A 54,057-nucleotide genomic window follows, 5' to 3' on the forward strand; every position below is an offset into this window, starting at 1 on the left:
CGGTGCGCCCACCTACCACCTGGCCGACCGGCACCACCACATCCACCTGGTCTGCCGGGACTGCACCAACGTGATCGAGGCCGATCTGTCGGTGGCCGCGGACTTCACGGCCAAGCTGCGCGAGCAGTTCGGCTTCGACACCGACATGAAGCACTTCGCGATCTTCGGCCGGTGCGAGAGCTGTTCCCTGAAGGGTTCAACTACCGAGTCGTAAGCGAGTCGTAGGCTGGGCGTATGAAGAGCCCCCTGCTGTCCCTGCCCGGCGCCGTTCCCGCCGAGGGCGTGGACGAAGGCGTCGCCGCCCACTACGGCGACCTGTTCCGCGAGCAGCGTGCCCTCGCCGACGGCACCGGCTTCGTCGACCTGTCCCACCGCGGTGTCGTCACCGTCACGGGCGACGACCGGCTGAGCTGGCTGCACCTGCTGCTCACCCAGCACGTCAGCGACCTGCCGGCCGGCCAGGCCACCGAGGCGCTGATCCTCTCCGCGAACGGCCACATCGAACACGCCCTGTACCTCGTCGACGACGGCACAAGCGTCTGGGCCCACGTCGAGCCCGGCACCCAGGAGGCGCTGATCGCCTACCTGGAGTCGATGAAATTCTTCTACCGGGTCGAGGTCGCCGACCGCACCGCCGACACCGCCGTCGTGCACCTGCCGGCCGGGTCCATCGCCCAGGCCCCCGCCTCGGCCGTGGTCCGCGAGACGCCGTACGGACGTGATCTCTTCCTGCCGCGGGAGGAGCTGGAGGGCTTCGCCGCCGAGGCCGGGCCCGCGGCCGGGATCCTCGCGCACGAGGCGCTGCGGGTCGAGCAGCACCGCCCGCGCCTCGGTTTCGAGACCGACCACCGGACCATCCCGCACGAGCTGGGCTGGATCGGGACGGCCGTGCACCTCCAGAAGGGCTGCTACCGCGGCCAGGAGACCGTCGCCCGGGTGCAGAACCTGGGCAAGCCGCCGCGCCGGCTGGTCTTCCTGCACCTGGACGGCAGCGAGGTCCACCTGCCGCCGAACGGGGCGGAGATCCGCCTCGCGGACGACGGGCCCGACGGCCGGAAGATCGGGTTCGTCACCACGTCCGTGCGCCACCACGAGCTGGGCCCGGTCGCCCTCGCCCTGGTGAAGCGGAACGTGCCGGTGGACGCCCGGCTGACGGCCGAGGACACGGCGGCCGCACAGGAGACGGTCGTCGAGCCGTAGGCCCGTCCGGGGCCCGCCTCAGACCTCGACGAGGATCGTGAACGGGCCGTCGTTCGTCAGGGACACCCGCATCTGCGCGCCGAAACGTCCCGTCGCCACCGTCGCGCCCAGCGCACGCAGCCGGGCGACGACCTCGTCGACCAGCGGTTCGGCGACGTCTCCGGGGGCGGCGGCGTTCCAGGTGGGGCGGCGGCCCTTGCGGGCGTCGCCATAAAGAGTGAACTGGCTGATCACCAGCAGCGGAGCGTCGAGGTCGCTGCACGACTTCTCGTCGTGCAGCATCCGCACCGACCAGAGCTTGCGGGCCAGCTGCGCCGCCTTCTCCTTGGTGTCGTCGTGCGTGACGCCGACCAGGACGCACAGGCCCTCGCCGTCGATCGCGCCCACCGTCTCGCCGTCCACGACGACGCTCGCGCCGTCCACCCTCTGCACCACCGCACGCATCCCGCAATGATGCCGTGCGCCCCCAGGGTGTGGACGGGCGGGGGCGTACGGGGTTTCTTATCACTGCGAACCCCCCATCTGGGGCCGATCGGGGCCGATCGGGGGCACTCGGTCACATAGCGGCCACGTGGGGTGGCACGATGCTTCCAGACGCCGGGCGAGGGGACGGTTGAGGCACATGAGCACGACGAGTACGGGGCGGTCGTTCGGGAATGCCGCGTTGACATGTCCGAGTGGACGGGGCGCTCCGAGCGGTCCGGGTGGCCTGAGCGGTCCGGGTGGCCTGAGCGGTCTGGAGGCGCCCCGGGCGCCCGTGCAGCGCACGGACAGCCCGGAGCTGCCGGCGGATCCCCCGGCGGACCCGCCGGAGCGTGACCTGACCGCGCTGAGCCTGCCGGAGCTGCGCACGCTGCGCCGCCAGGCCCAGCGCGAGGAGGCCGACCTCAGCTATGTACGGCGGCTGCTGCAGGGCCGTATCGACATCCTGCGCGCGGAGCTGGCGGGGCGCGGGCCGGCCTCGACGTCGTCCGTGGTCACCACCGCGGCGACGGGCTCCGTCGTGGACCGGCTGTCGGAGATCCTCGCCGACGCGCCCGCCCGGCAGCGCTCCTCCGCCCGGCACGTGACGCTGGCCACCCCGCGCAGCGAGGAGTGCCGGCGGCTGGCCGCGGAGATGCTGGGCGAGGTGGAGCTGTCCGACCTGACGGCCCGCACCGACGTCGAGCTGTCCGCCGGCCTGGGGCGGCTGGTGCGCTACGAGCAGCAGGTCTCCCGCAGCAGGCAGCGGCTCCAGCGCACGGCGGACGGCTGCAGCGCGGAGATCGCACGCCGGTACCGTGAAGGGGAAGCACAAGTCGACGACCTGCTCGTGTGACACGGGGGCGGCCAGCCGCGCCGCCCCCGGGGCCCGGTGATCCCGGGCCGTCGCCGCGGGCGGTCGCCCGTTCCGGAAGGCCACCGCCGATGCCCGCGCCCCAGCCGTCGCAACCGTCACAGCCGTCGCACGCGAACCAGTCAGCGCCCACGTCCGCCCTGTCGCCCGTCGTGCCGCCCGTCCTCGCCGAGGTCGTCCGGTCCGGCTTCGTCGAGGGGCGGCACCGGGGCAGCCTGGTGGTGCTGGGCGCCGACGGGGCGGTGGAGCTGGCCCTGGGCGAGGTGACGGCGCCGGTCTTCCCGCGCTCCTCCAACAAGCCGATGCAGGCGGCGGGCGTGCTGCGGGCGGGCCTGGACCTGGCCGGGGAGCGGCTGGCGCTGGCCGCCGCCAGCCACTCCGGAGAACCGTTTCACCGGGACCTGGCCCGCAAGATGCTGGACGAGTACGGCCTGGACCCGGCGCTGCTCCAGTGCCCGCCCGACCTGCCGCTGGACGCCGAGGAGCGGGAGACGTACCTGGCCTCGGGCGCCGCGCCCGACCGCGTCACGATGAACTGCTCCGGCAAGCACACCGCGATGCTGGCGGTCTGCGCGCAGCAGGGCTGGCCGCTGGACACCTACCTCGACCCCGAGCACCCGCTGCAGCGGATCATCCACCGGGTGGTGGAGGACGCGGCGGGCGAGCCCGTCGCCGCCGTCGGCACCGACGGGTGCGGGGCGCCGCTGATGGCGATCAGCCTGGTCGGGCTGGCCCGCGCCTTCCGCTCCTTCGTCGCCGCCGAGCCCGGTTCGGCCGAGCGCCGGGTCGCCGACGCGATGCGCGCCCACCCCGAGTACGTGGCCGGCAGCCGCCGCGCCGACACCTGGCTGATGCGGGAGGTGCCGGGCACGCTCTCCAAGATGGGCGCCGAGGCCGTGCAGGCGGTGGCCCTGCCGGACGGCCGCGCCCTCGCCTTCAAGATCGAGGACGGCGCGTCCCGGGCACTGGGCCCGGTGCTGGCCCGCGCCCTGACGCTGCTGGGCGTGGACGGGCCGGTCGTCGAGCGCATCGGGCGCGCGCCCCTGCTGGGCGGCGGCCGGGAGGTGGGGGAGATCCGGGCGTCCTTCTGACGTCCGGGGCCCTCGGGTGATGTCCGGGGCCCTCGGGGCCGCCCCGATAATCCGCGCGACGCGGCCGGTCGGGCGATCTACCGTGAGCGTATGAGCCGCCGTACCGAGATAGACGTACGCCCCATCACCGAGGCCGAGTTCCCCGACTGGAACCGGGCACTGAACACCGGGTTCCTGCAGCCGCCCGCCGTGGCCGAGGAGCAGTTGGAGGCCCGGCGCCGGCAGTTCGTGCCCGGCCGGTCGCTCGGCGCCTTCGACGGCGACCGGTGCGTGGCGACCTTCCGGTCCTTCGACCAGGAGCTGACCGCCGTCGGCGGCGCCCCCGTCCGGGCCGACGCGGTCTCCAACGTCACCGTCACCGCGACCCACCGCCGCCGCGGCCTGCTCACCCGGATGATGGCGCAGGACCTGGCCGCGGCGAAGGAACGCGGGGACGTGGTCGCGACGCTGATCGCGGCGGAGTACCCGATCTACGGCCGGTACGGCTTCGGCCCCGCCACCACCCTGACCGAGTGGACGGTCGACGTGCCCCGAGCCGGCCTCGACCGGCGCTGGGCGGCCCCGGAGGACGGCGGGCGGATCGACCTCGTGGACGGCACGGACGTCCGCAAGCTAGGCCCCGGGCTGCACGAGCGGCTGCGCCGGGCCCAGCCGGGCGCGGTCAGCCGCACCGAGCTGTGGTGGCAGGCCCGGACCGGCGTGGTGAACATGAACGGCACGCCGTGGACCGAGCCCTACTACGCCCTGTACCGCGCGGCGGACGGCGAGGTCGAGGGCCTGGCCGCATACCGGACCGACGACCGCTGGGGCGACGCCAAGCAGCCGCTGAACACGGCGACCGTGGACTGGCTGCTGGCCGTGACCCCGGCCGCCGAGCGCGCGCTGTGGCACTACCTGTGCTCGATCGACTGGGTCCAGACGGTGAAGAGCGGCTGGCGCTCCCCGGACGACCTGCTCCCGCACCTGCTGCCGGACCCGCGCGCCGCCCGCATCACCACGCAGGCCGACTGGCTGTGGGTGCGGATCCTGGACGTCGCGCAGGCGCTCACGGCGCGGACGTACGAGGGGCAGGGGTCGGTGGTGCTGGAGGTCGTGGACCGTGCGGGGCTGACCGGCGGGCGGTGGCGGCTGACGGCGGGTCCGGACGGGGCGTCCTGCGTGCCGGCCACCGAGAGCGCCGATCTGGTGCTCGACGTCGGCGAGCTGGGGGCGCTGTGGCTGGGCGACGCCTCGGCGGTACGGCTGGCGGCGCTCGGCCGGGTGCGGGAAGAACGAGCGGGCGCCGCCCGTGTGGTCGACGCCCTGCTGCGTACGTCCAGGCGGCCTTGGTGCCCGGACATGTTCTGAGGTGACTCCCTTCGGCCGGTGACGGTGGACCTGCGCATCCGTAGCGCGGTGTTCTTCGTGCTCTTCAGTTGTGGTTGTGGTTGTTGTGCGTGGTGCCTGCCGAGCGGCCGGGCTCCCGGCTCCCCTCCGGAACGGGGCCCGGCCGTCGGCGCGTCGGTTCAGCCGGACTGGGCGAGCAGCATCACGAGGATCACCGCGCCCACACCGCCGATCATGGTGTTCTTCGCCTTGATGCCGATGGACAGCGCGACGAACGCGATGATGCCCATCGTCCCGTACTTCCATTGCACGAGCTGCTCGAACCCGATGGCCAGAGCCGCGACGACGATGGCGATGAGCGGCATGGTGTACCCCCTGTCACCGTGGTGGCCAACCCCCGTGAGGCTCGACCACGTTGCTCAAGTTGGCTGCCAACTTCACTGTACTTATCTCCGCTTGGAAGCGGCTCATAACCACCTTTCCGTGAACTGCCAAAAGATGGCGAGAAGTTGTAGGGTTTGGTCGTGGAGCCGGAACACGCCCCCGTCAACGGGCGGAAGAGACCGCAGCGGCCACAGACAACACATCGAGAGGTGGCCGACGAGCTGCGCGCCCGGATCAGGTCCGGTCGGCTGCGGCCGGGCCAGCGCATGCCCACCCAGGCCCAGTTGGCCGACGAGTTCGGCGTGGAGCGCGGCACCGTCCGCCAGGCCCTGCGCATCCTGCAGTCGGAACGTCTGCTCACCAATGTGTCCAAGGGGAGCCCCGCGACGGTCACGTCCGACCTGTACGGCTCCCGGGCCGGCGCCGAGGCGCAGCCGATGCCCACCACGGTGGCCCTCGCCTCCCGGATCGCGGCGGCCTTCGACGCCGAGCACGTCGAGATCGACGCGCTCTGCCTGACCTCCGTCTCCCTCACCCTCGCCATCGGCGAGCCGCTGCGCCAGATCCACGCGGGGCGCATGAAACCGGCCAAGGTCGACGTCCGGGTCCTGCTGCCGAGCAGCGCCATCGATCTCGCCTTCCCGGTGGCGGTCGCGGGCGGCGCGGCGGGCGGCCCGGTGCACGAGCGGTGGCTGGCGATGCGCAACGCCCAGGGCCAGGTGCTCCAGCACAACCTGCTGAGCCTGCGCGCCACGCACGGCATCGACGTGCGCGTCTCCTTCCGGGCGCTGCCCTTCACCCCCCCGGTGAAGCTGTACGTCCTCAACGGCAGCGAGGCCCTCTTCGCGTACTACACCCTCAGCCGGCGCGAGCAGGAGATCGACCACGAGCAGCTGGAGATGTACGACGCGGAGGGCATCCGCTCGACGCTGTTCGCCTTCGAACAGGGCGGTGGCCTGCGCGACGGCGTGTTCGTGAAGCAGTCCCGGCTGTGGTTCGACGCGCTGTGGGGGACGATCAGCTCGGAGCTGCAGCTCACGACCTGACCGCCCCCGTCACAGTGCGGGACCCGCGACCAGGAGGGCCAGCAGCACCGCTCCGGCGGAGCTGACGGAGGGGCTCTTGGCCTTGACCCCTACGGTGAGCAGGAGCAGGCCGACGATGCCGGTGGCACCGTACTTCCACTGGACGATCTGCTCGAAGGCGATGACGAAGACCGCGGAGACCAGGGCGAGGACGGGCATGGTCTTTCCCCCCTTCGGGAAGCTAAACTTTCGCCAACATGGCGAAGTTGGCAGCCAACTCTCCCTAGGTTGTCCCCACTTGGCTGCTAGCTATAAACAAGTTTCAAACAACTCCCTATAGGTAGGTCGAAGTTGTAGCGTTTGGTCGTGACCCAGGAGAACGTGTCCGTGAACGGCAGCAGAAGGCTCTCGTCCCAGGAGATCGCCGAGGCCCTGCGGGAGCGGATCCGCGGGGGAGACCTCAAGGCGGGTGACCGCCTGCCCACCCAGGCCGAGCTGGCCGAGGAGTTCGGCGTGGAGCGCGGCACCGTCCGCCAGGCGCTGCGCGCGCTCCAGGAGGACGGCCTGCTCACCAACGTCAGCAAGGGCAGTCCGCCGCGCATCGCCGAGCCCGCCGCGCCGCGGGCCGAGCCGCAGCCGACGATGGTGGCACTGGGACCGCGCCTCGCGGAGGCGTTCGCGGCACCGCGCGTGCGGGTCGACGTCGTGTGCCACACCTCGGAGACGCTGATGCTGGCCCTCAGCGAGCCGCTCCGCCTGATCCACGAGGGCCGCATCCACCCCGAGGCGATCGACTTCCGGGTGCTGATGCCCTCCCGCGACATCGCACTCGCCTTCCCCGTCCTGGTCGAGGACGAGGAGGACGACCCGGTCCACCAGCGCTGGCTGCAGATGCGCAACGCCCAGGCCCGCGTCCTCAGGCACAACCTGCACGCCGTGCGCTCCACCCACCGCGTCGACGTGCGCATCGCCTTCCGCGCCCTGCCGTTCACCCCGCCGATGAAGCTCTACCTGCTCAACGGCGAGGAAGCCCTCCTCGGCTACTACATGCTGACCCGGCGCGAGGAGGAGTACGAGAGCCGGACGCTCCAGATGTACGACGCGCTCGGCTCCCAGTCGCTGCTGTTCTCCTTCCTGAAGCGGACCGGCCACCGGGACGCGGTGTTCGTGGCGGAATCCCAGAAGTGGTTCGACGCCCTCTGGGAAACCATCACCACGGACATGACACTCTCCTAGTGACTTCCGATACGGATCAGACGGAACCGGTGGGCGAGCGGGCCGGCCGGGACGAGCAGCCCGCGGCCCTGCGCGACCTGGTCGTGGGCGCCCGCGTCGTCCTGTGGGACTTCGACGGCCCCATCTGCCGCCTGTTCGCGGGCTACTCGGCGGACCGGGTGGCGGGCGAACTGGTGGACTGGCTGGAGCGGCTGGGCCTCAAGGACCTGCTCACCCAGGAGGAGCAGGTGCACCCCGACCCGCACGTCCTGCTGGCCGCGGTCAACCGCAGACACCGGCAGAGCGACCTGGTCGCCGAGTTCGAGGAACGGCTGACCCGGGAGGAGCTGCGCGCCGTGCCCACGGCCTGGCCGACCGCGTACGCGGACGCCCTGATCCGCACCTGGTCCGCGCTCGGCGTCGGCCTCGCGGTCACCACCAACAACGCGCCCCGCGTCGTGAGCGAGTACCTGGCGACCCGGGGCCTGCTGGGCTGCTTCGCCCCCCACATCTACGGCCGCACCGGCGACCCGCAGCTGCTCAAACCCGACCCCTACTGCCTCAACCGCGCCCTCAGCGCGATGGGCGCCGCCCCCGCCCGGGCCCTGATGGTCGGCGACTCCGCCTCCGACGTGACCGCCGCCCGCCGGGCCGGAGTCCCCTTCCTGGGCTACGGCCACAACGAACGCAAGGTGAAGATCCTCAAACAGGCGGGCGCGGAAACGGTCGTGGACTCCCTGGAGCCGGTGCTGCGGCTGCTGTGGGAGGCGGCTGGGGCGGGAGCGGACCGCGCCTGAGCCGTCGCCCGCGTCGTACACCTGCGCAGCCGTTCGTCTTGCGGAGGGACGGCGCGGTGGTGTCCGTCGGGGTTCCGCGTGGACGGTGGCGGCAACAGGAGTACCGTTTTCCCACTCCTGCACCTCCGCAAGGGTCCCGGGCGAAAGAAAACGGTAGATGTCGCCTCATCCGACCTCCCCCGCCAGGCTCCGCGCCGTCGGCGTGAGCGGTGACGAGAGCACGGTCGAGGGCCCGCTGCGGGGCTACCACCACGAGACCTACGTGGTACCGCTGCCCGGAGCGACGGGCGCCACGGGACGCTGGAAGTGCCGGGAGCCGCGCAGCGGCCTGCTGTGGTTCGACCGCCGGTGCTTCGTCTCGGAGGAGCAGCTGCTGCGCGCCCTGCAGGGCCGGATCACCCATGTGCCGGACGTCTTCGAGGTCGACGGGCTGCCCCTGCAGCGGTTCGTCGAGGGCCACACCCTCGGATCGCTGCACGGGGCCGGCCGGGCGGTGCCCGAGGAGTTCACCGGGCAGATCCTGCGGCTGTTCGGCGAGATGGCGGCCGTGACGGCGCCGACGCTGCCGGCGGAGCGGCGCTGCCTGCCCGAGGACCGGCCGGCGGACGGCGACACCGACGGCTTCATGGAACGGCTCGTCTGCTTCACCGAGCAGCGCGTCTACGCGGAGAACCTGCCGCGGTTCGGCTCCCTCTTCGCGGCCCTGGGGCTGGACGACGACGCGTTCAAGCGCCTGCGCAAGCACGTCGCCGGGCTCCGGGAGCGTCCGTTCTGCCTGCTCCACGCCGACCTGCACCGCGAGAACATCATCGTCGACGCGGACCGGCGACTGTGGACCATCGACTGGGAACTGGCGATGGTCGGCGATCCGCTCTACGACCTCGCCACCCATCTGCACCTGATGCGCTACCCGTCCTGGCAGGGCCCCGGGGTGGCGGAGCAGTGGCGCCGCACGGTCGAGGCCGTGCGGCCCGGCGGCACCCGCGGCTGGCGCGAGGACCTGGGGCGGATCGTCGGCTACAAGAGGGCCCAGTCGGTCTTCACCGACGTGGTCCGCGAGGCCGTCTCGCTGGGCCGCCGGGCGCGGTCGGCCGGTCCCGCGGTCGAGTCGGCCGCCGCCAGGCTGCACACCGTCCTGACCGGCGCGGCCCGGCCCCTCGGACTCGAATCGGTACCCGGTGCCGCCGAGATCGGCACCGCCCTCGTGCGCTGGGGCCGCACACGTCCGGACGACGAGGGGCCCACGCCGGACACCCCCTAGGCTCGCCCCATGAACGCCCCCGGTCTGCGCGAACGCAAGAAGCAGCGGATGTACAGGACCCTGTCGGACACCGCCGTCGAACTCTTCCTGGAGAAGGGCTTCGACGCGGTGTCCGTCGCGGAGGTGGCGGCCGCGGCCGAGGTCTCCAAACCGACGCTCTTCCGGTACTTCCCGGCCAAGGAGGACCTGGTCCTCTACCGCATCGCCGACCACGAGGACGAGGCGGCCCGGGTGGCGGTGCAAGGCCCCACGCCGATCGAGGCGCTGCGGCGGCACTTCCTGGCGGGACTCGACCGGTGCGACCCGGTGACCGGGCTCAACGACCACCCCGCCGTCCTCGCCTTCCACCGGCTGCTCTACGGCACCCCGGCCCTGGTCGCCCGGATGCACACCCAGCTGGAGCGGTCCGAGGCCGCGCTCGCCGAGGCGCTCGGCGGCGACCTGTCGGCCAGGCTGGCGGCCGGGCAGATCATCGCCGTGCAGCGGATCCTCGCGCTGGACAACTGGCGGCGGATCGCCGCCGGGGAGCGGGTGGAGGACGTACGGGAGGACGCGGTGGCGGCGGCGGAGCGGGCGTTCGCCGGACTGGCCGCAGGTCTGGCGGCGGGGCTGCCGGGGGCGGCCGGGCCGTCGACGGGGTGAGGGCACCGGTGGCACTGACCGCGTTGACCGCACCGGTCCCGGGCGGGAGCCGGACCGGCCCGGGCCCTGCGTCCAGTGCCGCCCCGCCGCTCAGGCGCCCGCGCCGCCGTCGACCGGCACGATCGCGCCGGTCACCCACGAGGCGCGGTCGCTGAGCAGCCACCCGGCGACCTCGGCGACCTCACGGGGCTCGGCCATCCGGCCGAACGGGGTCGCCGCGTTGTTGCGCTCGATGATCCCGGGGGTCTCCGCCTCCCAGGCGTCGATCATCTCCGTGGCGGTGCCGCCCGGCGTGATGCCGTTCACCCGGATGCGGTCGGCGGCCCAGCTCACCGCGGCGGTCTCGGTGAGGCTGTTCAGCGCGCGCTTCATGGCGCCGTACGCGGGCAGGGCCGGGTTGGCGCGGCGGCTGCCGATGCTCGACGTGTTGACGATCGCCCCGCCGCCGTGCCGTCGCATCAGCGCGGCCTCGGCGTTCATGGCGGTCCAGTGCGAGCGGAAGTTCACGGCGAACTGCGTCTCGACGTCCTCGTCGCTCGTCGTGTCGAGCGGGCCGGGCCGCTGGATGGCGGCGCCGTTGTTGAAGGCGCCGTCGAGCCGGCCGTGCAGGTCGGACACGTGGTCGACGGCGGCGCGGATGCTCGCGGGGTCGGCGAGGTCCATGCCGACGGCGTCGGCGACACCGCCCTCGGCGCGGATCTCCTTCACGACGCGGTCCAGGGCGTCGGTACCGCGGGCGGCGAGCACGACGGCGGCGCCCTCGGCGGCGAAGAGCCGGGCCGCGGCCGCCCCGATGCCGCGGCTGGCACCGGTGATGAACAGGACCTTGCCGGTCAGCAGGCCGATGGGTGCGCTGTGGACGGAGTCCGTGGGGTGCGTGCTGCTCATGTGGTTCGTGCTGTCCGTGGGGTGCGTGCTGTTCGTGGCATGCGTGGGGTTCATGTCGTTCGTCATGGCCACAGCGTCCGGCCGGCCGCCGGGCGGATACAGGCACAGGCTGTACCAGGCACCGGTCGCCGCGCCGCGTGCAGACTTGGGGTATGGACAAGAAGGAACTCGGGGTGTTCCTCCGCAGCCGCCGCGAGCGGCTCCGGCCGGAGGACGTCGGCCTCCCCTCGGGCCCGCGGCGCCGGACGCCGGGCCTGCGCCGCGAGGAGGTGGCGGTCCTGGCGCACATCTCCACCGAGTACTACGTCCGCCTCGAACAGGGCAGGGCGCCGCGCCCGTCGGGCGAGGTCCTCGCCGGGATTTCGGACGCCCTGCGGCTCACGGACGCCGAGTCCGGCCACCTCCACGTCCTCGCGGGCACCGCCCCGAGCCGTACCGGACTGCACCGGCGCGATGTCCGCCCGAGCATCCTCGCGCTCATCGAACGGCTGCCGCAGACGGCCGCCTTCGTGGTCTCCGCCACGCACGACGTGCTGGCCTGGAACGGCCTCGCGGCCGCGCTCATGGTGGACTTCGCCGAACTGGCCCCCAGGGACCGCAACCTCGCGCGCTGGGCGTTCCTCGGCACCACCCACACCGGTACGGTGCTGTACGAGAGCTCCCACGGCGCGGACTTCCGGATGCACGTCGTCATGGGACTGCGGTCCGCCCTCGCCCGGTACCCCACGGATCCCGCGGTGCGCGGACTCGTCGACGAACTGTCCGACGCCAGCCCCGAGTTCACCCGGCTCTGGGAGCGGCACGACGTCCAGGCCGCGCCGACGCTCACGAAGACCTTCCGGCACCCGGTCGTCGGGGAGGTCACCGTCGACTGCGACTCGCTCACCCTCGACGACCGCGACCAGCGCCTGGTGCTCTACTCCGCGCCGGCCGGATCACCGGGCGCCGAGGCCCTGGCGCTCCTGGACGTACTGGGGACGGGGAGCCGGACGGACCGGCACCTCAGCGCGGCCGCCCGACCGTGAGGCCGTCCAGGGCGAGGTCGAGCAGGCGCTCCGCCTGCGGACGGTGCTCGGCGCCCGCCGAGGTGAGGGCGATGCCCTCCAGGGCGGCGCTGACGTCGGCGGGCCGGATGTCGGTGCGGATCGCCCCGGCGGCCGTGCAGGCGTCCATGAGCGAGGCGATGGCGGCCAGGATCATCTCCCGGCTGTGACCGTACGGGTTGCTCCCCGTCGCGGCGATGGCGCGCAGGGCGTCGATCATGCCGTACTTGGCGGTCACGTAGTCCAGGAAGAGGCGGGTCCAGGCGCGCAGCGCCTCCAGGGGCGGCTTCGTCGCCAGCAGGGTGGGGGCCGCGTCGCACAGGTGCGCCACCTCGTTGCGGTAGACGGCCTCCACCAGCGCCTCGCGGGTGGGGAAGTTGCGGTACAGCGTGGCGCTGCCCACTCCCGCCTCCTTGGCGACGCGCTCCATGTGGGCGTCGAGCCCCTCCGTCGTGAACACGTGTACCGCGGCCGCGAGGATCTTCTCCCGGTTGCGCCGCGCGTCGGCCCGCAACGGCCGTTGCGCTCCCTCGGCCATGTGCGCTCCCTCTCCTGTTCCGAGTGCTCCGCTTGCTAAGTGGGGGCGTCCCCACTTAGCCTCGAAGAAGCTAAGTGGAAGTGTCCCCACTTCCGCCGCAGCCCACTGTAGGCCAGCGCGCCGAGCGCCTGCCTGCGTACACCGCTTCCGGAAGGACCCGCCATGTCGGGCATCAAGGGCAAGGTCGTCGCGCTCACGGGCGCCAGCAGCGGCATCGGGGAGGCGACGGCGCTCCATCTCGCGGAACGGGGGGCCCGCCTCGTGCTCGGAGCCCGGCGGGAGAAGCGGCTGAACGCCGTGGTGGACCGGATCACGGAGCGGGGCGGCACGGCCGTCGGGTGCGTCGTCGACGTGACGCGCCGCGCGGACCTGCTGCGGCTGACCGGCGCGGCGGTCGACCGCTTCGGCCGGCTCGACGTCCTGGTCTCCAACGCGGGCACCATGGCGGTCTCGCCCTTCGACGAGCTGCGGCAGGACGACTGGGACGCCATGGTCGCCACGCACGTCACGGGCCTGCTGAACGGCATCGGGGCGGCGCTGCCGGTCTTCCGGCGGCAGCGCTCCGGGCAGTTCGTCAACGTCGCCTCCACCGCCGCCTACGTCGTGAAGTCGCCCCAGGGCGTGTACGCGGCCACGAAGGCGGCGGTGAAGGTGCTGACCGAGGGGCTGCGCCAGGAGTCCGGGCCCGACCTGCGCGTCACCCTCGTCTCGCCGGGCTTCACCGACACGGAGGGCGTGGGCAAGGGGGCGAGCGCGGAGGCGGCGGCGGAGCTGGTCCGGCAGCGTGATGCGATCGCCATGCCGCCCTCGGCCGTCGCATCCGCCATCGGTTACGCGATCGAGCAGCCGGACGGTGTCGACATCAGCGAGATCGTCGTACGCCCCACGGCTCAGGGCTGACGGGGTGGCCGTGCGGGCCGTCCCGCCCTTGCTCACTCGGTAAAATATGTGACTCGGTCACGTTATTCCGCTAGGCTTGCCGGAATGACGTCGACCGACACCGCCCTCCAGAGCGCCCTCGACCGCGAACGCGCCCACCACGAACACTGCCGGACCGTCCTCGCCGCGATGGTCGAGGGCGCCCAGGAACACGTCGTCACCGGCGAGGACGTCTCCGCCTCCGGTGCCGACGCCGAGGTCCTCGGGTACCGGCTGCGCAGCCGGGCCAAGGAGATGCGCGAACTGCCCCCGGGGCCGCTCTTCTTCGGCCGCCTGGACTTCGCGGAAGCGGCAGCAGAAGGGGAGGAGGAAGCGGGCAGGGCGGAGGAAGCGGAGAGGGAAGGGCAGGAGAGCGAGCGGGCGCTGCACATCGGGCGGCTGCGGATCACCGAGCACCCGGCCGCCCCGCCCCTCGTCGTCGACTGGCGCGCCCCCGTCTCCCGCGCCTTCTACCAGGCCACCGCGGGCGACCCCCGGGGCGTGGCCGTCCGCCGCCGCTTCGGATGGGCACCCGGCAGCCGCGGCGAGAGCGCCGACCTCACCGGCATGGAGGACGAGCACCTCGGCCGGGGCGAGTCCCGGGCCAGCGCCATCGTCGCGCGGGAGATCGAACGCCCCCGCGTCGGGCCCATGCGGGACATCGCCGCCACCATCCAGCCCGAGCAGGACGACCTGGTCCGCGCCGGTCTCGGCACCACCGTCTGCGTCCAGGGCGCCCCGGGCACCGGCAAGACCGCCGTCGGCCTGCACCGCGCCGCCTACCTGCTCTACACCCACCCGCAGCGCATCCAGCGGGGCGGACTGCTGATCCTCGGCCCCAACCCGACCTTCCTCTCCTACATCGCCGAGGTGCTGCCCGCCCTCGGCGAGAGCGGCGTGCGGCAGTCCACGCTGGCCCGGGAGATCGCCCGGCACCCGGTCACCCGCACCGACGACGCCCGGACCGCAGCCCTCAAGCACGACGCCCGGACGGCCGAGGTGCTGCGCCGCGCCCTGTACGCGCGCGTGGACCCTGGCGCCGCGGGCGACCTCACCGTGCCGGACGGCTCCTACCGCTGGCGGGTCCCGGCCGACGCGCTGGCCCGCGTCGTCGCGGACGTACGGCGGGAGCAGCCGCCGTACACCGTCGGGCGCGAGCGGGTCAGGGCCCGGATCGTGCGGTACGTCCAGGAGCGGGCCGAACGGCGCGCCGGGCCGCGGACCAACGCCTGGCTGCGCCGGGTGGAGCGGGCCCGGCCGATCGGCGCCGCCCTCGACGCCGTATGGCCCCGGGTGCGCCCGGAGGAGGTCCTCGCCCCGCTGCTCGCCGACCCGGCCGAACTGGCGCGGGCGGCCGACGGTGTGCTGGACGAAGAAGAGCAGCGGGCGCTGCTGTGGACGGGGCGGGCACCGCGGTCGTGGAAGTCGGCGCGCTGGTCCGCCGCCGACCTGGTCCTGCTCGACGAGGTCGCCGGGCTCCTCGAACACCCCGAGGGCTACGGCCACATCGTCGTCGACGAAGCCCAGGACCTCTCCCCGATGGAGTGCCGGGCCATCGCCCGCCGGTCCGCCTTCGGCTCGCTCACCGTCCTCGGCGACCTGGCCCAGGGGACCACGCCGTGGGCCGCCCGGTCCTGGCCTGCCGTCCTCGCCCACCTGGGCCGCCCGGACGCGGCCGTGGTGCCGCTGACCACCGGGTTCCGGGTGCCGCAGAAGGTGGTGGGTCTCGCCAACCGGCTGCTGGCGCGGCTCGACGTGGACGTGCCCCCGGCGCGTTCGCTGCGCGGCGACGGCGAGCTGACGCTGCGCGAGGTCGCGCCGGGCGCCGTGCCGGAGGCGGTCGTGGCCGCCGTACGGCACGCACTCGCCCGGGAGGGCTCGGTGGGCGTCGTCGCCGCCGACCCGGACGTGCCCGGGCTGCGGGCGGCCCTCGACGCGGCCGGCGTCGCGGCGGCGGGGCCCGAGGAGCTGGGCGCCCGGGTGGCCGTCGTACCGGCGAGCTTGGTCAAGGGCCTGGAGTACGACCACGTCGTCGCCGTCGAACCGGCGGCGATCGTGGCGGCGGAGGGGCCCGGGGGGCGGGGCCTGCACCGGCTGTACGTGGTGCTCACCCGTGCGGTGTCCCGCCTCGACGTGGTGCACGCGCGGCCGCTGCCGTTCTGACGCGCCGGCCCCTCCGCCTCTCCGTCTCTCCGCCCTTGGTCGTTCGGCCCCCTTCGTCCGGTCAGCGCCCGGCGATCACGTCCGCGACCCGGGTGTACCCGTCCGAGCCGTGCCCCCGCGCGACGACCCGGCGGGCCTGCCCCTCGATCACCCGCATCAGGCTCGCGTCGATGCCGTGCGCCTCGGCGGCGTGGACGACGTGCGCCATGGTCGAGACGGCCGAGGTGATCGGGTTCAGCTCCCCCGAGTACGTGCCGGCGTCGGTGTCGGCCGCGAACTCCGTGAACAGCGGCGGCAGGATCGCGGCGATGCCCTGTGCGAACGGCGCCAGCTCGGCGCCGGTGACGCCCTCCGCCCGGGCCACCGCGAGGGCGTGCACGTAGCCCGCCATCGCCGTCCAGAAGATGTCGAGCAGCGCGATGTCGTAGGCCGCGGCCCGCCCGGGGTCCTCGCCCAGGTGGGTGTGGGTGCCGCCGAGCGCCGCCAGCACCGGCCGGTGCTCCTCGTACAGCTCCGCGGGGCCGCTGTGCAGGAAGACGGCGTCGTCGGTGCCGATGGTCGGGGCGGGGGTCATGATCGCGCCGTCCAGGTAGCGGACGCCGTGCCGGGCGGCCCACTCGGCCGTGTCCCGGGCGCGGCCGGGGGTGTCGGCGCTCAGGTTCACCAGGGTGCGGCCCTTGAGGGCGGCGGTGACGGATTCCTGGCGCAGCACGGCGTCCGAGGCGTCGTAGTTCACCACGCAGACCACCGTCAGCGGCGAGGCGGCGACCGCCTCCTCGGCCGACCCGGCGGCCCGCGCGCCCGCCGCGACCAGTTCGGCGTCCCGGCCCGGCGTGCGGTTCCAGACGGTGGTGGACACTCCCGCAGCCAGGAACGCGGCGGCCAGCGCCCGGCCCATCGGGCCCAGGCCGACGACGGTGACGGCCGAGGGCCGGTCGGTGTGTGCGGACATGATTCAACTCCCGTAACGTGAAGAACAATTGCTGATGAATGGGGAATGGGGGCACCTCATGGCACACCGGCGCCACGATCCGAACGTCTGCGGAGTGACCGCCGCGATCGCCGTGATCGAGGGCAAGTGGAAGACCACGCTGCTGTGGCTGCTGGAGTCCGGACCGCACCGGCCGGCCGAGCTGCGCCGCAAGGTGCCGGGACTCACCGAGAAGGTGCTGACCCAGGCGCTGCGCGAGATGGAGGCGGACGGCCTGGTGGACCGCCGGGTGTACGACGTGCTGCCGCTGCGGACCGAGTACTCCCTGACCGCCTTCGGCCGCGATCTCGCCGAGGCCCTTTCCCCCCTCTCCGACTGGGGCCACCGCCGCCTGGACCGGCTGGCGGGACCGGAGGCCGCCGCCCGCACGCCGTCCTGACGCCCGCCTGCCCCCTCAGTCTCCGACGGGCGCGGCACGTTGCCCAGTACGCACAAAAAGGTGGGTACGCCGGGCCGGGCTGCCAGGCCGGACACACTTTTGCAAGCAGGTGCTTGCAAAAGTTAGCGCGAGGGCGCATGCTGGAGTCATGGCATCGCTCAACGTCGGCAATCTCGGTGAGTACCTGCGCGAGCAGCGGCGCAACGCGCAGCTGTCGCTGCGGCAGCTCGCCGATGCCGCGGGCGTTTCCAATCCGTACCTGAGCCAGATCGAGCGCGGGCTGCGCAAGCCGAGCGCGGAGGTCCTCCAGCAGGTCGCCAAGGCGCTGCGGATCTCCGCCGAGACGCTGTACGTCCGCGCCGGGATCCTCGACGCGGAGCGGGACCGGGACGACGTGGAGACGCGTGCGGTCATCCTCGCCGACCCCTCGCTGAACGAGCGGCAGAAGCAGGTGCTGCTCCAGGTCTACGAGTCCTTCCGCAAGGAGAACGGGTTCGGGGCCGACGCGGACGCGGGCGCGGACGCGGATCCGGACTCGGGTGCCGGCGTCGACGTCGATGCCGCTGTCGACGGGGCTGAAACAGTAAAAAACCCTCATTCATAAGCAATTCCGGAGGACCATCGCCATGGCCATCACCGACGACCTGCGCAAGACCTTCAGCGACCCCACCCCGCTCTACTTCGCCGCGGGCACCGCCGACCTCGCCTTCCAGCAGGCCAAGAAGGTGCCGGTGCTGGTGGAGCAGCTGCGCGCGGAGGCCCCGGCGCGGATCGACGCCGTGCGCAACACCGACCCGAAGGCCGTCCAGGAGAAGGCGACGGCCCGCGTCAAGGAGACCCAGGGGAGCCTCCAGGCCAAGGCCAACGAGCTGTTCGGCTCCCTCGACGCCGACTTCAAGAAGCTCGGCGAGACCGCTCAGGACCTCGCGCTGCGTTCCGTCGGCGTCGCCGCCGAGTACGCCGTCAAGGCCCGGGAGACCTACGAGAAGGTCGCCGAGCGCGGCGAGCACGCGGTGCGCGCCTGGCGCGGCCAGGCCGCCGACGGCATCGAGGACCTCGCCGAGGACGTGGAGGACCTCGCCGTGGCCGTCGAGCCGGCCAAGCCCGCCCCGGCCAAGCCCGCGACCGCCAAGCCCGCGACCGCCAAGTCCGAGCCGGTCCGGGTCACCGAGGACAAGTCCGCGGCGGCGAAGAAGACGCCCGCCCCGCGCAAGGCCCCGGCCAAGAAGAGCACCACCGCCAAGAAGACCACGCCGCCCGCCAAGTAGGGCAGCGCGCGAGGAGCGGGGAGCGGGCCGGGCACCCTTGGGGTGTCCGGCTCGTTCTGCGGGTACGGTGACCGCGTAATGACGATCCGATTCTGGTGGTGGACGTTGTGCTGATGCAGGGGTTCGCAGGCTTCATGTGGCTGCTGAGCATCGCCCTGATCCTTTTCAGCGGCTTCGCTTTGATCGACGCCGCCACGCGCCGCGAGGACGCCTACCGCGCGGCCGACAAGAAGACCAAGCCCTTCTGGCTGATCATCCTCGGGCTCGCCTTCGTGGTGAACCTGATCTTCAACATCCTGTCGTTCCTGCCGATCATCGGCCTCATCGCGACGATCGTGTACATGGTCGACGTACGGCCCGCGCTGCGCGGTCTGTCCGGTGGCGGCCGCAGCCGCCGCGGCTCCAGCAGCGACGGCCCCTACGGCCCGTACAACGGCGGACGCTGACCCCGTAGGGCGGACGCCGACCCCGCGGCGGGGACCGGGCGGCTCAGGCCGTCCGGTCCAGCAGGACCACGGCCAGGTCGTCCGCCAGCTCGCCGCCGTTGAGTTCGCGGACCTCGTTGACGGTCGCCCGCAGCAGCTCCTCGCCGGTCAGGCCCTCGGCGAGCTGGCGGCGGACCACCTCCACCATGCCGTCCTGGCCGAGCCGCTCCCGGCCCCCGCCGACGTGGCCCTCGATCAGACCGTCGGTGTAGAGCATCAGGCTCCACTCGGCGCCCAGCTCCACCTGCATCCGCGGCCAGCGGGCGCCCGGCAGCAGCCCCAGCGCCGGGCCGTTGTTGTCGTAGGGCAGCAGCCGTGCGGGCATGCCCGGGCGGCTGAGCAGCGGGGACGGGTGCCCGGCCAGGCACAGGCCCGCGCGCCGGCCGTCCGGCGAGATGTCCACGGCGCACAGCGTCGCGAAGATCTCGTCGTCCGCGCGCTCGTGCTCCAGCACCTGCTGGAGCGTGCCCAGCAGCTGGTCGCCGCAGAGCCCCGCCAGGGTCAGCGCCCGCCAGGCGATCCGCAGCTCCACGCCGAGCGCCGCCTCGTCCGGGCCGTGCCCGCAGACGTCGCCGATCATGGCGTGCACGGTGCCGTCCGGGGTGCGGACCACGTCGTAGAAGTCGCCGCCGAGCAGTGCGCGCGAGCGGCCCGGACGGTAGCGGGCGGCGAAGCGCAGCGGGGAGCCGGCCAGCAGCGGGGTGGGCAGCAGCCCGCGTTCCAGACGGCGGTTCTCCTGCGCCCGCAGCCGGCCCTCGGCCAGCCGCCGCTCCGCGGAGTCGGACCGCTTGCGCTCGACGGCGTAGCGGATCGCGCGGCTCAGCAGGCGGCCGTCCAGCTCGTCGCGGAACAGGTAGTCCTGCGCGCCGACCGCCACGGCCTCCGCGCCGCGCTCGGCGTCGCTGGAGGAGGTGAGGGCGAGCACGGCGTGCCGGGGCGCCAGCTCCAGGACGTGCCGGAGCACCGCCAGCTCGTCGTCGCCCTCCGCGTCACCGGTGCCGTGGCCGGCGCCGTCGCCGCCGGTGCGGGCCGGGGCGGGGGCCGACAGGGCGAGGTCCAGCAGGATGCAGTGGACGTCGTCGGTGAGCAGCCGCCCGGCCTCGGTGAGGTTGCGCGCGGTGCGGACGCGGATCGGCTTGCCCGCCTGGTCGAGCAGGTCGGGCACGATCGGCGAGCCGGCCGGGTCGTCCTCGATCAGCAGCACGGTGAGGTTCGTGGGGGCCGCGCTCTCCGTCCGGCCGCTCTGCGCCCGGTCGCTGCCGGTGCCGGTGTGGGTGCCTGGGCTGGTGTCCGTGGGGTTCTCGCGCTTCTCCGTGGTGGTCTCCCGGGCTTTCTCGCGCCGGGTGGTGGGGTTCTCGGCCGGGTGCGTCCCGGGCGGGGCCTGTTCCTTGGAAGGGCCGCTGTCCGGGGACGCGGCGGGCGCCTGACCACACTCCACGGCCGGGATCGCCCTCTGCCGCGGTACGGGTACGGGCATCGTCTTGGTTTCCTTCCCTCCCCCCGAGGGCATGGCGGGGCGAGGGACCTCGACCCACCGACGGGGACCATAGCGGGTGACGGCGCCGCTGCGGAATGGTCCAGAACACGTCGGGCGGCCATCGGCCACTGTCATATGCCGCGTTATCGCCCGCAGTTGGACACGTCGACCGAGGACCCGGGATGACGAACGTCACGCGGGGCGGGCCGCCGGGCGTGGACTGGGTCACGTGGCCCGTCTCACGCCCCCGGCGCGCAGCGGTGGCCCGCGTCACCCCTTGGGCGCGGATGCCTGCGCCGGTGCCGGGTCCGGCCGGACCACGCCGAGGATCGGCATCGAGCCCGCTCCAGCGAGGGTGATCGAGCGCCCCGGGCGCGGGGCGTGCACCATGGAGCCGTCGCCGACGTACATGCCGACGTGGCTGGCGTCGTCGAAGTAGATGATCAGGTCGCCGGGGCGCATGTCCTTGACGTCGACGCGCTTCAGCTGCTTCCACTGCTGCTGCGAGGTGCGGGGGATCGCCTGCCCGGCCGAGATCCAGGCCTGCGAGGTCAGGCCGGAGCAGTCGTAGGACTTCGGGCCCTCGGCGCCCCACTGGTACGGCTTGCCGATCTGGGCGGTGGCGTACTCGACCGCCTTGCGGCCCCGTTCGGTCGCCTCGGCGTCGAGGTCCTCGAGGATGCCGGAGTCGAGCCAGGCGGTCTGCGCCTTGGCCTGCGCCTCCCGCTCCAGCCGGGCGAGCCGCTCCTTCTCCTCCGTCTCCAGCTCGGACTCCAGCTTCTCGGCCGCCGCGATCTGCTTCTCGATCTTCTTCTGGGCGGTGGCCTTGGCCTTGCGGTTCGCCTCCAGCTCCTTGAAGCGGGCGGAGGCGTCCGCCGCGTAGGCCTTGAGGTCCTTCTGGACGCGGGTCAGCTCGCCGAGCAGGCCCTTGGTGGCGCGCTGGCCCTGGAGCACCCGGCCGGTGCCGTCGAGGAAGTCCTCGGGGTCGTCGCTCAGGACCAGCTTGGCCCCGTCGGGCAGTCCGCCGGTGCGGTACTGGGCGCGGGCCGCGGCGCCGGCGCGGTCCTTGAGGTCGTCCAGCTCCTCCTGGCCCTTCACGATCTTCTTGGCCAGCTCGACGATCTCGGCGTTCTGCTTCTCGGCCTGCTCCTCCGCGGCGTTGTACTCCTCGGTGGCCGAGGCCGCCGCGCGGTAGAGCTTCTCGAGCTTCTCGCGTACGGCGTCCAGGTCCTTGCCGGGAGTGGCGGTCGGGGCGGTCGGGGCGGCGGAGGTGCCGGACGTGCCCGGGGACGGTGACGAGGAGGGCGGGGCCGAGGGGCCCGGGTCCGCGAACGCCGTGCCCGGCGCCGCCAGCACGGTGATCGCGCAGACCACGGTCACGGCAACGGTCGTCAAGCCACGCTTCCCCGTACGCATACCCCGCCCCCAAGCTGATTAACCGTCAGTAACTTAGCTCGCTCCGGGGATCGTGCCATGCCGTCGCGAAAAGCGACAGAGGCCGTGCTTTCCTCCCGCTTCCCCCTTCGACGGCTTCCCCGGGTGTGTGACGAACGCCGCCCGGAGATCGTTCCCGGCGGTCGCGGGTCGCGGGTCGCGGGTCGCGGGTCGCGGGTCGCGGGTCGCGGGTCGCGGGTCGCGGGCGTTCCCCTCTCGTGCCGCCCCCGCCGGTTCACGCGCGGGGCGCCAACGCCTCCCAGCGCACCGTCACTTCGCCCTGCCGCCACCGCACCGGCCCGTCCGTCACCGGCCAGTCGGCCGTCAGGTCCCGTACGGCCCGTATCCAGCGCTGCCGGGCGCCGTAGGAGGCGTAGGGCGCGGCGGCGGCCCAGGCGCGGTCGAAGTCGCGCAGAAAGGCGTGCACGGGCTCGCCGGGGACATTGCGGTGGATGAGCGCCTTCGGCAGCCGTTCGGCCAGGTCGGAGGGGCGGTCCAGGGAGCCGAGCCGGGTCGCGAAGGTGACCGTGCGCGGTCCCTCGGGCCCGAGCGCCACCCACACGTGCCGGCGCCCGATCTCGTCGCAGGTCCCCTCGACCAGGAGCCCGCCGCGCGAGTGCCCCGACGCCGACGCGAGCCGCGCGCACAGCCGCCGCCAGACGGCGGCCACCTCGTCCTCGTCGTACTGGCGCAGCACGTTCGCCGCGCGGATCAGCAGCGGCGGCCGGGAGACGGGGACCTCGAAGCCGCCGTGCCGGAAGTCGAGCCCCGCGCGCGCGTACGGCCGGGCCGCCGCCACCCTCGCCGGGTCGATCTCGACGCCCACCACGCGCGCGTGCGGCGCGACCGTGCGCAGGCGGTGCAGCAGCTCGACGGCGGTCCAGGGGGCCGCCCCGTAGCCGAGGTCGACGGCGACGGGATCGGCGGCGCGGCGCAGTTCGGCGCCGTGCACGGCCGCGATCCAGCGGTCCATGCGGCGCAGCCGGTTGGGGTTCGTCGTCCCGCGTGTGACCGTGCCCACGGGGCGGGTGGCGGTGGCGCGGGGTGGCATGCCTACGAGGGTATGCGGCCGGGGGCGGGCGGGCGGTCGGCCGGGCGGGCATGCGTGCGCAGGACGGTGGTACCCGGGACCCGAGAAGTGATCGAACGGTTGAGCGATCAGCGGTAATGATTCGGCAAAGGCCGGAAAACCGGAATGGAGCACCGCCCGTCCGGTGTTCCCACCCCTTGGAGGGCAACCCAGGTCCTCCGACCGGCATGCCCGCAGCGAGGAGGAACGGCTCGTGAGCCAGTACGTCAGCAGGCTCGGGCGTCGCTCACCGGCGGTCTCCCCGCGGCTCCGGCTGCCGCGCAGGCCCCGCCGCGTCGCCATGCTCTCCGTGCACACCTCGCCGCTCCACCAGCCCGGCACCGGCGACGCCGGAGGCATGAACGTCTACATCGTGGAGCTGGCGCAGCGCCTCGCCGCGATCAACATCGAGGTCGAGATCTTCACCCGGGCGACCACCGCCGCCCTCCCGCCCGTCGTCGAACTGGCCCCCGGCGTCCTGGTCCGGCACGTCGACGCGGGCCCGTACGAGGGACTGGCCAAGGAGGACCTGCCCGCCCAGCTCTGCGCCTTCACCCACGGCGTGATGCAGGCCTGGGCCGGACACCGCCCCGGCCACTACGACCTCGTGCACTCGCACTACTGGCTCTCCGGCCACGTCGGCTGGCTCGCCGCCCAGCGCTGGGGCGCGCCCCTGGTGCACGCCATGCACACCATGGCCAAGGTCAAGAACGCCAACCTGGCCGACGGCGACACCCCCGAACCGGCCGCCCGCGTCATCGGCGAGACCCAGATCGTCGCCGCCTCCGACCGGCTGATCGCCAACACGGCCGAGGAGGCCGACGAACTCGTCCGCCACTACGCCGCCGACCCCGACAAGGTCGCCGTCGTCCACCCCGGCGTGAACCTCGACCGCTTCCGCCCCTTCCCCAGGGGCTCCGTACCCGGCCCGGGCCAGCACGGCAACGCCCGCGCCGCCGCCCGCGCCCGCCTCGGCCTGCCCCAGGACGCGCTGATCCCGCTCTTCGCGGGGCGCATACAGCCCCTGAAGGCGCCGGACGTCCTGCTGCGCGCCGTCGCCGTGCTCCTCGAACAGCGCCCCGAGCTGCGCTCCCGCATCGTCGTCCCGGTCGTCGGCGGGCCCAGCGGCAGCGGCCTCGCCAAGCCGGAGGGCCTGCAGAAGCTCGCCGCGCGGCTCGGCATCGCCGACGTCGTGCGCTTCCGGCCGCCCGTCGGGCAGGAGCAGCTCGCCGACTGGTTCCGGGCGGCGTCCGTCCTCGTCATGCCCTCCTACAGCGAGTCCTTCGGCCTGGTCGCCATAGAGGCCCAGGCCGCCGGGACCCCGGTGCTGGCCGCCGCGGTGGGCGGCCTCCCGGTCGCCGTCCGCGACGGGGTCACCGGCCGCCTCGTCGACGGCCACGACCCCACCGCGTACGCGCGCGTGCTGCGCGACTTCGCCGACAACCCCGAGCTGACCCCCCGCATGGGCGACGCCGCCGCCCGGCACGCCCAGTCCTTCGGCTGGGACAGCGCCGCCGCCGCCACCGCCGACGTCTACACGGCCGCGATCCAGTCGCACCGCCGTCGCGTACGCTCGCACCATGGCTGAGGCACCGGACAAGGCAGCGCAGGTCGTCGAGGGGGCGCTGAAGGACGCCGACCTGGAGTGGGAGAGCCCCGAGCCCGGCAACTACGTCGTCAAGCTCCCCGGCACCCGCAAACTGTCGACGACGGTCTCCCTCCTCGTGGGCCGGCACTCCCTCTCCCTCAACGCCTTCGTCATCCGCCACCCCGACGAGAACGAACCGGCCGTCCACCGCTGGCTGCTGGAGCGCAACCTCAAGCTCTACGGCGTCGGTTACGCCGTCGACCGGCTCGGCGACGTCTACGTCACCGCGAAACTCCCGCTGGCCGCCGTCACCCCCGACGAGATCGACCGCCTCCTCGGCCAGGTCCTGGAGGCCGCCGACGGCGCCTTCAACACGCTGCTGGAGCTGGGCTTCGCCACCGCCATCCGCAAGGAGCACGCGTGGCGGACCTCGCGCGGCGAGTCCACGCGGAACCTGGAGGCGTTCCAGCACCTCATCGAGCGCTCCGGCGACTGACCGGCGTCAGGTCCGGGCGCCGCTTGCCCGGTAGCGCCCCGGCGTGACCCCCACCAACCGCTTGAAGTGCCGGGTCAGATGGGCCTGGTCGTAGAACCCGGTGGCACCCGCCACCTCCGCCGGGGAGTCCCCGGCCAGCAGCAGCCGCCGGGCCCGGTCGACCCGCCGGGACATCAGGTACTGGTGCGGGGCGATGCCGTACGCGCCGCTGAACGCCCGTACCAGGTGCGCCGGGTGCGCGGGCACGAGCGCCGCCGCCTCGTCCAGGCCGATCCCCGGGACGATCCGCTCGTCGAGCAGCTCCCGCAGCCGCCGGGCGAGCACGGGGTCCCGGCGGGCGCCGGACGCGCCGGTCCCGGGCCGCAGGTGCGCGCGCAGCCGGTCGCCGATCAGGGTCAGCCGGCTCTCCGCCTCCAGCTCGTCCCCGGGCAGCGCGAGCGCGGCGTGCAGCTGTCCGACCCGCCGCCGCAGCACCGGGTCCCGCAGGTCGGGCGCGTCCACGGCCGGGCCGATCAGTTCGTCGCCCAGCCGGGAGGCGTCCAGGTACAGGACGCGCTTGCGGAAGCCGTCCGGCGTCGCCGGGGAGCCGTTGTGCGGCACGTGCGGCGGCAGCAGCGACACCGTGTCGTGCGGGGTGCCGTGCTCGTGCCGGTCCAGGTCGTACCGTACGGCGCCGTCGTCGACGATGAGCAGCGTCCAGGCGTCGTGGACGTGCATCGGGTAGGCGTACTCGGTGTAGTGGGCGTGGAAGACCTCGACGACGCCGGGGACAGGGGGGCGCCAGGCGGAGACGTTCGGCTGGGTCTTCCGCTGGGTGCTCCGCGGGGCGCTCCGCTGGTCCTTCCGTCGGCCGGCCATGCAAAAAACGTACAAGACCGGACGGGGCACGGATCGGCAGTCTCACCGTATGAACACGCACGAAGCCGCCCCGGAGACCCCCGGGGCCGAGGCCCCCGTCCGCTTCGACACCAAGATCGCCGTACTGCTGCGCGAGGACCTGGAGACCTGGCAGCGCCTCAACGTCACGGCCTTCCTGGTCAGCGGCCTGGGCAAGCAGTTCCCCGAGGTGATCGGGGAGCCGTACGAGGACGCGGACGCCGTCGGCTACCTGCCGATGTTCCGCCAGCCGGTGCTGGTCTTCGAGGGCACTAAGGAGACCCTGACCACCGCCCACGCGCGTGCGCTGTCCCGCGCGCTGCCCCGGTCCCTGTTCACGTCCGACCTCTTCACCACGGGCAACGACCGCGACAACCGCGCGGCGGTACGGGCGGTGGCGACGGCGGACCTGGACCTGGTGGGCCTCGCGGTGTACGGCCCGAAGAACGCGGTGGACAAGGTGCTGAAGGGCGCGCGGATGCATCCGTGACGGGACGGACGCATCCGCGCGCGAGCGGCGTGGTCAGACGGCGGCGCTGGTGTCCGCCCTGGGCGCGGGGTCGGCGGACGCGCCCCGGGCCACCGGCGTCTCGTCACCGTCGCCCTCGCCCTTGCCGTCCTCCGGCAGGCCCCGCATGAGCCCCCAGTACCCGGCCGCCGCCAGTGTGCCGACGACGGCGCAGATGCCCCACAGCCACTCGGCGCCCCAGTGGTCTATGACGAACCCGGACATCAGCGGGGCGACGAGCGCGGCGACCGCCCAGGACATGGTGTACATGCCCTGGTAGCGCCCGCGCCCGTGCACGGGGGAGAGGCGGACGACGAGCCCGGTCTGGGTCGGCGCGTTGACGACCTCGGCGAGTGTCCACACGCACACCGTGAGGGCGAAGACGCCGACCGACCCGGCGAAGGCGGTGAGCCCGAAGCCGTACCCGGCCAGCAGCGACGAGCCGACCAGCAGCAGCCGCGGATCGCGGTGCTGGATGAACCGCGTGACGGGGATCTGCAGGACGACGATCAGCACGCCGTTGACGGCGATGGCCAGCCCGAAGTCCGCGGGCGTGAACCCGGCCTCGCCCATGGCGACGGGCAGTCCGACGTAGGCCTGCTGGAAGATCAGCGCGATCAGGAAGGACAGCCCGACGACGCTCATGTACCGCCCGTCGCGCAGCACGGTCCACAGGGAGACGGCCGCGTCCTTGTCGCCGACGTCGGTGCTCTCGGCCTGCTGGGGCCGCGACTCGGGCAGCTTCACGAAGACCAGGACCGCGCAGACCAGCGTCATCCCGGCCTCGATCATGAACCCGGCGAGATAACTGACCTCGGCGATGAACCCGGCCGCCATGGAGGAGATCGCGAAGCCGAGGTTGATCGCCCAGTAGTTGAGCGAGAACGCCCGGATACGGTCCTCGGGCCGCACGATGTCCGCCATCATCGCCTGCACGGCTGGCCGGGAGGCGTTGCTGGCCATGCCGACCAGGAAGGCGACGGCGGCGATGGCCACCGGGTCCCGCATGAAGCCGAGCAGCGCGACGGACAGCGCGGTGGAGGTCTGCGCCACCAGCAGCGTGGGCCGCCGTCCCAGCCGGTCGGTCATCACCCCGGCGCCCAGCGAGGAGATGACCCCGCCGAGCCCGTGCAGGGCGGCGACCAGACCGGCGTACGAGGCGGAGTAGCCGCGGTCGATGGTGAGGTAGAGCGCCATGAAGGTGGCGACGAAGGCGCCGAGCCGGTTGACCAGGGTGCTGGTCCACAGCCACCAGAACTCGCGGGGGAGCCCGGAGACGGTCTCGCGTGCGGCGCGTCTGAGTCCGGTGACTGACATGGTTCCCCCGAGGTGGCTGAGGCGGATGCAGGCAGCTGTGGATGTAAGCGGCTGCGGCGGTGAGCACAACTTACAAAGGCGCACCTCGGGGAAGCCACTCGATTAACACTTCCCGTCAACCGTCCGCCCACCGGGCGCGACGAGCACGGGGTCCGGGGGTTCGATTACGCTCGGGAGCATGGCCGACGCACCGTACAAGCTGATCCTCCTCCGCCACGGCGAGAGCGAGTGGAACGAGAAGAACCTGTTCACCGGCTGGGTGGACGTCAACCTCACCCCGAAGGGCGAGAAGGAGGCGACGCGCGGCGGCGAGCTGCTCAAGGACGCCGGCCTGCTGCCCGACGTGGTCCACACGTCCGTCCAGAAGCGCGCGATCCGCACGGCCCAGCTCGCGCTGGAGGCCGCCGACCGCCACTGGATCCCGGTCCACCGCCACTGGCGCCTGAACGAGCGCCACTACGGCGCCCTCCAGGGCAAGGACAAGGCCCAGACCCTCGCGGAGTTCGGCGAGGAGCAGTTCATGCTGTGGCGCCGCTCCTACGACACCCCGCCGCCGCCGCTGGACCGCGACGCCGAGTACTCCCAGTTCTCCGACCCGCGTTACGCGATGCTCCCGCCGGAGCTGCGCCCCCAGACGGAGTGCCTGAAGGACGTCGTCGGCCGCATGCTGCCGTACTGGTTCGACGCGATCGTCCCCGACCTCCTCACCGGCCGCACGGTCCTCGTCGCCGCCCACGGCAACTCCCTCCGCGCCCTCGTCAAGCACCTCGACGGCATCTCCGACGCCGACATCGCGGGCCTGAACATCCCGACGGGCATCCCGCTGTCCTACGAACTGGACGCCGAGTTCAAGCCCCTGAACCCGGGCGGCACCTACCTCGACCCGGACGCGGCCGCAGCGGCGATCGAGGCCGTGAAGAACCAGGGCAAGAAGAAGTAGACCCACCTGAAGAAGCCCCCTGCCTGCGGAGCCTCCGCCGGGAGGGGGCTCTTTCATGTGCTCGGGCCCCGCGGTCGGTGGCACTCAAGGTCGTTCGCATCTCCATTAGGCCGGCCAGGCATCGGCGGCACGAACGAGACGACCGTGCCGCCGAGGTGGCTGGGCCGGAGTGCCATGAATCCGCCTTTATCGGGCAGGTCCACAGACTGCCCGACGCGCCAGCAGCTTATGGGAGCCATGATCACTCGCGCTAAAGCAGCGCCACCCAAAGCCGCTCCACCGACCGACTAAAGGGCTTGCAGCACCACACGGCGGTCAAGGCTCCACTCGTTCATGTAATGCGATTACGTCGCAGCTATCTATTTTCGAGCCCGCGCCCAAGCCGTCGAAATGCGATGTTCACCCCACATGTGTTTCCGCATACCATTCTTCGCAGCAGTAGCATCGCTCTCGCGGGCGTACTCAACGAAGCCATACCCTCTTGAATTGCCGGTGTAGAGATCCAGAGGAACCGAAACGTTGAGAACTTTTCCGTACTGGCGCGCCACTTCCTCTAGCTGTTTCGATGTTGCAGAAAAAGGAAGATTCCCTACGTAGACCTTGCGGGGTGTCTCGGAATCACGCCCGCTTTCGAAGTCTTCGACTACAGATTCTTCAGGATCGGCCCCCGCAGTGGCGATATCCCGGCTCTGGCTTTTCGACTTTACTGGCTCGGGCGCAACCAACTCACCCGATAGGGTCAAGCTCCGCAATCGACCGATTGGATTCCCTTGATCGTCAATCAACCCGAGAGCCAGAAGTGCTCCAAAAGCGCCTCGAGTGCCTGGGTTACTGTAGGGATTTTCAATGGGTAGGCGTCCAACTGCTCGCTTCACGGAACCGACTGTAACCACGCTTCCGCCTGCTTCACGAATAACCTCCATTAGGAACTGAGAAAGGAATCTCTCACATTCAAATGGAGGACGAATCGCAAACTTGCGCACCAGACGGCGGCTCGACAGTTTCTCCCTCTTTACCAAGTTGTTCACTTGCACCTTGGTGAGGACGTTAATCAAAATCCCCTTCGTCTGCAGCTGCTCGACGACCGATCGAAGTTGGTCCGTGTCGACAATATCCAGGGCATCAATGATCTGCTGAGGACTGATTCTGGAATTATTCTGCCCGAGGAGTACAACACGTGCCTCCTCGCGGGTCAGGTTGAATTTATCGAATGCGGTTACCCAGCGCTGCGCTTCTGGCGAGAAGACTGATCTGTGATGGAGGGTGATCGTGAACGAGGAGGGATCAGCTTGAAGCTCCGGCTCAACGAGATCATGGACACGCATCAAGTGGAAGATCCTACGCATCCCCTCACCCATTTCACGCATGTACCCGAGTTCTCGAAGTACGCGCGCCAGATACGCATTGCGGGACTGATGCACACCTTTCAATTGTCGAAGTTCCCCGATCGTCACATTCGACAGAAGGCCGCCGGGACTTTTTACCTCAATCCGATTGTCGAATACATAGATTTCAATGGGGCGTCCTTCATTGCTGTAATCGCGGTGAGCGATCGCGTTCGTGAGCGCCTCCAAGCAAGCATCTTCCGGATAGAGAATTTTCTCCTCGAAGGTGCCTTCCGGGCCAAATTTAGTCTCAACCAAGTAGGGGCGCAGTTGATCCCATGCTTCAGAGATCAACTGGAAAAGGGCTCCCGCAACCTGCACGCTCTTCGAGACGTTGTAATCTCGACCTGTTCTTACCTCATTTCCCTGCACTCGAAAGATACGGACCTCACAACGAGGATGCCACAACGTGACGTCTTGAGCGAACAGGAGAAGCGCAGCCCGCCTGAGTTGTACTCCACGAGTCGAGAAGTCCATGAGCTTCATAAAGCCCAAGAATGCTTCAACCGAGTGCCCGGGAGCCACCTTGTCACGCGCACGCTCAATCAGAGATGTGTCGAGGTCACCAATCGTGGCGCCGTCGACATACTGGCGATCATATTCCCTTGACGCTCTCTCCTGGCGCTCAAGGTTGATCGCGCCGGTAGAAATTGGGCGGGTCTCTAGGTCATTTCTCTGCAAGCACTTCCCATCAGTCGTCTGATGTACGTGCTCCGTCCCTTTATCCACGCTAAAATACAAGACCATTTTGCCATCGAATTCTGCTCGAAGGCGCACAGGCGTCGGAAGGGGGGTCTCTGGCATTACTCGATCTGCCGGAGCCGCGAGCATGCGCTGGATATCTGCTTCGGAATGCCTAACTCCTGTGATCGAGCCATCATCCTCAACTCCAACCAGCAACTCTCCGCCCTCGGCATTTGCAAAGCCAACCAGAGCTTCAGCGATGTCCCTACAAACATCAACAACAGGACGTCGCACTTTGGCATCAGGAGGCCCCTGAAGCGCGCTCTTGAATTCACGGAACTGGCTCTCGCCAAGTTCGCGAGCCAGCTGAATTTTTTCCTGAACGCGCATAAATTCAGTCACTCTAACCTCCCGTTTTCCTGATACAGGAGAACACTACTCCCGATCATGGATGCTCATGGTCCAGTCGCGCTTTTTCCCTCAGACTGGGGCCCAACCACACGGGAAGGGATACCGATACCCGCTAGTAGCCTCGGCGGCGCGCGCTGCACAAGCCGAGACAACCTGGACGCAGTCGAAGAAGCGGCAGGCGGCTGCATCTGCCGGCCGCTTGGTGGTGGAAGCGCGTATCAACGGCGGCTGTGCCAGATCCTGCGGGGAACCACAGGTAATAGCGGGTAGCACATCGGCGGTCAGTCAAGCGCCCACGCCGCTACGGCGCAGGTCAGCCCGGCGAACCGTTGCGGATCACCTCAGCTTCCCAAGCTGATGGCTCCGCGAGACTCCGTAGCTCCCGCAAGCAGTTGCCCCATAGTCGCCCTTGCCCGTGCAGGCTCTGCCAGACTCGCTTCATGGGGCGTTGCGCCGGGGTGACACGGCAGGGACGAGCGTGCGGAAATCTGGCCGGATGGAACGGCTACTGCCATCTGCACGGTGGTGGAGGCCTACGAAGCCGAAGCCCGCGTGTCTCTACTCTCTCTACTCCTCCCCGACTTCCGCGCATGTCGACGGGTCCGGAACCACAGCCGCAACGCAGGCGCAGAGGGTGGTTCTGGTGGCTGAGGTGGCTCTTCATAGGTTGGTTCGAGGCGCTGCGTAGCGCCGTAAGCCGACGCTCATGACGGTGCTGGCTGGGCCGTCTCTGGGCGGTCCGAAGACGCTCGACAGGTTGCCGATGGCGACTAGTGACGACCACCAAGCGCACGAGCCCACTGCCCCTGACCAGCAGAAACCCAGCTCATCAAGATCCCCGGAAAGATCCAGGCGCGAAGAGGTAAGCCGACGTCAGCCCGCCCTCGTCCTCGGCCCGCTTGGCAGCTCGTGCGGGCGGTCATGTCAGGGCGGTGGCCAGGCGTTGGCCATCTGGAAGGAGACCACCGTTCCGCCGAAGCGGCTGGGGCCGGCTTGCCAGGAGTCGGCGACGGCGTCGACGAGTAGCAGCCCGCGCCCGTGCGCGTCGTTGGCCTCCGGGCACCTGGTCCGCACGCTCTCCGGGAGCCCCGGGTTGTGCACCTCGACCCGGAGCGACGCCTCCACACGGAACCACTCGACCCGGACGAGCCAAGGTGCGTCTGACGTGCCGTGGACGACGGCATTGGTCACCAGCTCGGAGAGCAGCAGGACACAGTCGTCGATCGAGCACGTCAGCTGGTAGGGAGTGACGAACTTTCGGAACCAGCGTCTGGCCCGGGGCACGGACTCGGCGACGGGGTGCAAGGTCATCGCGCCGAGGCGCGGTGACTCCGCACAGGGATAGCGGTCGATCGCGTAGGTCACCCGCGCTCACTCCCCGCTGCTGAGGCCGCAAGGGGGGTGCTGCCGCCGCTTCCCTGTGTCCGGGGCGGGCGGCTGAGTTGGCTCTCTCTCTGTTGAGACCACGGCAGCAGACGGATCGATCGCGTGCGACGTCATACGGCACCCCTCGCTCGGGAAGTCACTGCTACATCTCTAGACAGGTACTGTGACGAACATCTCTAGAGACGTCAAGCTGCCCTCGTCCGGAGGCCCTTGGGAAGGTTGAGCCCTACTCGCGGCGAGCAGGCCGCCAACCTGTGGCCTAAGGTGTCTAGAGAAGGAGAGGAGGCCCGCGGGATGGCCAGTGCCGGAGACGACCGACGGCCCAAGTACCAGCGGATCGCGGACACGCTGCGTGAAGCGATCCGGTCGGGCGAGTACGGTCCCGGTGATCGGCTCCCGGGGGAGAACGACCTCATGGCCACGCACGGCGTGGCGCGCATGACGGCCCGCCAGGCCTTGAGCGTCCTCCGGGACGAAGGCGTCGCCGAGGCCCGCAAGGGCGCCGGTGTGTTCGTCCGGGAGTTTCGCCCGCTTCGACGCCGGGGCATTCAGCGTCTGGCCCAGCAGCAATGGGGCAACGGCAAGTCCATCTGGGCGGTCGACATCGAGGACCGCTCCCTGGAGGTGGACCGGGTCGCCGTGTCGGAGGAAGTCGCGCCTGAGGGCGTCGCCGCGGTCCTGGAGCTGGCCGACGGGGAGGCGGTGTGCGTGCGGCGTCGGCGCTTCGTCCTGGACGGCAAGCCGGTCCTGCTCGCGACGAGCTACTTGTCCGCCGCGCTGGTCGCCGGGTCCGCGATCACTCAGGAGGACACCGGGAAGGGCGGGACGTACGCCCGGCTCGGCGAACTCGGCCACGGGCCGGTTCACTTCCGTGAGGAGATCCGCTCACGCATGCCCTCGAAGGGCGAGGCCGACCAGTTGGGCATGGCCGCGGGCACCCCGGTCATCGTCATCTGCCGCACCGCGTTCACGGCCGAGGGTCGTGCCATCGAGGTCAACGAAATGAAGCTGGACGCCGCCTCGTACGTCTTGGAGTACGACTTCGACGCGTAGGCCGCGCGGTTTCGCTCCATCCCACGGGTGTGGGGCCCCAGTGTTGGGACGAGCGTGAGACTGACTCCGTGCCTGAGGGGTGCCTGAGGGCGCTCGCCCGACGCTGGTGGGGCCAGGAGGGCCTCGTGGCTGTGCGGAAACAGATCGTTCGGTTCAGGCACGCGCACGAGGCCCTCGCCGTGCCGGGTCGCTTCGACGCGGTGAACTCGGCGGCCGGGGGCCGTTACTGGTGGGTGGCCAGGAAGGGCAGGAGGACGTCGGTCATCTCGTCCGGTACTTCCTCCGCGAGGTCGTGGCCGGCGTCGAAGACGTGGCCGGTGACGTCGTGGGCCATGAGCCGCATCTGGGACTCGCAGCGGTCGCCGATGAACGCGGAGCCGCCCAGGGCCAGGACCGGGATGTCCAGCTTCTTCTGTGCGGCCTGCCGGTTCTGTTCGGCGTCGACGAGCATGGCCCGGTAGATGGAGAGCATCGCGCGGATGCCGCCGGGCATGGAGTAGCAGCGCACGTATTCGTCGACCGCCTCGGGGGTGGCGGTGTCGGGCCGACTGCGCTCGTACTTGATCATGTAGGTGATCAGCTCGCGCTCGTGTCCGCTGATCAGCATCTCGGGTACGTCGGGCTGGAAGTAGAAGCCCAGGTGCCACAGGTGCATGCCGCTGGAGACGTTCTCGGGGGTGAGGGCCGTGTGGTCCTCGAAGCCGAATCCCGGGAACAGCGCCTCGGCGAACACGAGGGCGGTGACGTGGTCGCGGTGGCGGGCGGCGAGCTGGTAGCCGATCACCGCTCCCCAGTCCTCGCCCACCACGGTGTACGTCCGGTGCCCGAGGTGGTTCATCAGCTCGGCGATGTCGTCGCTCATGGTCGCGGAGTCGTAGCCGTCCGACGGCCGGGCGGAGTCGCCGAGACCGCGGAGGTCCGGCACGACGACGGTGTAGTGGGGCGTCAGCCTGGGAACGAGGTGGCGCCAGTGGTAGCTGGTCTTGGGTACGCCGTGCAGGAGCACCACCGCGGGGCCTGACCCGGCCGTGCGGTAGTGGAGACTCGTTCCGTTCACGGCGGCTCGGCCCGTGCGGACGGGCGTTCCCTCGTGGTCGAACATCATGTTCTTCTTCTTCAACTCTCCTGGTGTGCGTGGCGATGCGGGCGTCAGGGGGCCGGTGCCGGGTCGACGAGGATCGTCAGGCGGCTCGGTCCGGTGCCGTCCGTGGTCGTCCGGGCAGCGGAACGGCCGGCGGAACGGTCCGCGGGGCGCAGGGTGAGGTTCTCCGGGTAGAGCCGGCCGAGCAGGGCCAGTACGACGAGGCCGTCCTGGCCGGTGGCGTCCAGGGTGACGTCGCCGTCCTGCGTCCACACCAGTCCCGGCGCGCGCAGTGCGGACCAGGCGTCGGCGGTGCCGGGTGCGTCGCCTGCGTCGGGGCTCTCACGCTGGGTGAAGCGGTGGCCGCGCAGGGCTTGGCCGAGGTCGACGTGGGCGGTGGTGCCGTCGCGGGTGACCTCGATGCGGGCGGTGCGGGTCCCGTCGACGACCGGTGCGGTGACGGGACGGGCGGCGAGCGGGCCGGACGCGGTGGTGGCGGGCGGCAGGTCCTCGACGAGCGTGCGGGGTGCGGCGTAGTAGTCCTGTATCTCGGCGACGTACGTGGCGGCTTCACCGACGGACGGGTCGGGGCGCCAGGTCAGCAGGTGCCGGGGCGCGGTCAGGGGCGGCTGGTCGAGGACGGCGGGGAGGGCGGTGCCGCCACTCGCGTCGAAGCCGTAGCCGGCCGGGCCGGAGGTGCCGGTCACGACGGTGCGGGCGAAGGCCACGATGCTGGTGTGCCGGATCTGCCGTACCAGGAGTTCGGTGAGGAACGCGTCGCGGGCCGGCTCGGTGTGCCGCAGTCCGGTCGGGGTGATCGGGAGCGGGGCGTCCTGCCAGTTGGTGAAGGGCAGTACGGCGTCGCGCAGCAGGACGATCTGGTGCAGCCACTCGTTGTAGAGCTGCATCGTGACCGGTCCGCCGCGGCGTCCGCGGAGCAGATCGGCTGCGGGAGGGGTGAGCAGGTGGCCGTAGCAGTGGCTGCGGACGACCAGCGGGCCGGCGGGCAGCGGTACCGGGGCGGTCAGCAGCCTCTTCAGCGCCTCGGTCGACCAGGAGGCCAGCTCCTGGCCGATCGTCTCGGCCTGAGCGCCCAGTTCGCGCGCTGCCGAGGCGCTGTCCGGGCCGAGGAACAGCGGGAGGGAGGTCTCCCGGGTGCCGAGGGCGAGCGTCGCGCGGATCTGACCCTCCAGCACCTCGATGTCGGCGCTGGTGAGGGCGTTGTCGTCGATGATGCCCTGGAGCAGCGGCTCGGTGGCGGTGAAGAACTCGCGGGCGGTCAGGGTGGTGCCGGCCGCGGGGAAGGTGTTCCAGCGGCTTCCGCCGAGAGCGGCGGGCGTGGCCGGGATGGCGGGCGTAGTCGGGATGGCGGGCGCAGTCGGGGTGACGGGCGTAGTCGGGATGGATGTGCGGGGCATGGGTCCTCCGGAGTCTTCGGTCAGGGTGCGGGCGGGGCGGGGTCGCCGGATTCCGTGTCCGGGCGGGCACCGGCGATTTTCTGGATCGTCTGTTACAGATTCCGGGCATGAAAAAGTCAGTCGAGGGCGGCCAGCGCGACCTCCATGAGGGGTTCGAGGGTGCGGGCGTCCGGCGTGATCTTCGCGGAGACCAGCAGTCCGTTGAGGAAGGTGACGAGGAAGGCGGCGAGGGTGTCCGGGTCGTGCCGCCTCGCGATCTCGCCCCGCTCCGCCGCGGCCCGCAGTACTTCGGCGAGCGCGTCCCGGCTGGCGTCCTGCATGTCGCGCACGGTGCGCCGGGTCGCCGCGTCCTGAGGCAGGCGCTCGCAGGCGGCATTGACCGCCAGGCAGCCCCGGCCGTCGTCCCCCGCGGCGATCCGGACCCGCTCGACCAGCATCGTGCGGATCGCCGACCGGGCGTCCGCCCCTTCCTCCAGGCTGCGCAGGGCGGCCGCCGCGAGGGTGGTGCGGTAGTGCTCCAGCGCCGCCCGGTAGAGGCCGTCCTTGTCGCCGAACGCGGCGTACAAGGATCCTTGCCCGATCCCCAGGTGCCCGGTCAGGTCGCGCACCGAGGTGGCCTCGTAGCCGCGTGTCCAGAACAGCTCCATCGCGCGGCTCACCGCCGCTTCGGTGTCGAACTCCCGGGTTCTTGCCATGGCTCCACCGTAACCGATCTGGATCGGTCGCTCAAGAAAGGAGTCTTCGGTCGCCTGGTCGTGCGCTGACCTGCAGGCCAGAGGGGATGCGGGAGGTAGCCGAGCGTGCTTCGCTGGTATACGCAACTGCACACTCACGATGCGAGGACGGATCTCATGAGTGCCAGCGGAGAAGTTCGCGCCCGACTCCAGCAGATGTGTGACAAGGCCCAGGAGTTGAAGGCCGCCTCGGAACGGGCCGACGACCCCGGCGAGCGCAAGCGGCTCCAGGAGAAGGCGCGAAGGCTGCAGAGCCAGAGCGAAGAGGAAAGCATGGAGCGGGGCGGGGACATCTATCCGCCGGAGTGAGGCCCCGGCTCCCAGGGCCCCGGCAGTACGGCGTCCGGTGGGCTACGGTGTGCAGTCATGACTACCGGGACGGCTTCGCGCCACACACGGATTGGTGACCCGGTGCTCCGCTGAGCGCCGCGCGGGCTCCGCCTCCCGTCGTGTTGATCACAGGCTTGACGCATCAACCACGACAGGAGAGTTCATGCCCACCAAGATGCTGCAGATCCCCACCGCGGACGGACAGGCCGACGCGTTCGCCGCCTTCCCCGGGAGTGCGGGGCCGCACCCCGGGGTGCTGATGTACCCGGACGGCTTCGGGATCCGGCCCGTGCTGCGGGAGATGGCCGGTGAACTGGCCGGGCACGGGTACTACGTACTCGTCCCCAACTTCTTCTACCGGCACGGCCCGGCACCGGTGATCGAGCTTCCCGAGCACATCGGAGAAGAGGAGCGACCCGCGGTCTTCGAGCGGCTGATGCCCATGATCGAGGCGCACACCGCAGAACGCGCCCTGAGGGACGCCGACGCCTTCCTCACGTTCCTCACCGCTCAGGCCGAGGTCGGCGCCGGGCCGGTCGCGGTGACCGGGTACTGCATCGGCGGTCTCCTGGCGACGCGCACCGCCGTGGCCCACCCGGGGCAGGTGGCCGCCCTCGCCGCATTCCACGCGCCGGTGGGAGCCGACGGGCCCGACAGTCTCTCCGGGCTCACCGCCGAGGCCCACTTCGGGCACGCGGAGGGCGACTTGACGCCCGAGGCCCTCAGTGAGCTGAACCAGGCACTGGACGCCGCCGGTGTCCGCCACACCTCCGAGATCTACCCCGGCACCGTCCACGGGTTCACGATGGCAGACACCGATGCCTTCGACTCGGCCGCGCTTCAACTGCACTGGGACCGTCTGCTGCCCCTGCTCGACCGCGCCCTGGCCGGTGGCCCCGGTCAGTGAGCCGGGTCCGGTGGTGCCGTGATCGCGCGCAGTGCCGCCAGGTGGCCCTGATACGCGGCTCGGCCCTGGCGGGTCAAGCGGAGCCACACGCGCTGGCGGGTGTCGCGGACGGCCTTGCGCTGCTCGACGTAGCCGGCGTCCATCAGGACCGTGACGTGCTTGCTCAGGGCCGAGGCGGAGAGCCCGAGTCTCCTCTGGACCAGGGCGAACTCCGCCTCGCCAGCCGCCTCCAGGAGGGCGCAGACGCGCAGCCGGTGCGGGGCGTGGATGGTGGTGTCGAAGCCCTCCATCGGGTCGCCGTCTCCGGTGCTCACGCGGTCCTCCGGTGCAGGCGTACGAAGGTGAGGTGGAAGCCGACGGACACCGCCGCGCCGATCAGCGAGGCCGCGACGAGCCACACCGGCTCTCCCGTGGCACGGAAGGCGTACGGTCCGCCGACCAGCAGCAGGGGCAGGCCGACCATGAGCGGCAGGGTCGCCCGCTTCGGCAGTACGTCCATGCGCAGGGCCACGCCGGTCTTCTCCCGCCACGCCTTCGCCGCGACGGAGAAGAGCGCCGCGTAGAGCGCGGTAATCGCCAGCATGGTGGCCATCCAGGCCGAGCGTGGCAGCAACCAGTCACGGTCGGCCACGATGCCGCCGAGGGCGATCGGAAGCGCCGCAGCGTAGAGCGTCAGCGTGATGAAGAACCAGGTCGGCCACGGCGTGGCGGTCAGTGCCGTGGTCGAGACCCGGACGCGCTCGGTGTCGGCCAGGGCGGCGCGGGCCTGCTCCGGCGTGAGTGGTACCCCGTTGCTTTCCATGACGGAAACAATAGCAGTCTGTTTCCGGCGTGGAAAGTGTCGGGTTTCCGGAGTGGCAAGTGGAGAGTTCGCAGGTTGCGGGGCGGAGCCGGCGCCGTCGAGGAGAACTTCAGTGCCCGGTGGGCCGCGTCCCCGAGTCGTCCCCGTCGGCGACCGCGTACCCCGGCACGGACGGCCACCGCACCGTCAGCACCACGGACTCCTCCTCCGCGTACCAGGAGTGGTCGACGCCCCTGCCCCACACGACGTAGTCGCCCTGCTCGGCCAGTACGACGCTGCGGCCGGGGAACTCCACCCGGAAGCGTCCGCTGACCAGGACCTGCAGGGCGGTGCGTTCCTCGCCGGAGACCCAGTGGGCGCGCTCGTCCCCCTTGGGGTGGACGCCCCACTTGATCTCCACGTCCTCGCTGTGCCGGGGGTCGGAGGGGTCCTTGAAGTGCCCCAGCAGCCACCCCCGGTCCAGTGCCGCGTCCTTGCCCGCGTTGCCCACGTACACGCTGTCCGTCGCCATGGCCCCGGAAGCTAGCAGTGGGAAATGCTTCGCCCCCGCCCGCCCCGCCGGATAGCGTCACAGCGCGTTCGTAGCGGTGCTTCCCACGTCGAGAGCGGGTTTTCGTCCATGGCTTGTCGGATCAGTGAGCTGGTGCTCGGTTGCCGTGACCCCGAGGCGCTGGCGCGCTTCTGGTGCGAGGTGCTGGACTTCGTCGTGCTCGACCGCGAGGACAACGAGTACTTCGAGATCGGGCCGCGGGAAGGGTTCGGCGGGCCGCAGCCGACGATCATCCTCAGTCGCCGGGACGAGCCGGAGCCCGGCAAGTCCCGGCTGCACATCGACGTCAACGCCACCGACCGCGATCAGGACGCCGAGCTGGAGCGCCTGCTGAAGCTCGGGGCGCGTCCGGCCGACATCGGGCAGACCGGCGAGGAGCCGTGGCACGTCCTCGCCGATCCCGAGGGCAATGAGTTCTGTCTGCTCAAGGCCCGCATCAGGCCGCTGTGAGTCGCCGGCCCGTCAGGCCGGTTCCACCGGGAGCCACAGTTCCGTCGTCGCCGTCGTGAAGTCGTCCGCGCGCTCCAGGACGGAGACGATCGACGGGCCGGGGCGCAGGCGCCACGGGTTGGAGGGGAACCACTCCGACGCCGTGGCCGCCCAGGTGCTCTGGAGGGTCTCCGGGTAGGGGCCCGAGCTGCGGAAGACCGCCCAGGTGCCGGCCGGTACCTCGATGGCGTCCAGGTCGTCGGGGGCCGGGGTGCCCCCGGAGACCGCGACGCCGTGCAGGTAGGTCAGCTCGGTGCCCTCCGCGCTGTCCTGGGCCACGTCGTCGCAGACCTGGAGCAGTCCGGCCGGGTCCGTGTCGCCGAGCGACTTCAGGCGGGCGTGAGTGTCCTGGGGGAGGGAGGCGATGTGCTCCTGGATGTGCGGGTTGACGCCCTGGTGGATGAGCGGGACGCGGGTCGCGTGGCCGATCAGGCGGAAGGCGGGGCGGTCGGTGAAGCGGGTGTCCATGGGGGTGCTCCCTTCGACGGTCAGGCGGAACCTGAGCTGCGGCTGTGTCCGAAGGGGGCCTCCGTCGCGGCGTACCTCGCGCGGGGCGGCGCCGTGGACCGACCGGAACGCGCGTCCGAACGCCTCCGTGGACCCGTATCCGTACCGGACGGCGATGCCCAGCAGGTCGTCCCCGCCCCGTACGACGTCGGCGGCGGCGACGGTCATGCGGCGCCGGCGGACGTACTCCGACAACGGCATGCCCGCGAGCGACGAGAACATCCGGCGCAGGTGGTACTCGGTGGTGCCGAGCGTCGCGGCCAGCGCGGGGACGTCCGGTTCCTCGCCGAGACGGTCCTCGACCAGGTCGACCAGGCGGTTCAGGGCCGAGATCACGGGGCCTCCCTTCGGCATCCACCGTGGCAGGGGGCACCGCCACGGCACCCGATCGCTGCGGTTCGGTTCGGTCGGCGTCTGCCGCCCCGGCCGGTCAGGGGACGGGCAGCCGCGCCTGGCCCGGGTGGCTGCGGAGTCCGTCGAGGACGATCACCCTGAAAGGGGCGGCCTTCGACCGGGACGCCGCCCTGCGCATGCACCGGCTCACCGAGCAAGCGGTCGACCCTGCGCGGTGGTCACCGCCGGCTGGTCCGGCCACGTGAAGGCGTACCCGGGGTCGCCCCCGCGGGCCAGACGCACGTAGCGGAGCAGCTCGCGGACGATGCCCGCGTTGCCCATCGCCCAGCCGGGCCGGGGCTCGAGGCCGGACGGGGTGGACCGGAAGTCGACGTTCGACCAGCGGGCGCCCGCACCGTCCCGGACGGCACGCGCGGTCAGGTCCGCGACCAGGACGTCGGCGAAGTCGAACGCGTCCCGCTGCTCGGCGATCCGGTCGCAGGCCAGGGCCAGGACGCCCGCGGTGCCGCAGCAGCGGCCGTTGTTGTCCCAGAAGCCGGGGCGCAGCCGCTCGGGGACGCCGGAGTGGACGACCGTGTGCCAGCAGCGGTCGGCCAGGGTGGTCCAGGCGGGGTCGGACGTGACGTCGCGCAGGGTGCGGAAGAGCTGGGCGTCACCGGCCGGGCCGTGGCACCAGCCGTAGCTGACCGGGTCGATCAGGTCCGGGAGGTACTGCGGGGTGGAGTGCGGGGCCAGGAAGCCCTCGGGGCCCGCGGAGTCGCGGGACACGACGTCGGCCGCGGCGGACAGCGCCAGGCCGAGCAGGTCGGCGCGGCCGGTGGCGGCGCCGACGCGGGCGAGGGCCAGGGCGATGCCGAGGGTGCCGTGCGAGACGTGGTGCAGGCGGGAGTCGGTACCCGGGCGGTGGGGCCAGTGGACGCCGTGCGCGGTCCGCTCCGCCGTGCGCAGGTACGGCTCCACGGCCAGGACGGCCAGATCCGGGTCGCCGCACAGGAGGGCGCCCAGGCCGATGCCCGCGTTGCCGCCCATCAGCTCGAACAGCTCGCCCCAGCGGGTGCCGTCGAAGCGGGAGCGGACGAGACGCAGGGCGCGGTCCGCTGCCTCGCCGGCGGCCGCGTCGCCCAGTGAGTCGTGGACCGCCCGCAGGACCAGGGCCAGGCCGGTGCGGCCGAAGTAGAGGGAGTCGTCGTCCAGGTCGTCGACGCGGGCGGCCAGACCGCGGGCCGCGCGCAGGGCGGTGTCGGCGTACGCGTCGTCGCCGAAGTGCCGCCACGCCTCGAGGAGGACGGGGACGATGCCGGCCGTGCCGTTGTAGAGCGTGGGTTCGTCGGCGTCGTCCGACGGCCTGGTCGGCCAGGCGAGGCCGCCCTCGCGGGTCTCCCGCGCGGTCCCCGTCAGCCACCGCAGCCCTTCCACCGCGATGTCCTCGACCTCGTCGACCGCCACGACCGTGGTTCCCGGTGCCGTCATGGGGTCACTCTCGCATCCGCGAGCGGCCCAAGGGCCCCGGGGGGCGGGGTCAGTTCGCCGTCGTCAGGCGGGTGCGGTGGGCACGGCGTCCGCGCAGGGTATGCCACACCGTCCCCAGGGCCAGCGACTGGACCAGCGCCGAGAGCACGATGCCGCCGACGAGGAACCACACCGGGGCCTCGCCGCCCCAGCCCGCCTCGCCGAGCCAGGCCACGAAGCCGAAGGCCGGGAAGGTGAACAGGGCCGGCCAGACCCAGATGAGGGAGGCGTCGGGGCCGGTCGTGAAGAGGGGACCCGCCGCGGCGACGGCCATCGCGCCGCCGACCAGGGCGAGGTAGACCGCCGAGACTCGGTTGGTGACGGTCAGGCGGGTCAGGGTGCGGATCCGCGTGGTGAGGGTGGTCTTCGTCATCGGGTCTCGCGCTCCCCGGGCTCGTCGTCTGCGTAAGGCTTCCTGCCTCGCTTCCTGTCTCCAGGGTCGGGCCGCGACGGGGGCGGGGGCCTGAGTACCCGTACTCAAGTCGTACGACGTGACACCCAGGGGTGGTCTTCGGCGGCGGCCGTACGGCGGCCGGAGGGCCGGCCGCCGTCGGACCGCTGTCGCGTCAGCCGCACTGGCAGGGGCTGCCCGACTGGCAGCCGCAGCCGCAGCCCGAGCCGCAGCCGCAGGCGGCGATCAGCGGCAGGCTGCGGATCTCGGCGGGCTGCTCGGTGGGGCGTTCCTGTGCGGGGTCGGGCTTCGTGCTGGGGGAATCGGCCATGGTTCCTCCTGGAAGCGGGTGCCTGGGACCCGGGTGTATGGGTCCATTGCACGCCCCCGGTGGCCGTCGCATCAACGGCGCACGGAAGCGGACACGCGCTCCAATGCGCCGTTGACGCGCGCGGGCCGCAGGCCTTCAGGTTCATTAGCCCCTCAGGTTCATTAGCCCCTCAGGTTCATTAGCCCCTCAGGTTCATTAGCCCCTCAGGTTCATTAGCCCCTCAGGTTCATTAGCCCCTCAGGTCCGTCAGACCCTCAGGTCCATCAGCCCCCAGGTCCCTCAGCAGCCGAGGCCCCTCGGACCCTCAGGCCCCCTCGACCTGTGTCGCCGGCTGGATGTCCGACTGGAGGTCGTCCGCGTGCTCGCCGGTGACCAGGTAGACCACCCGCTTGGCGACCGCGACCGCGTGGTCCGCGTAGCGCTCGTAGTAGCGGCCCAGCAGGGTCACGTCGACCGCCGTCTCGATGCCGTGCTTCCAGCGGTCGTCCATCAGGTGCTGGAAGAGGGTGCGGTGCAGCAGGTCCATCGCGTCGTCGTCCTGCTCCAGCTGGAGCGCCAGGTCGACGTCCTTGGTGATGATCACCTCGGCGGCCTTCGCCATCAGGCGCTGCGCGAGCTGGCCCATCTCCAGGATGGTGGCGTGCAGGTCGTGCGGCACCGCGCGCTCCGGGTAGCGCAGCCGGGCCAGCTTGGCCACGTGCTGGGCCAGGTCGCCCGAGCGCTCCAGGTCGGCCGACATCCGCAGCGAGGTGACGACGATGCGCAGGTCCGTCGCCACCGGCTGCTGCCGGGCCAGCAGGGTTATCGCCCGGGCCTCCAGCTCGTGCTGGAGGTCGTCGACCTTCTGGTCCGCCTCGATGACGGCCTCCGCCAGCTTCAGGTCGGAGTCGAGGATCGCGGTCGTGGCGCGTCCGATGGCCGACCCGACCAGCCGGGCCATCTCCACCAGACCGTCACCGATCGAATCAAGTTCCTCGTGGTACGCGTCCCGCATCAGGATTCCCTCTCGTGCGTCCGTTTCGGGGGCTCGAAGACGGCTTCGCGCCCCTCGCCGTGCCCCCACGCTTACACGTTCCGGCCTGTACGCGTCCGTTTCCGGCACCCCAAATGAACCGTCCCTGGCTCCAAGGTGAACTCTGGGCGACGAGTGTTCGAGGTCGCACTCCGATGGCTGGGGCCGGACGGTTCGCCGTGCCTAACCTGGAGACATGGACGTGAACGCGGCGGTCGCCGCAGTGGCGGCGATCGCCGGAGTACTCACCGGTGTCATCGCCGTGCTGGCGTTCCGCTGGAGCGAGCGGGAGCAGAAGCGCCCCACCCGCACCTCGCTCCACACCGACCCCGTGCTGCCGCCCGGCGTCGACACCGTCCTGTCCGTACTGCGCTCCTCCGCCGTCGTCCTCGACGAGGCCGACGCGGTGGTCAAGGCCAGCTCGGCGGCGTACGCCCTCGGCCTGGTCCGGGGCGGCAAGCTCGCCGTCGAGCCCATGCTGCAGATGGCCAGGGACACCCGGCGGGACGGCGAGATACGACAGGTCGAGCTGGACCTGCCCCGACGGGGGAACGGGCGGGGGGAGGCCCTAGCCGTGTCCGCACGCGTCGCGCCCCTCGGGTCGCGGCTGGTGCTGCTGCTGGTCGAGGACCTCACCGAGGCCCGCCGCATCGAGGCCGTACGGCGCGACTTCGTCGCCAACGTGAGCCACGAGCTGAAGACGCCGGTGGGCGCGCTGTCGCTGCTGTCCGAGGCCGTGATGGACGCCGCCGACGACCCGGAGGCCGTGGAGCGGTTCGCCGGGCGGATGCAGATCGAGGCGACCCGGCTCACCAACCTCGTCCAGGAGCTGATCGACCTCTCCCGGGTGCAGAACGACGACCCCCTCGACGACGCCGAGCCCGTCCGGGTGGACGAGCTGGTCGCCGAGGCCATCGACCGCTGCCGGCACGCGGCCGGCACCAAGCAGATCACCATGGCCGCCGGCGGCACGGCGGACCTGCACGTACGCGGCAACCGCGGCCAGCTCGCCGCCGCCCTCGGCAACCTCGTGGAGAACGCCGTCAACTACTCGCCGGCCCGCACCCGCGTCGGCATAGCCGCCCGCCGGGTCGCCGCCCCCGGCGGCGACCTGATCGAGATCGCCGTGACCGACCAGGGCATCGGCATCTCGGAGAAGGACAAGGAGCGCGTCTTCGAGCGCTTCTACCGCGTCGACCCGGCCCGCTCCCGGGCCACCGGAGGCACCGGTCTGGGTCTCGCGATCGTCAAGCACGTGGTCGCCTCGCACGGCGGGGAGGTCACGGTGTGGAGCGCCGAAGGCCAGGGCTCCACCTTCACCCTGCGACTGCCGGAGGCGGGCCCGGCCCGCGACCGCGCGCAGCAGCGGTCCGACCGCGCCGGACTCGACGACGAGACCGAGCGGCCGTCCTCATCCCCCCATGCATCTCCTGCATCTCCCGCATCTCCTGCATCCCACACATCCCCGTACGAATCTTTCCCCGCCCCGGAGGTCCTTCCGTGACCCGTGTGCTCGTCGTCGAGGACGAGGAGTCCTTCTCCGACGCCCTGTCGTACATGCTCCGCAAGGAGGGCTTCGAGGTCGCCATCGCGACCACCGGCCCCGACGGACTCGACGAGTTCGAGCGCAACGGCGCCGACCTCGTGCTCCTCGACCTGATGCTGCCCGGCCTGCCGGGCACCGAGGTCTGCCGCCAGCTGCGCGGCCGCTCCAACGTCCCCGTGATCATGGTGACGGCCAAGGACAGCGAGATCGACAAGGTCGTCGGGCTGGAGATAGGGGCCGACGACTACGTCACCAAGCCCTTCTCCTCCCGCGAGCTGGTCGCCCGCATCCGGGCCGTGCTGCGCCGGCGCGGCGAGCCGGAGGAGGTCGCCCCGGCCGCCCTGGAGGCCGGTCCCGTCCGGATGGACGTCGACCGGCACGTGGTGACCGTCGGCGGCACCAAGGTCGACCTGCCGCTGAAGGAGTTCGACCTGCTGGAGATGCTGCTGCGCAACGCCGGCCGGGTGCTGACCCGCATGCAGCTGATCGACCGGGTGTGGGGCGCCGACTACGTCGGTGACACCAAGACCCTCGACGTCCACGTCAAGCGGCTGCGCGCCAAGATCGAGCCCGACCCGGGCGCGCCGCGGTACCTGGTGACGGTGCGCGGGCTGGGGTACAAGTTCGAGCCGTAGGCCGGGCCGGTCCACCGGAACGACCGAAGGGCGGGGCCTCGTGGAGAGGTCCCGCCCTTCGGTCGTACGTGGGTGCGTCCGTACGGTACGGCGCTCAGTGGCCGGCTTCGGTGCCGGTGCCGGTGCCGGTGCCCGCGTCCGTGCCCGCGTCGGTGCCCGCGTCGGTGCCCGTGCCGGTTCCGTCCGTCTCGCCGGTGGACTCGCCCGTGCCGGTCCCGTTCGTCTCGCCGTCCGCCGGGGTGCCGGAGGACTCACCGTCGGACGGCTCGCCCGAAGTCTGCGCGGAGGCCTCCCCGGAGGGCTGCGCGGAGGCGCCCGGGGCCGCCGGGGTCTCGCTGGGGCCCCACTCGGAGAAGTAGCTCTCGGCGGGGACGACGAACGCGCGCAGGCTCACGGCGCCGGTCTCGCTGAAGGTGAAGGTGATCTTCTGCGCGTTGCCGTCCCGGATCGCCTCGCGGCTGCTGGGCAGGACGGCGGCGGCGTTGTCCTTGCCGCCGAGGACCAGGGAGCCGCCGGCCGGGACGGTCAGGTCGCCCTTCTCGCCCTTGGCGGGCTTCAGCTCGGCGGACTTGTCGGTTCCGGCCACGGTGACGGACTCGAGGGTCTGGTCCTTGTCGCCGCCGTTGAACAGGGTGGCGGAGACCACGGCCGGGCCGGTCGACTCCAGGTCGGGCTGGGTGATGACGACCGCGTTCTGGATCTTGATGTCGCCGACGGACGTCGCAGCGTTGTCCGGCTTGATCTCCAGCGTCTGGGCGTTGTGACCGGCGCCGCACGCGGCGAGCGAGGCGATCGAGAACGCGATGGCGGCGGCGGCGAGGGCACCGCGTCGAAGGCTGCTGCTCACGGCGGCGGCAACTCCTTGGACTCGAGCGGGGTGGCGGCTACGGATAAAGCCGCCCTAAGTGGCTGTCAGCGGCCTTAGGCTACCGAGCCGTTCTCGGGCCGCCGCACCCGACCCTCCCCCAAGACATCCCGCTTCGCCCGGCAGGCGGTAGGCCCGGACGGGGTACGGGTGCCGTCCCGGCGGGGTGCGGACGGGCCGTTTTGCCGCTCGTACTCGTCCGACATTCAGCTATGAAGCCCTCCGCCATACAGGTCGCTGATCGCTACGCGAAATTTCCGTGAAGGAATGCGCGGACGGCCGGGGAATTGATCACCGGTGGGGCGGACGGGGCGGCTCGTGATCAATTCCGGATTCGTCCGGAACCCCGTCACGGCCACCGAACGGAGTAGCGGAAGTCGCACGCGTGGAACCGGACATATCGGGATCTTCGGGCGGGTGGAGAGGGCTCCGGAGGTGTGTGACGTGCGTGTTTCGCCCGGCCTGGAGAGCCGCTCCGACCTGCGAATACTTTCTTCCGCCAGCCCGGCGCAGCACGTTCCGGTCGCTGTTGTCAAGCCCCGAGATATGCCCTGACCTGCGAAAACGCCATTCAGAAGACGCCGTTTCCGTGTTACCCTGGATAGCCACGGAAGGGGTACCTGTCACATGACGTTCAAGGTTGGCGACACCGTGGTCTATCCCCATCACGGGGCCGCGCTGATCGAGGCTATCGAAACTCGCCAGATCAAAGGCGTGGACAAGACCTACTTGGTGCTGAAGGTCGCCCAGGGCGACCTGACGGTACGTGTGCCAGCGGACAATGCGGAGTTCGTCGGCGTGCGTGATGTGGTCGGTCAGGACGGGCTGGACCGGGTCTTCGAAGTACTGCGCGCGCCGTACGCCGAGGAGCCCACGAACTGGTCGCGTCGTTACAAGGCAAACCTGGAGAAGCTCGCGTCCGGCGATGTCATCAAGGTCGCGGAAGTCGTGCGCGACCTGTGGCGCCGGGAGCGCGAGCGCGGACTCTCCGCAGGTGAGAAGCGCATGCTCGCCAAGGCACGGCAGATCCTGGTGAGCGAGCTGGCTCTCGCGGAGAACACCAACGAGGACAAGGCGGAGGCCCTGCTCGACGAGGTGCTCGCCTCCTGATCCGAAGGGATCCCTGATCCGACGGGATCCATGATCCGACCGGATCCGAGTTCAGCGCACTGAAATGCCGCGGTGCCCGATGACATCCTTGCTGTCGCCGGGCGCTGCGGCATGTTCGTACCCGGACGCGGTGTCCGGTTCCGGTATCCGGGCGTCCGGATGCCGGTGATCCTCGTACGCTCGTCCCGGGAGGTTTCCCCGGGTCCTGGCGTGCCGGGCCCGGGCTGCTGGCTCGACCAGGGTCACGGAAGGGTCCGGTCAAGGCATCGCGCCCGGCACGGTGAGGCCATACCCAACTAGGTCGAGCACACAAACCTGACAGGAACCGATGTCTGACGAATCGCGTCCCTCGCCCGCCGAGATGCCCACCGACACCCGTGCCAACACGCGCACCGCGGCCGTCATTCCGGCCGCCGGACGGGGCGTACGGCTCGGCCCGGGAGCCCCGAAGGCCCTGCGCGCGCTGGGCGGCACGCCGATGCTCATCCACGCGGTCCGGGCGATGGCCGCCTCCCGCGGGGTCTCCCTCGTCGTGGTCGTCGCCCCGCCCGACGGCGCGGCCGAGGTCAAGAGCCTCCTGGACGCGCACGCGCTGCCCGAGCGGACGGACTTCCTCGTGGTGCCCGGCGGCGAGACCCGGCAGGAGTCCGTACGGCTCGGCCTGGAGGCCCTGCCGCCCGAGTACGACATCGTCCTGGTGCACGACGCGGCCCGGCCGCTGGTGCCGGTGGACACGGTGGACGCGGTGATCGACGCCGTACGGGAGGGCGCGCCCGCCGTGGTGCCGGCGGTGCCGCTCGCCGACACCGTCAAGCAGGTCGAGCCGGCCGCGGCGCCGGGCGAGCCGGAGCCGGTGGTGGCCACGCCGGAGCGGGCGCGGCTGCGCGCGGTGCAGACGCCGCAGGGCTTCGACCGCGCGACGCTGGTGCGGGCCCACGAGACGGTGACCGACGACGTCACCGACGACGCGAGCATGGTCGAGCAGCTCGGGCTCGCGGTGGTGGTGGTGCCGGGGCACGAGGAGGCGTTCAAGGTGACGCGGCCGCTCGACCTGGTGCTGGCGGAGGCGGTACTGGCGCGCAGGAGGCTGAACGATGGGTTCTGAGACGGACGCGCAGGTGCTGCTGCCGCAGGTCGGGATCGGTACCGACATCCATGCCTTCGAGGACGGGCGGGAGCTGTGGTGCGCCGGGCTGAAGTGGGAGGGCGAGGGGCCCGGGCTCGCCGGGCACTCCGACGCCGACGTCGTCGCGCACGCGGCGTGCAACGCGCTGTTCTCCGCGGCGGGGCTCGGTGACCTCGGTCAGCACTTCGGCACCGGACGGCCGGAGTGGTCCGGGGCGTCCGGGGTGACGCTGCTGACGGAGGCGGCGCGGATCGTGCGGGCGGCGGGGTTCCGGATCGGGAACGTCGCGGTCCAGGTGGTCGGGGCGCGGCCGAAGATCGGCAAGCGGCGGGACGAGGCGCAGGCCGTGCTCTCCGCGGCGGTGGGGGCGCCGGTGTCCGTCTCGGGGGCGACGACGGACGGGCTGGGGTTCCCCGGGCGGGGGGAGGGGCTGATGGCGGTGGCCACGGCGTTGGTCGTGCGGGTGCCCTAGCCGGGCGGGGCGCAGTGTGAGAGGTGCCGCCGGGTGACGCGCCGTGCGGGGCTCCGCCCCGCGCCCCGCCAAGGGCTCCGCCCCTGGCCCCGGCCATGCCCACCCACCACCCGACTCGCGGGGACAAGAAGTCACCGCAACAACGGGGTGCGTGTGCCCTGGGCACTGCCCGGCGCCTACTACCCTGGACACGTGACTATTCGCCTGTACGACACCAGCGCCCGGCAGATCCGTGACTTCGCCCCCCTCACGCCGGGCTGCGTCTCGATCTACCTGTGCGGTGCCACCGTGCAGGCCGCCCCGCACATCGGGCACATCCGGTCGGGGCTGAACTTCGACATCATGCGCCGCTGGTTCACCTACCGCGGCTACGACGTCACGTTCATCCGCAACGTCACCGACATCGACGACAAGATCATCAAGAAGGCGGCCGAGCAGAACCGCCCCTGGTGGTCCATCGGGTACGAGAACGAGCGGGCGTTCAACGACGCCTACGCCGCCCTCGGCTGCCTGCCGCCCACCTACGAGCCGCGCGCCACCGGCCACATCACCGAGATGGTCGAGATGATGCGCGGCCTGATCGAGCGCGGCCACGCCTACGAGGCCGACGGCAACGTCTACTTCGACGTCCGGTCCCTGCCGGGCTACCTGTCGCTGTCCAACCAGGACCTCGACGACCTGCGCCAGCCCTCCGAGGACGGCGAGACCGGCAAGCGGGACCTGCGCGACTTCGCCATGTGGAAGGCGGCCAAGCCCGGGGAGCCGAGCTGGCCCACGCCGTGGGGGCGGGGGCGGCCGGGCTGGCACCTGGAGTGCTCCGCGATGGCGCACAAGTACCTGGGCAGCGAGTTCGACATCCACGGCGGCGGCATCGACCTGATCTTCCCGCACCACGAGAACGAGATCGCCCAGGCCCGCGGCTTCGGCGACGCCTTCGCCCGGTACTGGGTGCACAACGCCTGGGTCACCATGAGCGGCGAGAAGATGTCCAAGTCGCTCGGCAACAGCGTGCTGGTGAGCGAGATGGCCAAGAAGTGGCGGCCGGTCGTGCTGCGCTACTACCTGGGCACCCCGCACTACCGCTCCACCATCGAGTACAGCGAGGAGTCCCTGCGCGAGGCCGAGTCGGCGTACGCGCGGATCGAGGGCTTCGTGCAGCGGGTCACCGAGCTGGCCGGCCGTACGGTCGAGCCGGCCGCCGAGGTGCCGCCCGCCTTCGCCGCCGCGATGGACGACGACCTGGGCGTCCCGCAGGCCCTCGCGGTCGTGCACACCACGGTCCGGCAGGGCAACAGCGCGCTGGCCGCCGACGACAAGGACGCCGCCGTCGCCCGCCTCGCCGAGGTCCGCGCCATGCTCGGCGTGCTCGGCCTGGACCCGCTGGACGCGCAGTGGGCCGGGGAACAGGAGCAGGGCGAGGACCTGCGCCATGTCGTCGACAGCCTGGTCCGGCTCGTCCTCGACCAGCGCGAGGGCGCCCGGGCACGCAAGGACTGGGCCACCGCCGACGCCATCCGCGATCAGCTCGGACAGTCCGGACTGACCATCGAGGACAGCCCCCAGGGACCCCGCTGGACCCTCGGCTCCCGCTGATCCGACCGGGCGGCGGGGGACGAGCCCGTAGATCGATTGTGCCGCCCGGCCCTCCGGGCGGCACACTGCACAAGACGCACGTACGACGCACACTCCCGTAGAGACGCGAAGTCGCAGAGAGCGAGACAGGTACTCATGGCCGCGAACAACCGCCGCATGTCCGGCAAGAAGGGCGCGCAGGTCGGCAGCGGCGGCAAGCGACGCCGGGGCCTGGAGGGCAAGGGGCCGACGCCCCCCGCCGAGATGCGCAAGGGGCACGCCAAGCAGCGCGCCGCCAACGCCAAGGCGCGCCGCGCCGCGGGACGCCCGCAGCAGCGGCGCGGCGGCGGGCGGTCGACGTCCGAGCTGGTCGTCGGCCGCAACCCGGTCTGCGAGGCGCTGCGCGAGGGCGTGCCCGCCTCCACGCTCTACGTCCAGCAGTTCATCGACAACGACGAGCGGGTGCGCGAGGCGCTGCAGCTCGCCGCCGAGCGCGGTGGCATCAACCTCATGGAGGCGCCGCGCCCCGAGCTGGACCGGATGACCAACGGGCTCAACCACCAGGGGCTGGTGCTCCAGGTGCCGCCGTACGAGTACGCGCACCCCGAGGACCTGGTCGCCGCCGCCCACGACGAGGGTGCCGACCCGCTGATCGTCGCCCTGGACGGCGTGACCGACCCGCGCAACCTGGGCGCCGTCGTCCGCTCGGTCTCCGCCTTCGGCGGCCACGGCGTCGTCGTGCCCGAGCGGCGCGCGGCCGGCATGACGGCGGGCGCCTGGAAGACGTCCGCGGGGACCGCCGCCCGTACGCCGGTGGCCCGGGCCACCAACCTCACGCGGGCGCTGGAGTCGTACCAGAAGGCCGGGCTCACGGTCGTCGGCCTCGCCGCCGACGGGGAGGCCGAACTCGGCGACCTGGACGCCCTCGACGGCCCCGTGGTCATCGTCGTCGGCAGCGAGGGCAAGGGCCTGTCCCGCCTCGTCGGCGAGACCTGCGACTTCCGGGTGCGGATCCCGATGCCGGGCGGCGCGGAGTCGCTGAACGCGGGTGTGGCGGCCGGGATCGTGCTGTACGAGGCGGCGCGCCGGCGCTCCTGAACGGGTGTTCGCCGAATAGCTCAAACGGGGTGTTCGAGGCTGTCCGGACATGCTTGACGCGGTCCGGACAGATCGGGGCGGTCAAGGCAGTGTCCTAACGACACATCACTCGGTTAGATGAGTGTGGACACCAGAACACCCCGCACACCCACGGGGGACCGCTCGTCGGGATACGACGACGCTCCCGCGCTGAGCATGGTGAAGGTGCCGAGCGATCCGGCCCAGGTCATCGTCAACCACGCGAGTTTCCGCGTGCAGTTCGGTGCCTCCGCGCGGCGGACCCAGTCCCCGCGGATCGCGCGGCACCTGAGCGCCACCCAGGACACCGCCCGCATGCCCGCCGCCCCGGCCGCGGGCCGCCGCCGCGCCGTCGTGTGGAGCGGGCGGTCCGACCCGGACGACACCGGCGCGCACCGGCTGCTCCAGGCGGTGCGGGCGGGAGCCGGGCACCACGCCGACGACCCGGCCGCCGACCTCTCCGCCGACGCCGGGGCCACACAGGTCATCCCCCGGGTCGACCTCGACGACGGCCCCGCCACCCAGACGCTCGAAACCCCCCTCGTCGGCGCCCAGCGCGGCCCCGTCCCCGAGGGCACCCGGCTGCTGCCCGCGATGCGCACCGTGGGCAGCGCCTACGACGAGCCCGCGTACGGCGGGCCCGGCTACGACGGTGCCCCCTACGGCGAAGCCGCCTACGGCACCGAGGACTTCGCCGCCGGCTACGCCGACGACCCGGACCAGGACGAGCCGCGCGGCAGGCGCCGCACCGACGACCCGGCCCGCCACGCCTACTTCCCCGGCCGCCGGATGAACCTCGGCGTCGTCCTGCTGCCCCTGCGCGTCTTCCTCGGCTTCATCTCCATCTACGCCGGCATGGGCAAGCTCTGCGACCCCGTCTACTTCGACGGCGGCGAACGCGGCTCCATGGTCAAGTGGCTGAACACCCTGCACCCCTGGGACGTCGCCGAGCCGCTGCGCCAGTTCGCCCTGGCCCACCCGGTGGGCGCCGGGCTGGTCATCGCCTTCCTCCAGGTGCTGGTGGGCGTCCTCACCGTCCTCGGCTGCTGGCAGCGCGTGGCCGCCGTCATCGGCGCCGGACTGTCCGCCGCGCTCCTCGTCACCGTCAGCTGGAAGAGCGTCCCGGTCTACGACGCGCCCGACATCATCTACCTCGCCGCATGGTCCCCGCTGATCATCGCCGGGGCGCCCGTCTACTCCGTGGACGGCAGGCTCGCGGGCAGCGCCTGGCGCCGGCTCGGCCCCCGCTCCGACATCTGGGACCTGCGCCGCTACGTCCTGCGCCGCGGCGCCGTGATCACCTTCCTGGTCGCCGGTGTCACCCTCCTCGTCGGCTCGGTCCTCGGCGGTGCCGTCCGGGACGCCGACCGCGTGGTCGTCCCCGGGCCCGGCGAGGCCCCGCGCAACGAGCTGCCCGGCTCCCCGCTCCCGCAGGAGCCCGGCACCCGCGAGCCGGAGTCCTCGTCCCCGGAGGCCTCCGCATCCCCCACCCAGGGCGCCACCAGCGGCGCGTCCACCCCCTCCGAGGACGCGGCGACCGCTCCGGGCGCGACTCGCGACAGCAGCGGCACCTCCAGCGGCGGCGGTACGCCGAGCCAGACCCAGGGCACGACGGGCGGCCAGGCC

Annotated in this window: 58 protein-coding genes (2 of these 58 running past the window's edge); 33 read left to right on the plus strand and 25 right to left on the minus strand. The window is 71.7% G+C overall.

The window, feature by feature from the left end:
• Both K7854_RS17535 and ygfZ read left to right on the plus strand, forming a co-directional pair.
• A protein-coding gene (locus tag K7854_RS17535; RefSeq protein WP_087808594.1) for a Fur family transcriptional regulator crosses the window boundary here: on the plus strand, positions 1–214 show its final stretch. Its footprint begins 224 nt before the window's first position; 214 of the gene's 438 nt are visible here — the last part of the coding sequence; its start codon lies beyond the left edge, outside the window; the stop codon is at positions 212–214.
• Between the two features lie 20 nt (positions 215–234).
• Positions 235–1,200 carry a CAF17-like 4Fe-4S cluster assembly/insertion protein YgfZ gene (ygfZ, locus tag K7854_RS17540; RefSeq protein WP_226027461.1) on the plus strand — a complete coding sequence of 322 codons (966 nt, stop codon included), beginning with the start codon at positions 235–237 and terminating at the stop codon, positions 1,198–1,200.
• Between the two features lie 18 nt (positions 1,201–1,218).
• Here the strand turns inward: ygfZ and dtd are convergent, their stop codons facing one another.
• Positions 1,219–1,644, minus strand: a complete 426-nt coding sequence (dtd, locus tag K7854_RS17545; protein ID WP_226027462.1) for a D-aminoacyl-tRNA deacylase — start codon at positions 1,642–1,644, stop codon at positions 1,219–1,221.
• Between the two features lie 178 nt (positions 1,645–1,822).
• Here dtd and K7854_RS17550 point away from each other — a divergent pair, with 178 nt between their 5' ends.
• The 3 genes from K7854_RS17550 (at position 1,823) to K7854_RS17560 (ending at position 4,974) form a co-directional block, all read left to right on the plus strand.
• Complete coding sequence (locus K7854_RS17550; protein ID WP_226027463.1) at positions 1,823–2,518, plus strand: RsiG family protein; 696 nt, start codon at positions 1,823–1,825, stop codon at positions 2,516–2,518.
• Positions 2,519–2,607: 89 nt separating this feature from the next.
• Positions 2,608–3,627 (plus strand): asparaginase, encoded by a 1,020-nt coding sequence (locus K7854_RS17555; protein ID WP_226027464.1) that lies wholly within the window; start codon positions 2,608–2,610, stop codon positions 3,625–3,627.
• A gap of 90 nt (positions 3,628–3,717) precedes the next feature.
• Complete coding sequence (locus tag K7854_RS17560; RefSeq protein ID WP_226027465.1) at positions 3,718–4,974, plus strand: GNAT family N-acetyltransferase; 1,257 nt, start codon at positions 3,718–3,720, stop codon at positions 4,972–4,974.
• A 158-nt stretch (positions 4,975–5,132) separates the two neighbouring features.
• Here K7854_RS17560 and K7854_RS17565 read toward each other — a convergent pair whose 3' ends face one another.
• On the minus strand, positions 5,133–5,318 hold the full coding sequence (locus K7854_RS17565) for a hypothetical protein (protein WP_226027466.1): 186 nt from the start codon (positions 5,316–5,318) through the stop codon (positions 5,133–5,135).
• Between the two features lie 153 nt (positions 5,319–5,471).
• On the opposite strand from K7854_RS17565, the gene K7854_RS17570 reads away from it, so the two are divergent.
• Entirely contained in the window at positions 5,472–6,383 is a 912-nt protein-coding gene (locus K7854_RS17570; protein ID WP_226027467.1) for a GntR family transcriptional regulator, read from the plus strand.
• 9 nt (positions 6,384–6,392) lie between these two features.
• On the opposite strand, the gene K7854_RS17575 is transcribed toward K7854_RS17570, so the two are convergent.
• Positions 6,393–6,581, minus strand: a complete 189-nt coding sequence (locus tag K7854_RS17575) for a hypothetical protein (RefSeq protein WP_226027468.1) — start codon at positions 6,579–6,581, stop codon at positions 6,393–6,395.
• Between the two features lie 141 nt (positions 6,582–6,722).
• On the opposite strand from K7854_RS17575, the gene K7854_RS17580 reads away from it, so the two are divergent.
• From K7854_RS17580 to K7854_RS17595, 4 genes are all read left to right on the plus strand, one after another.
• Complete coding sequence (locus K7854_RS17580; protein WP_226027469.1) at positions 6,723–7,598, plus strand: winged helix-turn-helix domain-containing protein; 876 nt, start codon at positions 6,723–6,725, stop codon at positions 7,596–7,598.
• Entirely contained in the window at positions 7,598–8,374 is a 777-nt protein-coding gene (locus K7854_RS17585; RefSeq protein ID WP_226027470.1) for an HAD family hydrolase, read from the plus strand. Before K7854_RS17580 ends, K7854_RS17585 begins: the two co-directional genes overlap by 1 nt.
• A 157-nt stretch (positions 8,375–8,531) precedes the next feature.
• The gene (locus K7854_RS17590; protein ID WP_226027471.1) at positions 8,532–9,635 is read left to right on the plus strand and encodes an aminoglycoside phosphotransferase family protein; all 1,104 of its coding nucleotides are present in this window, start codon (positions 8,532–8,534) and stop codon (positions 9,633–9,635) included.
• 9 nt (positions 9,636–9,644) lie between these two features.
• Positions 9,645–10,277: a TetR/AcrR family transcriptional regulator gene (locus tag K7854_RS17595; RefSeq protein WP_226027472.1), complete on the plus strand. Its 633-nt coding sequence runs from the start codon at positions 9,645–9,647 to the stop codon at positions 10,275–10,277.
• A gap of 90 nt (positions 10,278–10,367) precedes the next feature.
• Here K7854_RS17595 and K7854_RS17600 read toward each other — a convergent pair whose 3' ends face one another.
• Entirely contained in the window at positions 10,368–11,165 is a 798-nt protein-coding gene (locus K7854_RS17600; RefSeq protein ID WP_226027526.1) for an SDR family NAD(P)-dependent oxidoreductase, read from the minus strand.
• 152 nt (positions 11,166–11,317) lie between these two features.
• Here K7854_RS17600 and K7854_RS17605 point away from each other — a divergent pair, with 152 nt between their 5' ends.
• A complete protein-coding gene (locus K7854_RS17605) occupies positions 11,318–12,190 on the plus strand; it encodes a helix-turn-helix transcriptional regulator (RefSeq protein WP_226027473.1) in 873 nt (290 codons plus the stop codon).
• Here K7854_RS17605 and K7854_RS17610 read toward each other — a convergent pair.
• Positions 12,168–12,746, minus strand: coding sequence for a TetR/AcrR family transcriptional regulator (locus tag K7854_RS17610; RefSeq protein WP_226027474.1), 579 nt, complete (start codon positions 12,744–12,746; stop codon positions 12,168–12,170). The genes K7854_RS17605 and K7854_RS17610 overlap by 23 nt on opposite strands.
• 162 nt (positions 12,747–12,908) lie before the next feature.
• On the opposite strand from K7854_RS17610, the gene K7854_RS17615 reads away from it, so the two are divergent.
• Together K7854_RS17615 and K7854_RS17620 are read left to right on the plus strand one after the other, a co-directional pair.
• Entirely contained in the window at positions 12,909–13,646 is a 738-nt protein-coding gene (locus K7854_RS17615; RefSeq protein ID WP_226027475.1) for an SDR family oxidoreductase, read from the plus strand.
• Positions 13,647–13,730: 84 nt separating this feature from the next.
• On the plus strand, positions 13,731–15,827 hold the full coding sequence (locus K7854_RS17620) for a HelD family protein (RefSeq protein ID WP_226027476.1): 2,097 nt from the start codon (positions 13,731–13,733) through the stop codon (positions 15,825–15,827).
• 61 nt (positions 15,828–15,888) lie between these two features.
• Here the strand turns inward: K7854_RS17620 and K7854_RS17625 are convergent, their stop codons facing one another.
• Positions 15,889–16,779, minus strand: a complete 891-nt coding sequence (locus K7854_RS17625) for an NAD(P)-dependent oxidoreductase (protein ID WP_226027477.1) — start codon at positions 16,777–16,779, stop codon at positions 15,889–15,891.
• A gap of 58 nt (positions 16,780–16,837) precedes the next feature.
• Here K7854_RS17625 and K7854_RS17630 point away from each other — a divergent pair, with 58 nt between their 5' ends.
• From K7854_RS17630 to K7854_RS17645, 4 genes are all read left to right on the plus strand, one after another.
• Positions 16,838–17,197: a winged helix-turn-helix transcriptional regulator gene (locus K7854_RS17630; RefSeq protein ID WP_226027478.1), complete on the plus strand. Its 360-nt coding sequence runs from the start codon at positions 16,838–16,840 to the stop codon at positions 17,195–17,197.
• A gap of 148 nt (positions 17,198–17,345) precedes the next feature.
• The gene (locus tag K7854_RS17635; RefSeq protein ID WP_226027479.1) at positions 17,346–17,801 is read left to right on the plus strand and encodes a helix-turn-helix domain-containing protein; all 456 of its coding nucleotides are present in this window, start codon (positions 17,346–17,348) and stop codon (positions 17,799–17,801) included.
• 22 nt (positions 17,802–17,823) lie between these two features.
• A complete protein-coding gene (locus K7854_RS17640; protein ID WP_226027480.1) occupies positions 17,824–18,465 on the plus strand; it encodes a hypothetical protein in 642 nt (213 codons plus the stop codon).
• 113 nt (positions 18,466–18,578) lie between these two features.
• A complete protein-coding gene (locus K7854_RS17645) occupies positions 18,579–18,911 on the plus strand; it encodes a DUF2516 family protein (RefSeq protein WP_226027481.1) in 333 nt (110 codons plus the stop codon).
• 43 nt (positions 18,912–18,954) lie between these two features.
• Here K7854_RS17645 and K7854_RS17650 read toward each other — a convergent pair whose 3' ends face one another.
• The 3 genes from K7854_RS17650 to K7854_RS17660 all read right to left on the minus strand — a co-directional run bounded on the left by K7854_RS17650 (position 18,955) and on the right by K7854_RS17660 (position 22,912).
• A complete protein-coding gene (locus K7854_RS17650) occupies positions 18,955–20,427 on the minus strand; it encodes a PP2C family protein-serine/threonine phosphatase (RefSeq protein ID WP_226027482.1) in 1,473 nt (490 codons plus the stop codon).
• Positions 20,428–20,697: 270 nt separating this feature from the next.
• A complete protein-coding gene (locus K7854_RS17655; protein WP_226027483.1) occupies positions 20,698–21,843 on the minus strand; it encodes a C40 family peptidase in 1,146 nt (381 codons plus the stop codon).
• Positions 21,844–22,096: 253 nt separating this feature from the next.
• Positions 22,097–22,912 (minus strand): class I SAM-dependent methyltransferase, encoded by an 816-nt coding sequence (locus tag K7854_RS17660; RefSeq protein ID WP_226027484.1) that lies wholly within the window; start codon positions 22,910–22,912, stop codon positions 22,097–22,099.
• Between the two features lie 232 nt (positions 22,913–23,144).
• Here K7854_RS17660 and mshA point away from each other — a divergent pair, with 232 nt between their 5' ends.
• Positions 23,145–24,518 (plus strand): D-inositol-3-phosphate glycosyltransferase, encoded by a 1,374-nt coding sequence (gene mshA, locus K7854_RS17665; RefSeq protein ID WP_226027485.1) that lies wholly within the window; start codon positions 23,145–23,147, stop codon positions 24,516–24,518.
• Complete coding sequence (locus K7854_RS17670) at positions 24,511–25,014, plus strand: type III secretion system chaperone family protein (RefSeq protein ID WP_226027486.1); 504 nt, start codon at positions 24,511–24,513, stop codon at positions 25,012–25,014. The genes mshA and K7854_RS17670 overlap by 8 nt, the downstream gene beginning before the upstream one ends.
• 6 nt (positions 25,015–25,020) lie before the next feature.
• On the opposite strand, the gene K7854_RS17675 is transcribed toward K7854_RS17670, so the two are convergent.
• Positions 25,021–25,872: a helix-turn-helix domain-containing protein gene (locus K7854_RS17675; protein ID WP_226027487.1), complete on the minus strand. Its 852-nt coding sequence runs from the start codon at positions 25,870–25,872 to the stop codon at positions 25,021–25,023.
• A 49-nt stretch (positions 25,873–25,921) separates the two neighbouring features.
• On the opposite strand from K7854_RS17675, the gene K7854_RS17680 reads away from it, so the two are divergent.
• Entirely contained in the window at positions 25,922–26,380 is a 459-nt protein-coding gene (locus K7854_RS17680) for a DUF2000 domain-containing protein (RefSeq protein ID WP_226027488.1), read from the plus strand.
• A 33-nt stretch (positions 26,381–26,413) separates the two neighbouring features.
• Here K7854_RS17680 and K7854_RS17685 read toward each other — a convergent pair whose 3' ends face one another.
• Positions 26,414–27,715, minus strand: a complete 1,302-nt coding sequence (locus K7854_RS17685; protein WP_226027489.1) for an MDR family MFS transporter — start codon at positions 27,713–27,715, stop codon at positions 26,414–26,416.
• Positions 27,716–27,893: 178 nt separating this feature from the next.
• Here K7854_RS17685 and K7854_RS17690 point away from each other — a divergent pair, with 178 nt between their 5' ends.
• A complete protein-coding gene (locus tag K7854_RS17690; RefSeq protein ID WP_226027490.1) occupies positions 27,894–28,655 on the plus strand; it encodes a phosphoglyceromutase in 762 nt (253 codons plus the stop codon).
• A gap of 359 nt (positions 28,656–29,014) precedes the next feature.
• Here the strand turns inward: K7854_RS17690 and K7854_RS17695 are convergent, their stop codons facing one another.
• A complete protein-coding gene (locus K7854_RS17695) occupies positions 29,015–31,126 on the minus strand; it encodes an ATP-binding protein (RefSeq protein WP_226027491.1) in 2,112 nt (703 codons plus the stop codon).
• Positions 31,127–32,059: 933 nt separating this feature from the next.
• On the minus strand, positions 32,060–32,500 hold the full coding sequence (locus tag K7854_RS17700) for an ATP-binding protein (protein ID WP_226027492.1): 441 nt from the start codon (positions 32,498–32,500) through the stop codon (positions 32,060–32,062).
• A 315-nt stretch (positions 32,501–32,815) separates the two neighbouring features.
• On the opposite strand from K7854_RS17700, the gene K7854_RS17705 reads away from it, so the two are divergent.
• Complete coding sequence (locus K7854_RS17705; protein ID WP_226027493.1) at positions 32,816–33,574, plus strand: GntR family transcriptional regulator; 759 nt, start codon at positions 32,816–32,818, stop codon at positions 33,572–33,574.
• A gap of 223 nt (positions 33,575–33,797) precedes the next feature.
• On the opposite strand, the gene K7854_RS17710 is transcribed toward K7854_RS17705, so the two are convergent.
• From K7854_RS17710 to K7854_RS17720, 3 genes are all read right to left on the minus strand, one after another.
• Positions 33,798–34,679, minus strand: a complete 882-nt coding sequence (locus tag K7854_RS17710) for an alpha/beta fold hydrolase (RefSeq protein WP_226027527.1) — start codon at positions 34,677–34,679, stop codon at positions 33,798–33,800.
• Between the two features lie 44 nt (positions 34,680–34,723).
• Positions 34,724–36,073 (minus strand): hypothetical protein, encoded by a 1,350-nt coding sequence (locus tag K7854_RS17715; RefSeq protein ID WP_264087401.1) that lies wholly within the window; start codon positions 36,071–36,073, stop codon positions 34,724–34,726.
• Positions 36,074–36,189: 116 nt separating this feature from the next.
• Positions 36,190–36,768 (minus strand): TetR/AcrR family transcriptional regulator, encoded by a 579-nt coding sequence (locus K7854_RS17720; protein WP_226027494.1) that lies wholly within the window; start codon positions 36,766–36,768, stop codon positions 36,190–36,192.
• Between the two features lie 156 nt (positions 36,769–36,924).
• Here K7854_RS17720 and K7854_RS17725 point away from each other — a divergent pair, with 156 nt between their 5' ends.
• Positions 36,925–37,116: a DUF6381 family protein gene (locus K7854_RS17725; RefSeq protein ID WP_226027495.1), complete on the plus strand. Its 192-nt coding sequence runs from the start codon at positions 36,925–36,927 to the stop codon at positions 37,114–37,116.
• Positions 37,117–37,300: 184 nt separating this feature from the next.
• Positions 37,301–38,044 (plus strand): dienelactone hydrolase family protein, encoded by a 744-nt coding sequence (locus K7854_RS17730; protein WP_226027496.1) that lies wholly within the window; start codon positions 37,301–37,303, stop codon positions 38,042–38,044.
• Here the strand turns inward: K7854_RS17730 and K7854_RS17735 are convergent.
• The 3 genes from K7854_RS17735 to K7854_RS17745 all read right to left on the minus strand — a co-directional run bounded on the left by K7854_RS17735 (position 38,038) and on the right by K7854_RS17745 (position 39,357).
• A complete protein-coding gene (locus K7854_RS17735) occupies positions 38,038–38,358 on the minus strand; it encodes a transcriptional regulator (protein WP_372481043.1) in 321 nt (106 codons plus the stop codon). The genes K7854_RS17730 and K7854_RS17735 overlap by 7 nt on opposite strands.
• Positions 38,355–38,846 (minus strand): hypothetical protein, encoded by a 492-nt coding sequence (locus K7854_RS17740; protein ID WP_226027497.1) that lies wholly within the window; start codon positions 38,844–38,846, stop codon positions 38,355–38,357. The genes K7854_RS17735 and K7854_RS17740 overlap by 4 nt, the downstream gene beginning before the upstream one ends.
• 109 nt (positions 38,847–38,955) lie before the next feature.
• On the minus strand, positions 38,956–39,357 hold the full coding sequence (locus K7854_RS17745; RefSeq protein ID WP_226027498.1) for a cupin domain-containing protein: 402 nt from the start codon (positions 39,355–39,357) through the stop codon (positions 38,956–38,958).
• A 108-nt stretch (positions 39,358–39,465) separates the two neighbouring features.
• Between K7854_RS17745 and K7854_RS17750 the strand changes: the two genes are divergently transcribed.
• Positions 39,466–39,846 (plus strand): VOC family protein, encoded by a 381-nt coding sequence (locus tag K7854_RS17750; RefSeq protein WP_226027499.1) that lies wholly within the window; start codon positions 39,466–39,468, stop codon positions 39,844–39,846.
• A 12-nt stretch (positions 39,847–39,858) separates the two neighbouring features.
• On the opposite strand, the gene K7854_RS17755 is transcribed toward K7854_RS17750, so the two are convergent.
• The 5 genes from K7854_RS17755 to phoU form a co-directional block, all read right to left on the minus strand.
• The gene (locus K7854_RS17755; protein ID WP_226027500.1) at positions 39,859–40,728 is read right to left on the minus strand and encodes an AraC family transcriptional regulator; all 870 of its coding nucleotides are present in this window, start codon (positions 40,726–40,728) and stop codon (positions 39,859–39,861) included.
• Positions 40,729–40,932: 204 nt separating this feature from the next.
• The gene (locus K7854_RS17760) at positions 40,933–42,216 is read right to left on the minus strand and encodes a lanthionine synthetase LanC family protein (RefSeq protein ID WP_226027501.1); all 1,284 of its coding nucleotides are present in this window, start codon (positions 42,214–42,216) and stop codon (positions 40,933–40,935) included.
• Between the two features lie 49 nt (positions 42,217–42,265).
• Entirely contained in the window at positions 42,266–42,628 is a 363-nt protein-coding gene (locus K7854_RS17765; protein WP_226027502.1) for an SCO4225 family membrane protein, read from the minus strand.
• Positions 42,629–42,821: 193 nt separating this feature from the next.
• Positions 42,822–42,977: a hypothetical protein gene (locus K7854_RS17770; protein ID WP_167458176.1), complete on the minus strand. Its 156-nt coding sequence runs from the start codon at positions 42,975–42,977 to the stop codon at positions 42,822–42,824.
• A 304-nt stretch (positions 42,978–43,281) separates the two neighbouring features.
• A complete protein-coding gene (gene phoU, locus K7854_RS17775) occupies positions 43,282–43,971 on the minus strand; it encodes a phosphate signaling complex protein PhoU (protein WP_061444009.1) in 690 nt (229 codons plus the stop codon).
• A gap of 214 nt (positions 43,972–44,185) precedes the next feature.
• Here phoU and phoR point away from each other — a divergent pair, with 214 nt between their 5' ends.
• Entirely contained in the window at positions 44,186–45,493 is a 1,308-nt protein-coding gene (phoR, locus tag K7854_RS17780; protein WP_226027503.1) for a two-component system sensor histidine kinase PhoR, read from the plus strand.
• Between the two features lie 5 nt (positions 45,494–45,498).
• Entirely contained in the window at positions 45,499–46,170 is a 672-nt protein-coding gene (phoP, locus tag K7854_RS17785) for a two-component system response regulator PhoP (protein WP_011029519.1), read from the plus strand.
• 94 nt (positions 46,171–46,264) lie between these two features.
• On the opposite strand, the gene K7854_RS17790 is transcribed toward phoP, so the two are convergent.
• Positions 46,265–47,017 (minus strand): copper chaperone PCu(A)C domain-containing protein, encoded by a 753-nt coding sequence (locus tag K7854_RS17790; RefSeq protein ID WP_226027504.1) that lies wholly within the window; start codon positions 47,015–47,017, stop codon positions 46,265–46,267.
• A gap of 645 nt (positions 47,018–47,662) precedes the next feature.
• Here K7854_RS17790 and K7854_RS17795 point away from each other — a divergent pair.
• The 6 genes from K7854_RS17795 to K7854_RS17820 form a co-directional block, all read left to right on the plus strand.
• Complete coding sequence (locus K7854_RS17795; protein ID WP_003953493.1) at positions 47,663–48,145, plus strand: CarD family transcriptional regulator; 483 nt, start codon at positions 47,663–47,665, stop codon at positions 48,143–48,145.
• A 328-nt stretch (positions 48,146–48,473) separates the two neighbouring features.
• The gene (gene ispD / locus K7854_RS17800; RefSeq protein ID WP_226027505.1) at positions 48,474–49,250 is read left to right on the plus strand and encodes a 2-C-methyl-D-erythritol 4-phosphate cytidylyltransferase; all 777 of its coding nucleotides are present in this window, start codon (positions 48,474–48,476) and stop codon (positions 49,248–49,250) included.
• Positions 49,240–49,743 carry a 2-C-methyl-D-erythritol 2,4-cyclodiphosphate synthase gene (gene ispF / locus K7854_RS17805; RefSeq protein WP_226027506.1) on the plus strand — a complete coding sequence of 168 codons (504 nt, stop codon included), beginning with the start codon at positions 49,240–49,242 and terminating at the stop codon, positions 49,741–49,743. Before ispD ends, ispF begins: the two co-directional genes overlap by 11 nt.
• 192 nt (positions 49,744–49,935) lie before the next feature.
• Positions 49,936–51,336: a cysteine--tRNA ligase gene (cysS, locus tag K7854_RS17810; RefSeq protein ID WP_226027507.1), complete on the plus strand. Its 1,401-nt coding sequence runs from the start codon at positions 49,936–49,938 to the stop codon at positions 51,334–51,336.
• 135 nt (positions 51,337–51,471) lie between these two features.
• On the plus strand, positions 51,472–52,413 hold the full coding sequence (rlmB, locus tag K7854_RS17815) for a 23S rRNA (guanosine(2251)-2'-O)-methyltransferase RlmB (RefSeq protein WP_226027508.1): 942 nt from the start codon (positions 51,472–51,474) through the stop codon (positions 52,411–52,413).
• 117 nt (positions 52,414–52,530) lie between these two features.
• On the plus strand, positions 52,531–54,057 hold the 5' portion of the coding sequence (locus tag K7854_RS17820) for a DoxX family protein (RefSeq protein ID WP_226027509.1). The gene runs 192 nt beyond the window's last position; 1,527 of the gene's 1,719 nt are visible here — the first part of the coding sequence; its start codon is at positions 52,531–52,533; its stop codon lies off the right edge, out of view.

It is taken from the genome of Streptomyces hyderabadensis (assembly GCF_020404845.1).
Taxonomy (GTDB): domain Bacteria; phylum Actinomycetota; class Actinomycetes; order Streptomycetales; family Streptomycetaceae; genus Streptomyces; species Streptomyces hyderabadensis.

Bases quoted from the DNA above. Each gene is read 5' to 3' on its own strand.
- K7854_RS17655 (WP_226027483.1), bottom strand. From the start codon at position 21,843: ATGCGTACGGGGAAGCGTGGCTTGACGACCGTTGCCGTGACCGTGGTC.
- K7854_RS17630 (WP_226027478.1), top strand. From the start codon at position 16,838: ATGGCACACCGGCGCCACGATCCGAACGTCTGCGGAGTGACCGCCGCG.
- dtd (WP_226027462.1), bottom strand. From the start codon at position 1,644: ATGCGTGCGGTGGTGCAGAGGGTGGACGGCGCGAGCGTCGTCGTGGAC.
- K7854_RS17675 (WP_226027487.1), bottom strand. From the start codon at position 25,872: ATGGCCGGCCGACGGAAGGACCAGCGGAGCGCCCCGCGGAGCACCCAG.
- K7854_RS17590 (WP_226027471.1), top strand. From the start codon at position 8,532: ATGTCGCCTCATCCGACCTCCCCCGCCAGGCTCCGCGCCGTCGGCGTG.
- rlmB (WP_226027508.1), top strand. From the start codon at position 51,472: ATGGCCGCGAACAACCGCCGCATGTCCGGCAAGAAGGGCGCGCAGGTC.
- K7854_RS17730 (WP_226027496.1), top strand. From the start codon at position 37,301: ATGCCCACCAAGATGCTGCAGATCCCCACCGCGGACGGACAGGCCGAC.
- K7854_RS17560 (WP_226027465.1), top strand. From the start codon at position 3,718: ATGAGCCGCCGTACCGAGATAGACGTACGCCCCATCACCGAGGCCGAG.
- K7854_RS17725 (WP_226027495.1), top strand. From the start codon at position 36,925: ATGAGTGCCAGCGGAGAAGTTCGCGCCCGACTCCAGCAGATGTGTGAC.
- phoU (WP_061444009.1), bottom strand. From the start codon at position 43,971: ATGCGGGACGCGTACCACGAGGAACTTGATTCGATCGGTGACGGTCTG.
- K7854_RS17750 (WP_226027499.1), top strand. From the start codon at position 39,466: ATGGCTTGTCGGATCAGTGAGCTGGTGCTCGGTTGCCGTGACCCCGAG.
- K7854_RS17640 (WP_226027480.1), top strand. From the start codon at position 17,824: ATGGCCATCACCGACGACCTGCGCAAGACCTTCAGCGACCCCACCCCG.
- K7854_RS17635 (WP_226027479.1), top strand. From the start codon at position 17,346: ATGGCATCGCTCAACGTCGGCAATCTCGGTGAGTACCTGCGCGAGCAG.
- K7854_RS17650 (WP_226027482.1), bottom strand. From the start codon at position 20,427: ATGCCCGTACCCGTACCGCGGCAGAGGGCGATCCCGGCCGTGGAGTGT.
- ispD (WP_226027505.1), top strand. From the start codon at position 48,474: ATGTCTGACGAATCGCGTCCCTCGCCCGCCGAGATGCCCACCGACACC.
- K7854_RS17715 (WP_264087401.1), bottom strand. From the start codon at position 36,073: ATGCCCCGCACATCCATCCCGACTACGCCCGTCACCCCGACTGCGCCC.
- K7854_RS17625 (WP_226027477.1), bottom strand. From the start codon at position 16,779: ATGTCCGCACACACCGACCGGCCCTCGGCCGTCACCGTCGTCGGCCTG.
- K7854_RS17795 (WP_003953493.1), top strand. From the start codon at position 47,663: ATGACGTTCAAGGTTGGCGACACCGTGGTCTATCCCCATCACGGGGCC.
- K7854_RS17565 (WP_226027466.1), bottom strand. From the start codon at position 5,318: ATGCCGCTCATCGCCATCGTCGTCGCGGCTCTGGCCATCGGGTTCGAG.
- K7854_RS17615 (WP_226027475.1), top strand. From the start codon at position 12,909: ATGTCGGGCATCAAGGGCAAGGTCGTCGCGCTCACGGGCGCCAGCAGC.
- K7854_RS17575 (WP_226027468.1), bottom strand. From the start codon at position 6,581: ATGCCCGTCCTCGCCCTGGTCTCCGCGGTCTTCGTCATCGCCTTCGAG.
- ygfZ (WP_226027461.1), top strand. From the start codon at position 235: ATGAAGAGCCCCCTGCTGTCCCTGCCCGGCGCCGTTCCCGCCGAGGGC.
- K7854_RS17765 (WP_226027502.1), bottom strand. From the start codon at position 42,628: ATGACGAAGACCACCCTCACCACGCGGATCCGCACCCTGACCCGCCTG.
- phoR (WP_226027503.1), top strand. From the start codon at position 44,186: ATGGACGTGAACGCGGCGGTCGCCGCAGTGGCGGCGATCGCCGGAGTA.
- K7854_RS17680 (WP_226027488.1), top strand. From the start codon at position 25,922: ATGAACACGCACGAAGCCGCCCCGGAGACCCCCGGGGCCGAGGCCCCC.
- K7854_RS17770 (WP_167458176.1), bottom strand. From the start codon at position 42,977: ATGGCCGATTCCCCCAGCACGAAGCCCGACCCCGCACAGGAACGCCCC.
- K7854_RS17705 (WP_226027493.1), top strand. From the start codon at position 32,816: ATGGCCAGTGCCGGAGACGACCGACGGCCCAAGTACCAGCGGATCGCG.
- K7854_RS17760 (WP_226027501.1), bottom strand. From the start codon at position 42,216: ATGACGGCACCGGGAACCACGGTCGTGGCGGTCGACGAGGTCGAGGAC.
- K7854_RS17670 (WP_226027486.1), top strand. From the start codon at position 24,511: ATGGCTGAGGCACCGGACAAGGCAGCGCAGGTCGTCGAGGGGGCGCTG.
- K7854_RS17660 (WP_226027484.1), bottom strand. From the start codon at position 22,912: ATGCCACCCCGCGCCACCGCCACCCGCCCCGTGGGCACGGTCACACGC.
- K7854_RS17645 (WP_226027481.1), top strand. From the start codon at position 18,579: ATGCAGGGGTTCGCAGGCTTCATGTGGCTGCTGAGCATCGCCCTGATC.
- K7854_RS17690 (WP_226027490.1), top strand. From the start codon at position 27,894: ATGGCCGACGCACCGTACAAGCTGATCCTCCTCCGCCACGGCGAGAGC.
- K7854_RS17550 (WP_226027463.1), top strand. From the start codon at position 1,823: ATGAGCACGACGAGTACGGGGCGGTCGTTCGGGAATGCCGCGTTGACA.
- K7854_RS17740 (WP_226027497.1), bottom strand. From the start codon at position 38,846: ATGGAAAGCAACGGGGTACCACTCACGCCGGAGCAGGCCCGCGCCGCC.
- K7854_RS17610 (WP_226027474.1), bottom strand. From the start codon at position 12,746: ATGGCCGAGGGAGCGCAACGGCCGTTGCGGGCCGACGCGCGGCGCAAC.
- K7854_RS17605 (WP_226027473.1), top strand. From the start codon at position 11,318: ATGGACAAGAAGGAACTCGGGGTGTTCCTCCGCAGCCGCCGCGAGCGG.
- K7854_RS17595 (WP_226027472.1), top strand. From the start codon at position 9,645: ATGAACGCCCCCGGTCTGCGCGAACGCAAGAAGCAGCGGATGTACAGG.
- ispF (WP_226027506.1), top strand. From the start codon at position 49,240: ATGGGTTCTGAGACGGACGCGCAGGTGCTGCTGCCGCAGGTCGGGATC.
- K7854_RS17710 (WP_226027527.1), bottom strand. From the start codon at position 34,679: ATGATGTTCGACCACGAGGGAACGCCCGTCCGCACGGGCCGAGCCGCC.
- K7854_RS17620 (WP_226027476.1), top strand. From the start codon at position 13,731: ATGACGTCGACCGACACCGCCCTCCAGAGCGCCCTCGACCGCGAACGC.
- K7854_RS17685 (WP_226027489.1), bottom strand. From the start codon at position 27,715: ATGTCAGTCACCGGACTCAGACGCGCCGCACGCGAGACCGTCTCCGGG.
- K7854_RS17745 (WP_226027498.1), bottom strand. From the start codon at position 39,357: ATGGCGACGGACAGCGTGTACGTGGGCAACGCGGGCAAGGACGCGGCA.
- K7854_RS17555 (WP_226027464.1), top strand. From the start codon at position 2,608: ATGCCCGCGCCCCAGCCGTCGCAACCGTCACAGCCGTCGCACGCGAAC.
- K7854_RS17720 (WP_226027494.1), bottom strand. From the start codon at position 36,768: ATGGCAAGAACCCGGGAGTTCGACACCGAAGCGGCGGTGAGCCGCGCG.
- K7854_RS17600 (WP_226027526.1), bottom strand. From the start codon at position 11,165: ATGAGCAGCACGCACCCCACGGACTCCGTCCACAGCGCACCCATCGGC.